At 68.0% G+C, this 55593-nt stretch carries 54 protein-coding genes and 4 tRNA genes (1 of these 58 only partly in view); 30 read left to right on the top strand and 28 right to left on the bottom strand.

The features are described from left to right. The 4 genes from lptD to HGB51_RS16190 all read right to left on the bottom strand — a co-directional run. Positions 1–1303, bottom strand: the 5' portion of a protein-coding gene (gene lptD / locus HGB51_RS16205) for an LPS-assembly protein LptD (protein ID WP_070209020.1). It extends 1154 nt beyond the left edge of the window; the window shows 1303 of its 2457 coding nt (coding positions 1–1303); the start codon lies at positions 1301–1303; its stop codon lies beyond the left edge, outside the window. A gap of 91 nt (positions 1304–1394) precedes the next feature. Next, the gene (locus HGB51_RS16200; protein WP_070209021.1) at positions 1395–2312 is read right to left on the bottom strand and encodes a histone deacetylase family protein; all 918 of its coding nucleotides are present in this window, start codon (positions 2310–2312) and stop codon (positions 1395–1397) included. A gap of 30 nt (positions 2313–2342) precedes the next feature. Further along, on the bottom strand, positions 2343–2897 hold the full coding sequence (locus tag HGB51_RS16195; RefSeq protein ID WP_070209022.1) for a cob(I)yrinic acid a,c-diamide adenosyltransferase: 555 nt from the start codon (positions 2895–2897) through the stop codon (positions 2343–2345). 11 nt (positions 2898–2908) lie between these two features. Further along, a complete protein-coding gene (locus HGB51_RS16190; RefSeq protein WP_070209023.1) occupies positions 2909–3493 on the bottom strand; it encodes a hypothetical protein in 585 nt (194 codons plus the stop codon). 84 nt (positions 3494–3577) lie between these two features. On the opposite strand from HGB51_RS16190, the gene ubiH reads away from it, so the two are divergent. The 4 genes from ubiH (at position 3578) to HGB51_RS16170 (ending at position 6942) form a co-directional block, all read left to right on the top strand. Continuing rightward, the gene (gene ubiH / locus HGB51_RS16185) at positions 3578–4783 is read left to right on the top strand and encodes a 2-octaprenyl-6-methoxyphenyl hydroxylase (protein ID WP_070209024.1); all 1206 of its coding nucleotides are present in this window, start codon (positions 3578–3580) and stop codon (positions 4781–4783) included. Then, on the top strand, positions 4780–5955 hold the full coding sequence (locus tag HGB51_RS16180; RefSeq protein WP_070209031.1) for a UbiH/UbiF family hydroxylase: 1176 nt from the start codon (positions 4780–4782) through the stop codon (positions 5953–5955). The genes ubiH and HGB51_RS16180 overlap by 4 nt, the downstream gene beginning before the upstream one ends. 119 nt (positions 5956–6074) lie before the next feature. Further along, positions 6075–6491 (top strand): hypothetical protein, encoded by a 417-nt coding sequence (locus tag HGB51_RS16175; RefSeq protein ID WP_070209025.1) that lies wholly within the window; start codon positions 6075–6077, stop codon positions 6489–6491. Between the two features lie 31 nt (positions 6492–6522). Further along, complete coding sequence (locus tag HGB51_RS16170; protein ID WP_141739209.1) at positions 6523–6942, top strand: hypothetical protein; 420 nt, start codon at positions 6523–6525, stop codon at positions 6940–6942. Between the two features lie 51 nt (positions 6943–6993). Here the strand turns inward: HGB51_RS16170 and rlmM are convergent, their stop codons facing one another. The 3 genes from rlmM to HGB51_RS16155 are packed head-to-tail and all read right to left on the bottom strand — an operon-like array spanning position 6994 to position 10393. Continuing rightward, the gene (gene rlmM, locus HGB51_RS16165; RefSeq protein ID WP_070209027.1) at positions 6994–8031 is read right to left on the bottom strand and encodes a 23S rRNA (cytidine(2498)-2'-O)-methyltransferase RlmM; all 1038 of its coding nucleotides are present in this window, start codon (positions 8029–8031) and stop codon (positions 6994–6996) included. Between the two features lie 24 nt (positions 8032–8055). Continuing rightward, positions 8056–8616: a nucleoside deaminase gene (locus HGB51_RS16160; RefSeq protein ID WP_070209028.1), complete on the bottom strand. Its 561-nt coding sequence runs from the start codon at positions 8614–8616 to the stop codon at positions 8056–8058. Positions 8617–8644: 28 nt separating this feature from the next. Continuing rightward, positions 8645–10393: a glutamine--tRNA ligase/YqeY domain fusion protein gene (locus tag HGB51_RS16155; RefSeq protein ID WP_070209029.1), complete on the bottom strand. Its 1749-nt coding sequence runs from the start codon at positions 10391–10393 to the stop codon at positions 8645–8647. Between the two features lie 277 nt (positions 10394–10670). Here HGB51_RS16155 and HGB51_RS16150 point away from each other — a divergent pair, with 277 nt between their 5' ends. Together HGB51_RS16150 and msrA are read left to right on the top strand one after the other, a co-directional pair. Next, positions 10671–10937, top strand: coding sequence for a putative signal transducing protein (locus HGB51_RS16150; protein WP_070209030.1), 267 nt, complete (start codon positions 10671–10673; stop codon positions 10935–10937). Between the two features lie 30 nt (positions 10938–10967). Then, positions 10968–11618, top strand: a complete 651-nt coding sequence (gene msrA, locus HGB51_RS16145) for a peptide-methionine (S)-S-oxide reductase MsrA (protein WP_070209032.1) — start codon at positions 10968–10970, stop codon at positions 11616–11618. Positions 11619–12060: 442 nt separating this feature from the next. Here msrA and HGB51_RS16140 read toward each other — a convergent pair whose 3' ends face one another. The 5 genes from HGB51_RS16140 to ahpC form a co-directional block, all read right to left on the bottom strand. Continuing rightward, on the bottom strand, positions 12061–13023 hold the full coding sequence (locus HGB51_RS16140) for a transaldolase (RefSeq protein ID WP_070209500.1): 963 nt from the start codon (positions 13021–13023) through the stop codon (positions 12061–12063). A 51-nt stretch (positions 13024–13074) separates the two neighbouring features. Further along, on the bottom strand, positions 13075–13482 hold the full coding sequence (rnk, locus tag HGB51_RS16135) for a nucleoside diphosphate kinase regulator (RefSeq protein ID WP_070209499.1): 408 nt from the start codon (positions 13480–13482) through the stop codon (positions 13075–13077). A gap of 126 nt (positions 13483–13608) precedes the next feature. Further along, positions 13609–14565, bottom strand: a complete 957-nt coding sequence (locus tag HGB51_RS16130) for a LysR substrate-binding domain-containing protein (protein ID WP_070209498.1) — start codon at positions 14563–14565, stop codon at positions 13609–13611. 92 nt (positions 14566–14657) lie between these two features. Further along, positions 14658–16250, bottom strand: coding sequence for an alkyl hydroperoxide reductase subunit F (gene ahpF / locus HGB51_RS16125; RefSeq protein WP_070209497.1), 1593 nt, complete (start codon positions 16248–16250; stop codon positions 14658–14660). A 153-nt stretch (positions 16251–16403) separates the two neighbouring features. Further along, positions 16404–16967 carry an alkyl hydroperoxide reductase subunit C gene (ahpC, locus tag HGB51_RS16120; RefSeq protein ID WP_070209496.1) on the bottom strand — a complete coding sequence of 188 codons (564 nt, stop codon included), beginning with the start codon at positions 16965–16967 and terminating at the stop codon, positions 16404–16406. Positions 16968–17309: 342 nt separating this feature from the next. On the opposite strand from ahpC, the gene prmC reads away from it, so the two are divergent. Further along, the gene (gene prmC / locus HGB51_RS16115; protein WP_070209495.1) at positions 17310–18167 is read left to right on the top strand and encodes a peptide chain release factor N(5)-glutamine methyltransferase; all 858 of its coding nucleotides are present in this window, start codon (positions 17310–17312) and stop codon (positions 18165–18167) included. Between the two features lie 55 nt (positions 18168–18222). Further along, the gene (pip, locus tag HGB51_RS16110) at positions 18223–19167 is read left to right on the top strand and encodes a prolyl aminopeptidase (RefSeq protein ID WP_070209494.1); all 945 of its coding nucleotides are present in this window, start codon (positions 18223–18225) and stop codon (positions 19165–19167) included. Between the two features lie 570 nt (positions 19168–19737). On the opposite strand, the gene HGB51_RS16105 is transcribed toward pip, so the two are convergent. Genes HGB51_RS16105 through HGB51_RS16090 form a run of 4 tightly spaced genes read right to left on the bottom strand, consistent with a single transcriptional unit; the run spans position 19738 to position 22590 of the window. Then, positions 19738–20532, bottom strand: coding sequence for an N-formylglutamate amidohydrolase (locus HGB51_RS16105; protein WP_070209333.1), 795 nt, complete (start codon positions 20530–20532; stop codon positions 19738–19740). Further along, complete coding sequence (locus HGB51_RS16100) at positions 20525–21076, bottom strand: NUDIX hydrolase (protein ID WP_070209334.1); 552 nt, start codon at positions 21074–21076, stop codon at positions 20525–20527. The genes HGB51_RS16105 and HGB51_RS16100 overlap by 8 nt, the downstream gene beginning before the upstream one ends. After that, on the bottom strand, positions 21073–22014 hold the full coding sequence (locus HGB51_RS16095) for a 5'-3' exonuclease (RefSeq protein ID WP_070209335.1): 942 nt from the start codon (positions 22012–22014) through the stop codon (positions 21073–21075). The genes HGB51_RS16100 and HGB51_RS16095 overlap by 4 nt, the downstream gene beginning before the upstream one ends. Continuing rightward, a complete protein-coding gene (locus HGB51_RS16090; protein ID WP_070209336.1) occupies positions 22015–22590 on the bottom strand; it encodes a nitroreductase family protein in 576 nt (191 codons plus the stop codon). It lies immediately after the preceding gene. A 334-nt stretch (positions 22591–22924) separates the two neighbouring features. Here HGB51_RS16090 and HGB51_RS16085 point away from each other — a divergent pair, with 334 nt between their 5' ends. Together HGB51_RS16085 and HGB51_RS16080 are read left to right on the top strand one after the other, a co-directional pair. Beyond that, entirely contained in the window at positions 22925–25231 is a 2307-nt protein-coding gene (locus tag HGB51_RS16085) for a DUF1631 domain-containing protein (RefSeq protein WP_070209337.1), read from the top strand. 323 nt (positions 25232–25554) lie between these two features. After that, entirely contained in the window at positions 25555–26637 is a 1083-nt protein-coding gene (locus HGB51_RS16080) for an NAD(P) transhydrogenase subunit alpha (RefSeq protein WP_070209338.1), read from the top strand. A gap of 110 nt (positions 26638–26747) precedes the next feature. Here the strand turns inward: HGB51_RS16080 and HGB51_RS16075 are convergent, their stop codons facing one another. The 3 genes from HGB51_RS16075 to HGB51_RS16065 are packed head-to-tail and all read right to left on the bottom strand — an operon-like array spanning position 26748 to position 28122. Next, entirely contained in the window at positions 26748–27179 is a 432-nt protein-coding gene (locus HGB51_RS16075; RefSeq protein WP_084739098.1) for a DUF3106 domain-containing protein, read from the bottom strand. A 2-nt stretch (positions 27180–27181) separates the two neighbouring features. After that, on the bottom strand, positions 27182–27499 hold the full coding sequence (locus tag HGB51_RS16070) for a DUF3379 domain-containing protein (RefSeq protein WP_141739229.1): 318 nt from the start codon (positions 27497–27499) through the stop codon (positions 27182–27184). Between the two features lie 8 nt (positions 27500–27507). Continuing rightward, a complete protein-coding gene (locus tag HGB51_RS16065) occupies positions 27508–28122 on the bottom strand; it encodes an RNA polymerase sigma factor (RefSeq protein ID WP_070209341.1) in 615 nt (204 codons plus the stop codon). A gap of 79 nt (positions 28123–28201) precedes the next feature. Between HGB51_RS16065 and HGB51_RS16060 the strand changes: the two genes are divergently transcribed. Together HGB51_RS16060 and HGB51_RS16055 are read left to right on the top strand one after the other, a co-directional pair. Then, the gene (locus HGB51_RS16060; RefSeq protein WP_070209342.1) at positions 28202–28510 is read left to right on the top strand and encodes an NAD(P) transhydrogenase subunit alpha part 2; all 309 of its coding nucleotides are present in this window, start codon (positions 28202–28204) and stop codon (positions 28508–28510) included. Next, positions 28507–29961, top strand: a complete 1455-nt coding sequence (locus tag HGB51_RS16055) for an NAD(P)(+) transhydrogenase (Re/Si-specific) subunit beta (protein ID WP_070209343.1) — start codon at positions 28507–28509, stop codon at positions 29959–29961. Before HGB51_RS16060 ends, HGB51_RS16055 begins: the two co-directional genes overlap by 4 nt. 4 nt (positions 29962–29965) lie before the next feature. Here the strand turns inward: HGB51_RS16055 and HGB51_RS16050 are convergent, their stop codons facing one another. Continuing rightward, positions 29966–30385 carry a hypothetical protein gene (locus HGB51_RS16050; protein ID WP_070209344.1) on the bottom strand — a complete coding sequence of 140 codons (420 nt, stop codon included), beginning with the start codon at positions 30383–30385 and terminating at the stop codon, positions 29966–29968. Between the two features lie 117 nt (positions 30386–30502). On the opposite strand from HGB51_RS16050, the gene sufT reads away from it, so the two are divergent. The 3 genes from sufT to HGB51_RS16035 all read left to right on the top strand — a co-directional run bounded on the left by sufT (position 30503) and on the right by HGB51_RS16035 (position 34462). After that, complete coding sequence (sufT, locus tag HGB51_RS16045) at positions 30503–31054, top strand: putative Fe-S cluster assembly protein SufT (protein ID WP_171966895.1); 552 nt, start codon at positions 30503–30505, stop codon at positions 31052–31054. A 37-nt stretch (positions 31055–31091) separates the two neighbouring features. Continuing rightward, the gene (locus HGB51_RS16040) at positions 31092–32189 is read left to right on the top strand and encodes a branched-chain amino acid aminotransferase (RefSeq protein ID WP_070209679.1); all 1098 of its coding nucleotides are present in this window, start codon (positions 31092–31094) and stop codon (positions 32187–32189) included. A 533-nt stretch (positions 32190–32722) separates the two neighbouring features. Beyond that, on the top strand, positions 32723–34462 hold the full coding sequence (locus tag HGB51_RS16035) for a S8 family peptidase (RefSeq protein ID WP_171966894.1): 1740 nt from the start codon (positions 32723–32725) through the stop codon (positions 34460–34462). Between the two features lie 51 nt (positions 34463–34513). Here HGB51_RS16035 and HGB51_RS16030 read toward each other — a convergent pair whose 3' ends face one another. From HGB51_RS16030 to wrbA, 3 genes are all read right to left on the bottom strand, one after another. Continuing rightward, positions 34514–34999, bottom strand: a complete 486-nt coding sequence (locus HGB51_RS16030) for an asparaginase domain-containing protein (protein WP_102946459.1) — start codon at positions 34997–34999, stop codon at positions 34514–34516. A gap of 71 nt (positions 35000–35070) precedes the next feature. Then, on the bottom strand, positions 35071–35409 hold the full coding sequence (locus tag HGB51_RS16025; RefSeq protein WP_171966893.1) for a DUF2069 domain-containing protein: 339 nt from the start codon (positions 35407–35409) through the stop codon (positions 35071–35073). Continuing rightward, positions 35406–35996 carry an NAD(P)H:quinone oxidoreductase gene (wrbA, locus tag HGB51_RS16020; protein ID WP_171966892.1) on the bottom strand — a complete coding sequence of 197 codons (591 nt, stop codon included), beginning with the start codon at positions 35994–35996 and terminating at the stop codon, positions 35406–35408. The genes HGB51_RS16025 and wrbA overlap by 4 nt, the downstream gene beginning before the upstream one ends. A 73-nt stretch (positions 35997–36069) precedes the next feature. On the opposite strand from wrbA, the gene HGB51_RS16015 reads away from it, so the two are divergent. Both HGB51_RS16015 and HGB51_RS16010 read left to right on the top strand, forming a co-directional pair. Beyond that, on the top strand, positions 36070–37344 hold the full coding sequence (locus tag HGB51_RS16015; protein ID WP_070209646.1) for a YihY family inner membrane protein: 1275 nt from the start codon (positions 36070–36072) through the stop codon (positions 37342–37344). Beyond that, complete coding sequence (locus HGB51_RS16010; RefSeq protein ID WP_070209647.1) at positions 37341–37904, top strand: TlpA family protein disulfide reductase; 564 nt, start codon at positions 37341–37343, stop codon at positions 37902–37904. The genes HGB51_RS16015 and HGB51_RS16010 overlap by 4 nt, the downstream gene beginning before the upstream one ends. Before the next feature lie 9 nt (positions 37905–37913). On the opposite strand, the gene ppk2 is transcribed toward HGB51_RS16010, so the two are convergent. The 4 genes from ppk2 to hemA are packed head-to-tail and all read right to left on the bottom strand — an operon-like array spanning position 37914 to position 42787. Then, a complete protein-coding gene (gene ppk2 / locus HGB51_RS16005) occupies positions 37914–38696 on the bottom strand; it encodes a polyphosphate kinase 2 (RefSeq protein WP_070209648.1) in 783 nt (260 codons plus the stop codon). A 47-nt stretch (positions 38697–38743) separates the two neighbouring features. After that, positions 38744–40444 (bottom strand): O-linked N-acetylglucosamine transferase family protein, encoded by a 1701-nt coding sequence (locus HGB51_RS16000; protein ID WP_171966891.1) that lies wholly within the window; start codon positions 40442–40444, stop codon positions 38744–38746. Beyond that, entirely contained in the window at positions 40441–41526 is a 1086-nt protein-coding gene (gene prfA, locus HGB51_RS15995; RefSeq protein WP_070209432.1) for a peptide chain release factor 1, read from the bottom strand. The genes HGB51_RS16000 and prfA overlap by 4 nt, the downstream gene beginning before the upstream one ends. Then, complete coding sequence (hemA, locus tag HGB51_RS15990) at positions 41504–42787, bottom strand: glutamyl-tRNA reductase (protein ID WP_070209433.1); 1284 nt, start codon at positions 42785–42787, stop codon at positions 41504–41506. Before hemA ends, prfA begins: the two co-directional genes overlap by 23 nt. 64 nt (positions 42788–42851) lie before the next feature. Here hemA and HGB51_RS15985 point away from each other — a divergent pair, with 64 nt between their 5' ends. The 8 genes from HGB51_RS15985 to ychF all read left to right on the top strand — a co-directional run bounded on the left by HGB51_RS15985 (position 42852) and on the right by ychF (position 49685). Continuing rightward, positions 42852–44519: a tetratricopeptide repeat protein gene (locus HGB51_RS15985; RefSeq protein WP_070209434.1), complete on the top strand. Its 1668-nt coding sequence runs from the start codon at positions 42852–42854 to the stop codon at positions 44517–44519. Continuing rightward, complete coding sequence (gene lolB, locus HGB51_RS15980; protein ID WP_070209435.1) at positions 44516–45178, top strand: lipoprotein insertase outer membrane protein LolB; 663 nt, start codon at positions 44516–44518, stop codon at positions 45176–45178. The genes HGB51_RS15985 and lolB overlap by 4 nt, the downstream gene beginning before the upstream one ends. Beyond that, the gene (gene ispE / locus HGB51_RS15975) at positions 45175–46044 is read left to right on the top strand and encodes a 4-(cytidine 5'-diphospho)-2-C-methyl-D-erythritol kinase (RefSeq protein ID WP_070209436.1); all 870 of its coding nucleotides are present in this window, start codon (positions 45175–45177) and stop codon (positions 46042–46044) included. The genes lolB and ispE overlap by 4 nt, the downstream gene beginning before the upstream one ends. Before the next feature lie 9 nt (positions 46045–46053). Then, positions 46054–46130: transfer RNA gene (locus HGB51_RS15970), tRNA-Gln, on the top strand. 109 nt (positions 46131–46239) lie between these two features. Then, on the top strand, positions 46240–47199 hold the full coding sequence (locus HGB51_RS15965) for a ribose-phosphate diphosphokinase (RefSeq protein ID WP_026070235.1): 960 nt from the start codon (positions 46240–46242) through the stop codon (positions 47197–47199). A gap of 80 nt (positions 47200–47279) precedes the next feature. Then, entirely contained in the window at positions 47280–47897 is a 618-nt protein-coding gene (locus HGB51_RS15960; RefSeq protein ID WP_070209437.1) for a 50S ribosomal protein L25/general stress protein Ctc, read from the top strand. Positions 47898–47944: 47 nt separating this feature from the next. Next, positions 47945–48523 (top strand): aminoacyl-tRNA hydrolase, encoded by a 579-nt coding sequence (gene pth, locus HGB51_RS15955; protein WP_070209438.1) that lies wholly within the window; start codon positions 47945–47947, stop codon positions 48521–48523. A 70-nt stretch (positions 48524–48593) separates the two neighbouring features. Then, positions 48594–49685, top strand: a complete 1092-nt coding sequence (ychF, locus tag HGB51_RS15950) for a redox-regulated ATPase YchF (RefSeq protein WP_102946472.1) — start codon at positions 48594–48596, stop codon at positions 49683–49685. Positions 49686–50684: 999 nt separating this feature from the next. Here the strand turns inward: ychF and HGB51_RS15945 are convergent. Beyond that, positions 50685–53423 carry a TonB-dependent receptor plug domain-containing protein gene (locus HGB51_RS15945; protein WP_070209625.1) on the bottom strand — a complete coding sequence of 913 codons (2739 nt, stop codon included), beginning with the start codon at positions 53421–53423 and terminating at the stop codon, positions 50685–50687. A 218-nt stretch (positions 53424–53641) separates the two neighbouring features. Here HGB51_RS15945 and HGB51_RS15940 point away from each other — a divergent pair, with 218 nt between their 5' ends. The 5 genes from HGB51_RS15940 to HGB51_RS15920 form a co-directional block, all read left to right on the top strand. Continuing rightward, the gene (locus HGB51_RS15940; RefSeq protein ID WP_084739124.1) at positions 53642–54652 is read left to right on the top strand and encodes an isoaspartyl peptidase/L-asparaginase family protein; all 1011 of its coding nucleotides are present in this window, start codon (positions 53642–53644) and stop codon (positions 54650–54652) included. 136 nt (positions 54653–54788) lie between these two features. Next, positions 54789–54874 (top strand) — tRNA-Tyr (locus HGB51_RS15935). A 37-nt stretch (positions 54875–54911) separates the two neighbouring features. Next, a tRNA-Gly gene (locus HGB51_RS15930) sits at positions 54912–54985 on the top strand. 47 nt (positions 54986–55032) lie between these two features. Beyond that, a tRNA-Thr gene (locus HGB51_RS15925) sits at positions 55033–55108 on the top strand. Between the two features lie 40 nt (positions 55109–55148). After that, on the top strand, positions 55149–55593 hold a 445-nt coding region (locus HGB51_RS15920), incomplete at its 3' end, for a GTP-binding protein (RefSeq protein WP_171966890.1).

The raw sequence follows: 55593 nt of genomic DNA, 5'->3' as shown, positions 1-55593 counted from the left end.
CGTTGTAATACGGCGTCACCACACCGTTGTCGGCGTAGTCCTGCTCAGGCCCGAACTTGCCGTCCACATCATCATGGGTAAAGCGCACCGCCTCGGCGTAGACACCGACGTCCAGCCACGGCAGCACCGGCTTCTCCCAGGTGCCGAACAGGCGCGGCTGGCGCGCGTAGGGCAGGGAGGCGTCGGTGAGGGTGTAGTCGGTGTTCTGCCAGCGGTCGGCCATCAGGCCGCCGGTCCAGTTCTCGCCGGTACCGTAGATGCCGATCTGGCTCTGCAGCGACGAGGTGGTCACCCCCAGCAGCTTGCTGGAGAAATCCTCGGTGTAGCGCTCGTCGGTGACCCAGGCCAGGTTGGCGCGGGCCTGCCAGGTCGAATTGATGTTGTGGTAGCCCTCGAACTTGAACTCGCCGCGGTCGCGGTCGCGCAGCTTGTCGTTGGGCAGGTAGGCCGTATCCAGCTGGCCACGGCCGCCGTCGTACAGGTAGCGGAATTCGTTGTCGAGCATCAGCCCGCGCTTGCTCATGTAGCGCGGGGTCAGGGTGTCGTCGTAGTTCGGCGCCAGGTTGAAGTAGATCGGCTGCGCGTAATCGAACCCGTTGCGGCCGGACATGCCCAGCTGCGGGTAGAGCAGGCCGGTCTGGCGACGGTCGTCGATCGGGAACTTGAAGTACGGCGCCCACAGTACCGGCACCTTGCCGATGCGCAGCACGGCGTTGCGGGCGGTTCCGAAGCCTTCGTCGTTGTCCACGTCGATCTGCGGCGCCGACAGCTTCCAGATCGGCTGCGAGGGGTCGCAGGTGGTATAGGTGGAGCGGTGCATCTGGCCGACCGAACCCTGCAGGTCGATCGACTCCGCGCCGCCGTTACCGCGCCGGGACACCAGCTGGTACTGGATGTCGCTGATCTTGTGGGTGTCCGACTCCTGGTTGCCTTCGGCCCGCTTGGCGATCATGCGGATCGACGAGTCCTGGTAGCGGACGTTGCCTTCGGCGATGTAATTACCGCTTTCGGTGTCGAAGCTCAGATGGTCGGTCCCGAGGAACTGGTCGCCGCGCTTGAGCGCAACGTTGCCCTGGTACTGCGGCACCGTGCTGGTTCCGAACAGGCTGTCGCCTTCGATATCGGTGGGTTGCTGGTCGCGGGTTTCAGCCGCCGCCTTGTCCGCCGGAGGGGCGTCTTCGAAGACGGGCAGGACATCGGTAACCGGGCACAGGCCCCAGTTCACCGGTTTCTCGTCGGCCATGGCCGGCAGGCAGATGGCGATGCTCAGGGGGAGGGGCAGCAGGCGGAGGGCTCGGCGCACGCGGGCTTCGGATTCAGGCGAAAACGGATCGTAGCTTGCCCCATCCCTTGCATAGGGGCAATGAAGGTGAATTCCTACAAGGGGTTCAGGTTCATGGATCCAGCAGCGCGGCCACGTGCGCGACAGAGCATTCGGCCAGCGCCTGCAGGTCGTATCCGCCCTCCAGCATCGACACCATGCGCCCGGCCGCATGGCGACGGGCGAGACCGCGCAGCTCGGCGGTGATCCAGGCGAAATCGTCGGTTTCCAGCATCAGGTCGGCCTGCGGATCGCGCAGGTGGGCGTCGAATCCGGCCGAGACCAGCAGCAGCTGCGGGCGGAAGTCGTCGATCGCCGGCAGCATCTCGTCGGCCCAGGTGTTGCGGAAGCGGAAGCTGCCACTGCCCGGCGGCAGCAGGATGTTGAGCAGGTTGCCGGCGCCACGGTCGCGGCGCAGGCCCGAATGCGGGAACAGGCCGGCCTGGTGGGTGCTGTAGTAGGCCACCCGCGGGTCGGCCGCGAAGATGTCCTGGGTGCCGTTGCCGTGGTGCACGTCGAAATCGACGATGGCGATGCGCTCCAGCCCATAGCGGTCGCGCGCATAGGCTGCGGCGATGGCGATGTTGTTGAACAGACAGAACCCCATCGCCGTGGTGGCGGTGGCGTGGTGCCCCGGCGGACGGACCGCGCAGAACGCCAACGGGTCCTTGCCCAGCATGACCGCATCGACCGCCGCCACCCCGGCGCCGGCCGCATGCACGGCGGCGCTGGCCGAGCCGGGCGAGGTAAGGGTGTCCATGTCGAGCTGGCGCAGTGGTTCGGTCTGGGTGGCCAGCACCTGGTCGATCAGCGCGCTGTCGTGCACCCGCGCCAGCTCGCCGAACTTGGCCGGCGGCGCCTGGCGCCAGTCCAGCTGCGTGGGGAAGGCTGCGTGCAGGGCGTCGAGCACCACCTGCAGGCGCTGCGGGCATTCGGGGTGGCCCGGGCCGGGATCGTGCAGCAGACAGTCGGGATGGGTGAAAACCAGCATGCGGACGGGGTTCCGGGGCGGTAGGGCGGCTCAGCCGTGGCGGCGGGCGTGCTGCCAGAGCACGTCGCCGTGTCCATCGGCGCGGGCCAGCACCCGGGCCAGCACGAACAGCAGGTCCGACAGCCGGTTGAGGTAGTGCAGCGCCTCGGCGCGGACGGTTTCAAGCCGCGCCAGGGTCACCGTCTCGCGCTCGGCGCGGCGCACGATGGTGCGCGCCAGGTGGCAGCGCGCGGCGGCTTCACCGCCGCCGGGCAGGATGAACTCCTTCAAGGCCGGCAACGTGGCGTTGTAATGGTCCAGCTGCTGTTCGAGCGCGCTCACATCGCTGGCCTGGATGGCGGCATGGCCGGGAATGCACAGCTCGCCGCCGAGGTCGAACAACTGGTGCTGCACGGTGGTGAGCAGCGTGCGCACGTCATCGGGCAGTGCCACCGCCAGCAACACGCCCAGCGCAGAATTGGCCTCGTCCACGCTACCGAAGGCGTTGACCCGCGCCGCGTCCTTGGCCACGCGGCTGCCATCGCCCAGGCCGGTACTGCCGTCATCGCCGGTGCGCGTGTAGATCCGCGAAAGACGATTGCCCATGCGCGCCGGTCTCAGCGCAGCACGTCGCGGCGGGCCTGCTGCAGTTTGACCACCTGTTCGGTGGCCAGCTGCAGCGCGGCGGCCAGCCCAACATAGATTGCAGCGGTACGCAGGTACGGCAGGAACCAGTCCGCATAGTTCGTCGCCCAGCCCTGCAGGGTAGGCGCGGCGACCACGTCGCTGGTCCAGTAGAAGCCGCTCTGCGCGAACAGGTGGCAGACCGCCACGGCGGCTACCAGCAGTGCGGCGGCCTTGGCCAGCGCGCTCCAGTCGGCACCGCGGTAGCCCTGGCGCAGCAGCGCGCCGCCAACCCACATCGCGAAGTAGGCCGGCACCAGCAGCGCCGTGCCCGGCGACACGCAGTAGTGCTGCCAGTAGCCGATGCCGCTGGCGCGGATCACCAGCACGTCGATGACGATCGCCAGCACCATCAGCAGCGGGAAGGCCCAGCGCGACCAGCGGCGCAGGTGGAAGCCGCCAATGAAGAACACCGCCCAGGACGCGTCGGGGATGGCGGCGAAGTGATTGACCCGGGTCGCGGCCATCAGCAGCACGAGCACGAACAGGATGAAGGCGCGTTGGGCGGTCGGGGTCATGGGCACGGGCAGTGGTGGTCCAGCGTTCATTCTAGCGCCTGCCGCCACGGGGCGTTGCCGGCCTGCACGCACTATCATGGCGGCATGAGTGAACGTCATGACGTAGTGATCGTGGGCGGTGGGCTGGTCGGCGCCAGCCTGGCCATCGCCCTGGACCGGGCCGGCCGCGATGTCGGCCTGGTCGAAGCCGCCCCGGCGGGCGCGCTGCCGCCGGTGTTCGACCAGCGCAACCTCAGCTTCGGTGCGGCCACGGTCAATGCGCTGACCGCGCTGGGCGTGATGCAGCTGCTGGGCGCGGCCCCCGGCCCGATCACCCGCATCCAGGTCACCCGTGCCGGCGACTTCGGCCGCGTGCAGATGGACGCGGCGGAGTACCAGCGGCCGTGGTTTGGCCAGGTCGTGGTCGCCCGCGATTTCGGCCAGGCGCTGGAAGCGCGCCTGCAGGGCCTGCAGCATCTGACCCGCTACCGCCCGGCACGCTTCGTGCGGTTGGGCGCGGTCGAAGACGGCTACCGGCAGGTGGTCATCGCCGACGACAGTGGCGAGCGCTGCCTGCTGGCGCGGCTGGTGGTCGGCGCCGATGGCACCCGCAGCGGCGTGCGCGACGCGCTGGGCATCGAGGTGGACGAGCACGACTTCCAGCAGAACCTGTTCGTGGCCCGCGTCCGCGCCGCGCGCGCGCCGGACGGCACCGCCTACGAGCGCTTCACGGATACCGGCCCCACCGCCCTGCTGCCGCGTGGCGACCGCCACTTCGGCGTGGTGCACGGGGTGGCCCGGGACCAGGCAGACGCGGTGATGGCGCTGGACGACGCGGCCTGGCTGGCGCGCCTGCAGCGGGCCATCGGCTGGCGCGCCGGTCGGCTGCTGGAAAGCGGGCCGCGCAGCGCCTATCCGCTGGTGCAGGTGCTGGCGCGCGGCCTGGTCGGCGAGCGCGCGGTCCTGCTCGGCAACGCCGCCCAGACCATCCACCCGCTGGGTGCGCAGGGTTTCAACCTGGGCCTGCGCGATGCGCTGACCCTGGCCGAGCTGCTGGAGACGACGACCGATCCCGGCAGCGACACCCTGCTGCAGGCCCACGTAGCGCGCCGCGAAGAAGATCGCCGCCAGACCATCGCCTTCTCCGGTGGGCTGGCCCGGCTGACCAGCAACCCGGCACCGCTGCTGCGGCCACTGCGCAGCCTCGGCCTGCTGGCCGCGCAGGCGACCTCGATGCAGTCGCTGCTGGTCGGCGGGGCGATGGGCTTCCGCGGCGAAGTGCCGGCGCTGTGCCGTGGGGTGGGCGCATGAGCCGCCGCACGCGCGATGTGATCGTGGTCGGCGGCGGCGTGGTCGGCGCGGCCTGCGCGCTGGCACTGGCTGATGCCGGGCTGGAGGTGACCCTGGTGGAAGGCCGCGAGCCGGCCGGCTGGCAACCGCAGCAGCCCGACCTGCGGGTGTACGCCTTCGCCCCGGACAATGCGCAGCTGCTGCGCACGCTGGGGGTGTGGCCGTCGGTGCTGGCGGCACGCGCCTGCGCCTACCGGCGCATGCGCGTCTGGGACGCCGCCGGTGGCGACGAACTGCAGTTCGACGCCGACCGCCTGGGGCGTGAGCAACTGGGCTGGATCGTGGAGAACGACCTGCTCGTGGATCGCCTGTGGGCGGCGCTGCCGGCCGCCGGCGTGCAGCTGTGCTGCCCGGCACGGGTGGAGGCGCTGGAGCAGGACGCCGACGGCGTGCGCGTGCGCCTGGACGATGGCCGTCGGCTGGAGGCCACCCTGGCAATCGCCGCCGACGGCGCCGACTCGACCCTGCGCCGCCTGGCCGGCCTGGAGGTCAGCCGCCAGGACTACGGGCAGCGCGGCGTGGTGGCCTATATCGACACCGAACAGGGCAACGAGGCCTCCGCGTGGCAGCGCTTCCTGGTGAGCGGCCCGCTGGCGGTACTGCCGGCCGGCACGCACCGCAGTTCCATCGTGTGGACGCTGCCGGACGCCGAGGCCGAACGCGTGCTGGCGCTGGGCGATGCGGCCTTCAACGCCGAACTGACCCGCGCCTTCGCCGGCCGGCTGGGCGCGATGACGCTGGCCTCGCGCCGCGCCGCGTTCCCGCTGCGTCGCCAGCTGGCCCAGGCCTATGTGGCCGGCCGCGTGCTGACCCTGGGCGATGCCGCGCATGTGGTCCATCCGCTGGCCGGGCAGGGCGTGAACCTGGGCCTGCGCGACGTGGCCGCCCTGCATGCGCAGGTGCTGGGCGCGCAGCAGCGGCGGCAGGACTGGGCGTCGCCGGAGCGCCTGCAGCGCTGGGCCCGCGAGCGGCGCAGCGACAACACGGTATCGGCCTACGGGTTTGACGCAATCAACACCATTTTCTCGAACGACGAGATGCACCTGACCCTGACGCGCGGGCGCGCGCTGGGGTGCGCAGGCAAGCTGCCGCCGCTGGTGTCGGCGTTGTGGAAGCGCGCCGCCGGGCTTTGAGCCCGGAATGATCGAAATCTGGAAGTGCGGCCGTTCGCGGCTGCCCAGACTGTGACGCAGCTGGTGCCATGGGGGCTTCCGGCGGCGTCCCTGTGTCCCTTACTTCCGGAATCCCGCCCATGAAGCTCTCGGAGTTGTTCCATCACCCTGCGCGTTCCAGCCGGCCCAAGGCGCCGCCTCTGGACCCGGTGGCCGCCGCCCGGGCTGCGGCCAGGATCAAGGCCTTCAATACCGGCCAGCGCATCCGCGATGTCCTGCTGACGGTGAAGAACCTGCCGCTCAAGCTGGACAACGCGGGGTTCAAGGCAGAACTGACGCTGAAGCGGTTCGCCGACAGGCTCGACACCGAGCTGCCCAGCAAGCAGGACTACGCCGCCATGACGGACGATGTCCTGGCGATCAAGCATGGGCTGAAGGCCATGGAGAAATCGCTGCGCCTCGATCAGGGCAAGCCGGGCAGCCGGAACCACAGCGAGTACCTGGATTTCCTCAACAAGAAACAGGGCATGCCATTGAAGGCCCTGCTGGGCAAGTAATCGGGCACGGGCCCGCATGCATGGGAGCGCCATGACCTTCCCGATCCGTCCTGTATCCCCGATCAGCGCGACGCAGCGGAGCATGCGCACTCGGGAAGATCCCGAACTTGCGGCTGCGGCGATGGAGAAGAAGCCCACCGAAGCGACGTCCCTGCTGAGCGAACTGCTCCACCGCATCGAAAACGTGGGCAGTCGGCCGGAGGTGAGCTACTTCAGCGATCCGGCTGCGGAAGCCAGTGCCCAGCTCAGCCGCTTCGTGGAGAGCGCGTCGATCGGCCCGCCGCCATCGCGGAAGAGTTTCGCCCGCCAGCTCATCCATGTCGGTGTGCTGGAGGAAAAATTGCGCGCACAACTGGGCGCCGCCAAGACCGACGAAAAGCGGGAAGAACTGGGCAGGGCGCTCCGGACGCTCGTGGAAGTAAAGCGCTTCCGCGGCGATATCGACCCATGAGGTGGCGTAGCGACACGCCATGCGTGTCCTCGCGGCCTCCGCAACCTCACATCACCAAGCCAGAACCGTGATCTCCTCACGATCGTGATACAGCTGCTTGGCGCGCACGTTCAACGGGCGCCCGGCCTGGTCCTGGAACAGCTCCAGGCACAACCGGGTTTCGTCCCAGCGCTTCTTCATCGGCAGCTTCAGGTTGAAGATCGCATGCCGGCACCAGCCCTCGCGGAACCAGGTCGCCATGCGCTCGGCCACGCGTCGCGGCTGTTCGACCATGTCGCACACCATCCAGTCCAGCGGTGCTTCGGGCTGCCAGTGGAAGCCGTCGGCGCGCAGGTGCTCGACCAGGCCGGTCTCCAGCACGTGCTCGCGCAGCGGGCCGTTGTCGACGCTGATCACGTGCATGTGCTGGCGGGTCAGCACCCAGGTCCAGCCACCGGGCGCGGCGCCGAGGTCGGCGGCGCGCATGCCCGGCCGCACCAGCTGTTCGCGCTCGTCCGGGCTCATCAGGGTCAGCAGCGCCTCGTCCAGCTTCAGCGCTGAGCGTGACGGCGCTTCGGGCAGGAGTTTCAGGCGCGGAATGCCCAGCGCCCACGGTGCGCTGTCGCGAGTGTCGGCCACGCACACGAACGCGTGGCGGCCGTCGACGAACACCACATGCAGGCGCGGCAGGGCGGTGTTGGGTTTGTCGGTGAGCAGGCCGGCCTTGCGCAGCGCCGGGCGCAGCGCATTGCCGAAGGCGCGGGCCAGGCCGGCCAGCGGCTTGCCTTCATCCGAATCGGGATGTTCCACCCACATGTCGCCGAAGCGCTGCTGGCCTTCGAGCGCGGCCAGGATCGGGGTGATGCGGTCGGACGGGTCGAGCTCGCGCAGTTCGGCCAGCACCACCAGTTTCTGCCGGGCGAAGATCAGCGACCGCCAAGGCAGCGCCTTGGACAGCGCCGCGCCTTCGTCGGTGGCGAACAGCACATAGCCGTCGTTGCGCTGGGTACGCGCGTAGCCGGCAACGTTGGCGTAGGCGGCGCGCTCGGACAGCTCACCGGCCAGTTCCGGTTCGAAGCCCTGCCGGCACAGGCACAGCAGGCCGCTCATCGACGCACGCCGGTGGCGCGGGAATCAGTAATGCGCACCGTTGAGCTCCCCGTACTGGCGCAGGACGACGCGCGCGGCGTCGCGCTGGATGCCCTGCACGACCTCGATGCCACGCTTGTTGAGTTCTCCGACCCAGTCGGCCGGCAGCGGACCTTCGTCGAACGCGGTGAGCTCTTCCACGTCCTGCGCGCCGGCGCCGATCAGCAGGCGGTCGATGCCGGCCCAGACGGTGGCGCCGTAGCACTGGCAGCAGGGCTGGGAGGAGGTCGCCAGGGTGATCGGGGACAGCACGGCGTTCAGTCGCGGGGTCTGCAGGCGCTGCTGGGCCAGCATGTAGGCCATGTTTTCGGCATGCGCGAGGGAGGTGTTGTGCGGGACCACGCGGTTGACGCCGGCGGCGATGACGCGGTCGTCCGGACCGAACACGACGGCGCCGAATGGGCCGCCGGTTGCCGCTTCGACGTTCAGGCGCGAGAGCTCGATGGCCAGCGCGACCTTGGCGTCGTCGCCGGGATAGGCACGGCCGAGGTCGATCTGGTCGTGGATCCAGGCGGGCAGGGTGAGATGGACTTGCGCGTACAGCATTGAACAGGCCTTTCGAATACGGTGGGACTTACGCCGACCAGGTGTCGCGCAGGGTGACGCTGCGGTTGAACACGGGGGCGGCGGCGGTGTGGTCGCGGCGGTCGGCCACGAAGTAGCCGGTGCGCTCGAACTGGAACGACTGTTCGGGTTCGGCGGTCGCGGCAGCGGGTTCGACATAGCCGGTGACGGTGCGGCGCGATTCCGGGTTCAGGTAGTCGCGGTAGGTCTTGCCTTCGGATTCGTCGTCCGGGTTGGGCACCGAGAACAGGCGGTCGTACAGGCGGATCTCGGCGGGCACGGCGTGCACGGCACTCACCCAGTGGATGGTGCCCTTGACCTTGCGGTTGGCGCCTTCCATGCCGGGGCGCGATTCGGGATCGAGCCAGCCGCGCAGTTCGGTGATGGTGCCGTCGGCGTCCTTGATGACCTCGTCGCAGCGGATGATGCCGGCGCCGCGCAGGCGCACTTCGCCGCCGGGCACCAGGCGCTTCCAGCCCTTGGGCGGGACTTCGGCGAAGTCCTCGCGCTCGATCCAGAGTTCGCGTGCGAACGGGACCTCGCGGGTGCCGAAGGCTTCATCCTTGGGATGGTTGGCGAAGGTGAGGGTTTCGGTGTGGCCGTCGGGCAGGTTGGTCAGGACCAGCTTGACCGGGTCGACCACGGCCATGCGGCGCGCGGCGGCGCTGTCGAGGTCTTCGCGCAGGGCGCCTTCGAGCACGCTGAAGTCGATCAGCGAGTTCTGCTTGCTGATGCCGACGCGTTCGGCGAACAGGCGCATGGCGGCGGGGGTGTAGCCGCGGCGACGCAGGCCCTGCAGGGTCGGCATGCGCGGGTCTTCCCAGCCGTCGACGAGCTGTTCGGTGACCAGCGCCATCAGCTTGCGCTTGCTCATCACGGTGTAGTTGATGTTCAGGCGCGAGAATTCGATCTGGCGGGGCTTGGCGGCTTCGCGCGGCAGTCCGCGTTCGACCAGCGGTGCGGTCAGGGCGTCGTCATGGGCGAAGTCGACGTTGTCCACGCACCAGTCGTACAGGGGGCGGTGGTCTTCGAATTCGAGGGTGCACAGGGAGTGGGTGATGCCTTCGAGGGAATCGCCCAGGGCATGTGCGAAGTCGTACATGGGGTAGATCGGCCAGGCATTGCCGGTGTTCTGGTGTTCGACGTGCTTGATGCGGTACAGCGCGGGGTCGCGCAGGTTGATGTTGCCGCTGGCCATGTCGATCTTTGCGCGCACGGTGCGGGCGCCGTCCGGGAATTCACCGGCGCGCATGCGGCGGAACAGGTCGAGGTTTTCGTCGACGCTGCGGTCGCGCCACGGTGAGGGGCGGCCGGGTTCGGTGAGGGTGCCGCGGTAGGCGCGCACTTCTTCGGCGGAGAGGTCGCAGACGTAGGCCTTGCCGTCGCGGATCAGCTTTTCGGCGGCCAGGTAGTAGGCGTCGAAGTAGTCGGAGGCGTGGCGGAGTTCGTTCCATTCAAAACCGAGCCAGCGCACGTCGTCCTGGATGGCGGCGACGTATTCGGGGTCTTCCTTGGCGGGGTTGGTATCGTCGAAGCGCAGGTTGCAGACGCCGGCGAACTCACCGGCGATGCCGAAGTTCAGGCAGATCGATTTGGCATGGCCGATGTGCAGGTAGCCGTTGGGCTCCGGCGGGAAGCGGGTCTTGATGGTCGGGTGCTTGCCGCTGGCCAGGTCCTCACGCACGATCTGGCGGATGAAATCGCGCTTTTCGTGGGTGTCGGCGGTGGCGTCGGTGGGGGCGGCGGTAAGCTCGGACATGATGCGCTGGCGTAAGGCAAAGAGACGCACAGTCTAACGCGTCCGGGTTGGACGTAGTGCCGGCCGCCGGCCGGGGTATGCGCCATCGCATGCGCGCTGCCGCCCCACGGTTGGCTGCGCAAACCGTGGGCCCCTTCTTACCAGCAACCAGACCCCCGCCGCTTCGCGGCCGCCCCCTGACTCAGGGGGCTATCCTCCAGGCCCATACCCGTGAAATGCCTGCCCGGGTTCATGCCTGCGGCGTATGCTGGCCCCAACTTTGCCCGGAGCCCCGCCCATGCACGTGATCTACCAGGCCGACAACCTGTTCGACGCCCATCTGGTCAAGCATGCGCTGGAGGACGCGGGCATTCCGGCATTCGTGTTCGGGGAGCAGCTGCTGGGCGGGATGGGCGAGCTGCCGCTGTTCGGGGTGCTGCGGGTCTGCGTGCCGGACCTGGCGCGGCCGGAGGCGGAGCAGGTGGTGGCGGGGCTGGACTTGGGCAGCCCGCCGGACGACCCCATATTCGACGGTGACGAAAGCGCCGGCCTGTTGCCGGCCTAGGAGACCGCCATGTTGGGGATTGCCAAGGGCTTGCTGGGTATCGGGGCGTTCAAGCAGCGCCTGCCGCGCGCGGACGAGGCGCTGCCGGGGCGGGAGCATGCGCTGCAGCTGCACAACCAGCACTATGTGAACAGCCATCCGCTGAAGGACGGTTTTGCGGGTCTGGAGCGGATCCGTTTTGCGATGGGCTGCTTCTGGGGTGCGGAGCGGAAGTTCTGGACGCTGCCGGGGGTGTATTCGACGTCGGTCGGCTATGCGGGCGGGAGCACGCCGAACCCGACCTATGAGGAGGTCTGTTCGGGCCTGACCGGGCACACGGAGATCGTGGAGGTAGTGTACGACCCGGCAATCATCAGCCTGTCGGCGCTGCTGCAGGTGTTCTGGGAAAACCACGATCCAACCCAGGGCATGCGCCAGGGCAACGACACGGGCACGCAGTACTGTTCGGCGATCCACGCGACCAGCGAGGCGCAGTACGCGGCGGCCGGGGCCAGCCGGGATGCCTACCAGCAGCGGCTGTCCGAAAAGGGCTACGGTGCGATCACCACCGAGATCGAGTTCCCGGCGCCGGAGTACTACTACGCCGAGGATTACCACCAGCAGTATCTGGCCAAGAATCCGAACGGCTACTGTGGCATCGGCGGCACCGGCGTGACCTGCCCGATCTGCGTGGACGCGTGACTTCAGGCATTGGGTTGCACGCAATCCGGTAGAGCCGGGCCCTGCCCGGCTGCTGTTGGATTCAGGCGAACACCCGCAGGCGCAAGGCGTTCCCTGGCTTGGGCCGCCCGGTGCCGGTTTGCGGGGTCGCCGTAAACCCATCCATGGGGGCTACGCGGACGCCATCCATGGCGCCGAGTCCCCCGCAAACCGACCCCGGTCGACCCTCTGACAGTTGGCCGGTGGCCAAGGGAAACGCGGAACCGCTACGCGGTGTCCCGTCGCCGCGTAGGGACACGCCATGCGTGTCTGATTTCCCCACCGCCCACGACCATGTATGGGGGCTGCCCGGCGGCCGCCCCTGCACGTAGAACTGAGGCGCCGCTGTTCGCGCGAATCCAAAAAAAACGGGACGGCTGCAATCACTGCAACCGTCCCGCTTTTGCTTCCGCGTAGAACCGGCTTACAGCCGTTCGCGAATCGTCTGGCGCAATGCTTCCAAGTCCTTCGCAAACGCATCGATACCGGCAGCCAGCTTCTCGGTGGCCATCGGATCGGCAGCCAGGTCGGCGGCGAACTTCGCCGCATCAATCGGCGCGATCGAGACAGACTCCGCCGCACCGGCCACCAGCTTGCGGGGCAGGTCGCCGTGGTCGGCGTCGAGCTTTTCCAGCAGGTCCGGGGAAATGGTCAGGCGGTCGCAGCCGGCCAGCGCTTCGATCTGCGCGGTGGAGCGGAACGAGGCGCCCATCACCACGGTCGGGGAACCGCGGCGCTTGAACTCGGCGTACACGCCGCGCACGAACACCACGCCGGGGTCGGCGTCGATGTTGGCCGGGGCCTGGCCGTTGGCCACGTACCAGTCGAGGATGCGGCCGACGAACGGCGAGATCAGGAACGCGCCGGCTTCGCTGCAGGCCAGCGCCTGGGTCGGGTTGAAGATCAGGGTCAGGTTGCAGTCGATACCCTCGGCCTGCAGCTGGCGGGCGGCTTCCACGCCTTCCCAGGTGGCCGCGATCTTGATCAGGACCTTGCTGCGCGGCACGCCGGCCGCCTCGTACATGGCGATGAACTGGCGCGCCTTGGTCACCGTCGCGGCCGTGTCGTGGGCCAGGTCGGCATCGACTTCGGTCGAGACGCGGCCGGGGACCAGCGTGCTCAGCAGCGTGCCCACGCCCACGGTCAGGCGGTCGGCCACGGCGTGCACCACGGTCTCGCGCTCGCCGGACTGCTCGCGGCCCCAGGCCAGCTCGCGCTCGATCAGCTCGGCATACACCGGCAGGTCCAGCGCCTTCTTCACCAGGGTGGGGTTGGTCGTGCAGTCGACCGGCTTCAGGCGCTTGATGGCGTCGTAGTCACCGGTGTCGGCGACCACCACGGACAGTTCGCGCAGCTGCGCAAGTTTGGACGGGGTTGCAGTACTCATTACGGCTCCTGGAACGTTACCTGGGCCCTGCGCGATGCGCGGCAGGGACGATCAATGCTTGGGCGGATTGTGGACGGCGGTCACCCGCAGGCGCAATTTGCGGCCGCCAGGTGCGTCCCAGTCCATGGTCTGGCCGACCGCCAGGCCGAGCAGGGCGGTGCCCACCGGCGCGAGGATCGAGACCTTGCCCTGGTCGACGTCCGCTTCGCGCGGGTATACCAGGGTCAATTCGTGTTTTTCGCCCTGCAGCTCATCTTCGCACTCGACCCGCGAATGCATCATGACGACGCCCTCGGGCATCTGGTCACGGTCGACGACGGTCGCGCGCTCGAGCTCGTGCGCCAGGGCTTTGCCGGCGGGGCTCTGTTCTACAGCGGGGGATTCAAGCATGGCTTCGAGCTGGTTCATGTCGAAGCTGGAAACGGTGATGGACGGCGGCAGGCCGCTGGCGGTGGACATCTGAAACTCCTGTGGCTTAGGGAAGACCCATGCAAAAGGCGGCGCCTGCTGGCACCGCCCTGGCCTATTGTGCTGCGTATCCGCGGCGGATGCGACTGTCCCGCCCGGGCCGGTTCAGCGGGGCGCTCAGGCCTGCGCGTGCAGGACGCGCGGCGGGGCCGGGTCGCTTTCGTCGCGGTCCAGCGTGAACAGCGCGTCGGGCAGCCGCTTGAACTGCTCGGCGAGCTGCTCCAGGAAGCCGGTCATGGCCGAACTGCGCCGCCAGACCATGGCGATGCGGCGGCTGGGCCGGTCTTCGCCCTCGAAGTCGAGCAGGGCGATGTTGGTCGAGCGCGGGACGGGCGGCTTCACCGAGAGGGTCGGCAGCAGGGTGATGCCGACGTCGGCGGCGACCATCTGGCGCAACGTCTCCAGGCTGGTGGCGCGGAATTCGGACTTCTCGTTGGCGCCGAACAGGCGGCAGACCGCCAGCGCCTGGTCGCGCAGGCAATGCCCGTCTTCCAGCAGCAGCAGCTTCTGGGTGGACAGTTCCTGCACGTCCAGGTGGAGCCGGCGGGCCAGCGGGTGCTGGCCGGACACCGCCAGCAGGAAAGGTTCTTCGAACAGGAACTCGGCGTGCAGCTGGTCGTCGTCCAGCGGCAGGGCCAGCAGCGCCGCGTCCAGGCGCCCGTCGCGCAGGCGGTGCAGCAGCTCGTCGCTCTTTTCCTCCACCAGCAGCAGTTCCAGCTGCGGGAAACGGCCGCGGATGTTGGGGATCACGTGCGGCAGCAGGTACGGGCCCAGCGTCGGGAAGATGCCCAGGCGCACCGCGCCGGCTTCGGGGTCCACGCTGCGCCGCGCTGCTTCCTTCATCTGTTCGATCTCGGCCACGATGACGCGCGCGCGCGCGGCGGCCTCCACCCCGGCCGGGGTCAGCATGACTTTGCGGGGTGAGCGCTCCACCAGCGGCAGCCCCAGCTCATCCTCGAGCTTCTTGATCTGGGTCGACAACGTCGGCTGGCTGACGAAGCAGGACGCCGCCGCCCGACCGAAGTGGCGATGGTCGGCCAGCGCCACCAGATATTTCAGATCACGTAGGTTCATTTCCTTGTACCTCTAAACGGTAATGGACCGGGTGATGGCGTGGTTTACCCAGCAGGCAAAAAGGTCCCCGGCGAACCGGGGACCCTGACGTTTCAGGCAGCTTCGGCGACAGCGCCGCTGCTCTTGGGAACGTTGGTGCGTATCAGGTGATCGAAGGCGCTCAGCGCCGCGGTCGAGCCTGCGCCCATGGCGATGATGATCTGCTTGTAGGGCACGGTTGTGCAATCACCGGCGGCGAATACGCCCGGAACACTGGTCTGGCCACGGTCGTCAATGACCACTTCTCCGCGTGGCGACAACGCCACCGAATCCTTCAGCCATTCGGTATTGGGCAGCAGCCCGATCTGCACGAACACGCCTTCCAGCTCGACCCGGTGCGCGTCGCCGCCCACGCGGTCCTTGTAGACCAGGCCGTTGACCTTCTGGCCGTCGCCCAGAACTTCCTGGGTGAGTGCGCTGGTGATGATGGTGACGTTGCCGAGGCTGCGCAGCTTCCTCTGCAGGACGTCGTCGGCACGCAGCTTGTCGTCGAATTCCAGCAGGGTCACATGCGTCACCAGACCGGCCAGGTCGATTGCCGCTTCCACCCCGGAATTGCCGCCGCCGATCACCGCCACGCGCTTGCCCTTGAACAGCGGGCCGTCGCAGTGCGGGCAGTAGGCCACGCCCTTGTTGCGGTACTGGTCTTCGCCGGGCACGTTCATCTGGCGCCAGCGCGCACCGGTGGACAGGATCACCGACCGCGACTTCAGCGACGCGCCGTTCTCCAGCTTGATCTCGACCAGGCCGTCGTCGCCGGCCGGCACCAGGGCACTGGCGCGCTGCAGGTTCATGATGTCCACGTCGTACTCGCGCACGTGCTGTTCCAGCGCCATGGCCAGCTTGGGGCCTTCGGTTTCCTTGACCGACACGAAGTTCTCGATCGCCATGGTGTCCAGCACCTGGCCGCCGAACCGCTCGGCGGCCACGCCGGTGCGGATGCCCTTGCGTGCGGCGTAGATCGCCGCAGCGGCGCCGGCCGGGCCACCGCCGATCACCAGCACGTCGTACGGTGCCTTGGCGGCGATCTTCGCGGCATCGCGCTTGGCCGAACCGGTGTCCAGCTTGGCCACGATCTGCTCCAGGCTCATGCGGCCCTGGTCGAACACCTCACCGTTGAGGTACACGGTCGGCACGGACATGATCTGGCGCGCTTCGACTTCGGCCGGGAACAGCGCGCCGTCGATCGCCACGTGCTGGATGCGCGGATTCAGCACTGCGGCCAGGTTCAGCGCCTGGACCACGTCGGGGCAGTTCTGGCACGACAGCGAGAAGTAGGTTTCGAACTTGAACTCGCCTTCCAGGCCCTGCACCTGCTCGATCACTTCGGCGGTGGCCTTGGAGGGATGGCCGCCAACCTGCAGCAGGGCCAGCACCAGCGAGGTGAACTCGTGGCCCATCGGCAGCCCGGCAAAGGCCAGGTGGATGTCCTGGCCCGGGGTGGTCAGGGCGAACGAGGGGGTGCGCTCGGCGCCATCGCGGCGCACGTCCAGGCTGATCTGGCTGGAGAGGCTCACCAGGGTCTCGAGCAGCTCCAGCATTTCCTGCGACTTGGCGCCGTCGTCGGCGTGCGCGGTGATCTGGATCGGGCGGGTGACGCGTTCCAGGTAGGTCTTCAGCTGGGACTGGAGGTTGGCATCCAACATCGAAAAACTCCTTGATTCAGGCAAAGGAACTGCGTCGACGTACCGCTACGGTACATCTGGGCGGCATGGGGGAGAACCCAAACCGGCGCGGCGCGCACCGGCTTGGGTTCACCCCCACTCCCGTCGGAACGGGAATGGGGATGGGGTGCTGCTTTAGATCTTGCCGACCAGGTCCAGCGACGGGGTCAGGGTCTTTTCGCCTTCCTTCCACTTGGCCGGGCAGACCTGGTTCGGGTTGGCGGCGGTGAACTGGGCAGCCTTCAGCTTGCGCAGGGTCTCGGAGACGTCACGGGCGATCTCGTTGGAATGGATCTCCAGGGTCTTGATCACGCCTTCCGGGTTGATGATGAAGGTGCCGCGCAGGGCCAGGCCTTCTTCGGCAATGTGCACGCCGAAGGCGTTGGTCAGCTGGTGGGTCGGGTCGCCGACCAGCGGGAACTGGGCCTTGCCGACGGCCGGCGAGGTTTCGTGCCACACCTTGTGCGAGAAGTGGGTGTCGGTGGTGACGATGTAGACCTCGGCGCCGGCCTTCTTGAACTCGGCGTAGTGGTCGGCGGCGTCTTCGATCTCGGTCGGGCAGTTGAAGGTGAAGGCGGCCGGCATGAAGATCAGGACGGACCACTGGCCCTTCAGGGTGGCGTCGGAAACCTTGATGAACTCGCCGTTCTGGTAGGCGTTGGCTCCAAACGGCTTGATCTGGGTGTTGATGAGCGACATCGAATTTCCTCGTGGTGAAGGGGGATGGGTGAAGCGACCAACACAGGTTAGCGGCTTGCTTCCGATAAGGAAAATGCATTGATTCCATCAAATCGATAGGCGTAGTCTATTGAAATGGACTGATCCCCGAATGAACGGTGCGACCGTTTCAGGGCAAAAGGCTTGTGCTGCATGGGTTCCTGGAAAATCGGGGGCGTCAGCGCTGATAGCCATCGCTTATCCGTGTGATTGCCAGGCTGAACAGACTTTCAGGCGGGTGGCCAGGCTGCGACACCGTGTCGCTGTGGTCGGGCGATGCCGCCATTGGCCTACACTGCGCCCCCACCGTCCCCCAGGCCTGCCATGACACTTGCCCCCCAGGAGATCCGCCAGCTGCTCGCCGACGCCGCCCGCGACCTGCCGGGGGTGGAGGGCCGGCATGAGGCTGAGCTGCTGCTGCTGCACGTGCTGGGGCGGGAGCGCGGCTGGCTGTTCGCGCACGCGACGGATCCGGTCGACCCGGCCAGCGCGGCGGCCTTTGCGGGTCTGCTGCAGCGCCGCCTGGCGGGCGAGCCGGTGGCCTACCTGTTGGGCCGGCGGGGGTTCTGGACGCTGGACCTGGCGGTCAGTCCAGATACGCTGATTCCTCGCCCGGAAACGGAGCGGCTGGTGGAGCTGGCGCTGGAGCGGCTGCCGGAGAACACGCCGTTGCGGGTGGCCGACCTGGGCACGGGCAGCGGGGCGATCGCGCTGGCGCTGGCCAGCGAGCGACCGCAGGCGCGGGTGCTGGCGACGGACATGAGCGCGGGGGCGCTGGCGGTGGCGTCCGGGAATGCGCGCACGCATGGGCTGGACAATGTGGCGTTCCGCGAGGGCAGCTGGCATGCGCCGCTGGCCGGGGAGCGCTTCGATCTGATTGCGAGCAACCCGCCGTACATCGCCAGCGGCGATCCGCACCTGGTGCGCGGGGACCTGCGTTTCGAGCCGGCCAGCGCGCTGGCGTCGGGCGACGATGGGCTGGACGACATCCGGGTGATCATCGAGGGCGCGCAGGCACACCTGCTGCCGGGCGGCTGGTTGCTGCTGGAGCATGGCTGGGACCAGGGCGAGGCGATCCGCGCGCTGCTGGACGCGGCGGGGTTCGTGGAGGTCGCCACGGCGGTGGACCTGGAGCAGCGCGACCGGGTGAGCCTGGGCCGACGGCCGGCAACGTTAGAATGATGGACCGCTGCGGTAGGTTGCCGGGCGGGCTGTCATTCCACCTGGAGCTCCGCCCATGCGCACGCTGTATCCCGCGATCACCCCTTACGACGTTGGCAGCCTGAAGGTCGACGACCGGCACACGCTGTATTTCGAGCAGTGCGGCAATCCGCACGGCAAGCCGGTGGTGATGCTGCACGGTGGCCCGGGCGGCGGCTGCAGCGACAAGATGCGGCAGTTCCATGATCCGGCGAAGTACCGGATCATCCTGTTCGACCAGCGCGGTGCGGGCCGTTCGACGCCGCACGCAGACCTGGTGGACAACACGACGTGGGACCTGGTGGCGGACATCGAGAAGCTGCGCGAGCACCTGAAGGTGGAGCGCTGGCAGGTGTTCGGCGGAAGCTGGGGGTCGACGCTGGCACTGGCATACGCGCAGGCGCATCCGCAGTGCGTGACGGAGCTGGTGCTGCGCGGGATCTTCATGCTGCGCCGCTGGGAGCTGGAGTGGTTCTACCAGGAAGGGGCAAACCGTCTGTTCCCGGATGCGTGGGAACACTATCTGGCACCGATCCCGGCGGTGGAGCGGCACGATCTGATTTCGGCCTTCCACCGTCGCCTGACCAGCGACGACGAAGCGACGCGGTTGGCGGCGGCGAAGGCGTGGAGCGTGTGGGAGGGGGCAACCAGTTTCCTGCACGTGGACGCGGACTTCGTGAACAGCCATGAAGACCCGCGCTTCGCGCTGGCGTTCGCGCGCATCGAGAACCATTACTTCGTCAACGGCGGTTTCTTCGAGGTAGAAGAGCAGCTGCTGCGCGACGCGCACAAGATCGCCGACATCCCGGGCGTGATCGTGCACGGCCGTTACGACGTGGTCTGCCCGCTGCAGAACGCCTGGGAACTGCACAAGGCCTGGCCGAAGTCGACGCTGGAAATCAGCCCGGCGTCGGGTCACTCGGCATTCGAAGCAGAAAACATCGACGCGCTGGTGCGCGCGACGGATCGCTTCGCGGGTTGAGTCCGGCCGCACCGGATTGCTTGAAATCGCGGTAGAGCCAGGCCCTGCCTGGCTGCCTGGGATCGCACCGTACCCGTGTCGCCGGGCTCTGCCCGGCTGCTGTTGGATTCAGGCGAAAAGCTCTGGTCTGTGTGGTTTCCCTGGTCAGGGCCGTCGGGTGTGGGTTTGTGGGGGACGCTGCAAGTACGTCCATGTAAGCTCATCGCCGCATCCATGCGGCTCGTGCCCCCTCAAACCCACCCCCGCCGACCCTTCGACAGGTTGTCGCAGGCCACGGGAAAAGCCGGTGTGCCGACCGCTGGTCGACAAGTCGGCCAACGGCCGGCACCCGCGTTTCCCCAGGCCACCGGCCAACTGTCAAAGGGTCGCCCGGGGTCGGTTTGCGGGGGACTCGGCGCCATGGATGGCGTCCGCGTAGCCCCCATGGATGGGTTTACGGCGACCCCGCAAAGCGGCACCGGGCGGCCCAAACCAGGAAGCCGGTGCGCCCACGGCTGTTCGCCAAAATCCAACAGCAGCCGGGCAGGGCCCGGCTCTACCGCAGATCGATTCCCGAGCAATCAACAACGACTACAGCGCAGTCAACCGAGGCTCCAACGCACCAAACACCCGTGCCAACCGTTCGGCCCAGGCGTGCTGCCCAGCCGCATCCGCAATCAGATCCTGCCGGATCTCCAGCTCCACATGCACCAGCCCACGGCCTTCGCCGTGGACCGGCACCGCGTAATCGCTGGTGCTGCTGACCGAGTACGGTTCGTTGTCGCCCACCACCAGATCGCCTTCATCGCGCAACGCCTGCAACAGCGCATGCGCGAACCGCGTGTCGCGGTGGTACAGCACGCCCGCATGCCACGGGCGCTGCATGCCGTTCATCGCCGGAGTGAAGCTGTGCATCATCACCAGCAAGGTCGGGCGGTGCGCGCTCGCGCGCGCTGAAAGTTCCGCCTCGATGCGCGCGTGGTACGGCGCATGGATCGCATCGATGCGCTGCTGGCGCTGCGCATCGGAAAGACCTGCATTGCCCGGAATCACTGTGCCATCGCTCACCTCCGGAATCAGCGTGGGCGACGCCAGTGGCCGGTTGCAGTCGATCAGCAGCCGCGAAAACGTCTGCTCGATCGCCCACGCATCCAACCGCTCCGACAACGCACGCGTGACCCCGCCGATTCCGATGTCCCAGCCGATGTGGCGGTCCATTTCCGCCTGCGGCAGCCCCAGTCCCTGCAGCGAACGCGGCACCCGCTGGCCCGCATGGTCGGCCAGCAACACATACGGCGAAGCGCCCTCCGCCCGATGGATCGTGTAGATCGCCGGATCCTCGCTGCCCAGCAACACCGGCAGCACCTGCTCGCCCGAATCAGCCACGGGGCGTGCCGTCCAGATGGTGTTCGATCATCCACAGGCCCGCCCACAGCTTCGCGTCCAGCTGGTAGCCCTGGCCCATCTTCTCCACCAGCCATGCCGCCGCGCGGGCGCGCGGAATCTCGTGCACCGTGATGTCTTCGCTGGCATCGCCACCGCCTTCGCCCACCTTGCGCAGGCCGGTGGCGCGCACGAACGCGATCTTCTCGCTGCTCGCGCCGGATGAGGTCGGCCCGATCATCAGCACCTCCGCATGTTCCGCGGTCCAGCCGGTCTCTTCCTCCAGCTCGCGCACCGCAGATACTTCAATCGACTCGCCCGCATCGATGTCGCCGACCAGCCCGGCCGGCATCTCGATGGTCCTCGCCTGCAACGGCACCCGGAACTGCTCCACGAACAGCACGTTGTCCTCCTGCGTCACCGCGATGATGATCGCCGCCAGCCCGCCGGCGTGGGTGCGCTCGCTGTACTCCCAGCTGCCGCGCACCACCATGCGCTGGTACTTGCCTTCGTAGACGACCTTCGGGGCTTGCGTGTTGGGACTCATGCGAACTCGCTGGCAGGTGAGGAATGGTCGGACAGGCCGGCCGCCGCGAACAGCCGGCGCCGGGTCAGCGGGCCGAAGCGCAGCGCGTCGCACAGGCCCTGCAGCATCTGCGCGTCGGCGCTGGAACGGCCGAAGTCGGCCTGCGCCGCGTCCAGCGGCGCGTCCAGCGCGATCGTGGTCAGCTGTCGCCACAGCAGCGCGTGCTCGCGCTGCTCGCGCAACCGCACCGCCATCTGCGCCGCGCCGCGCAGGCGCAGGAACGGCACTTCATCAAGGCGTTCGTACAGGACGTCCAGGCTGCCGAAGTGGGCCAGCAGCACCGCAGCCGACTTCGCGCCGACCCCGGTCACGCCCGGGATGTTGTCCACCGCATCGCCGCACAGCGCCAGGTAGTCCGCGATCTGGTGCGCATGCACGCCGTGGCGTGCCTTGACCCCGGCCATGCCCCAGCGCTGGTTGCGCGCGTAATCCCACTGTTCGTCATGCTCGAACAGCAGCTGCGAAAGGTCCTTGTCGGCCGAGACGATCACCCCGCGCATGCCGGCCGGGCGGCGCGCATGCAGGGCGCTGCCGATCAGGTCGTCCGCTTCGTATTCGTGGTGGGCCAGCACCGCCAGGCCAAGCGCGCTGCACAGGGCCTTGCAGTGTGCGAACTGGCGGCGCAACGCCTCCGGCGCCGGATCGCGGTTGGCCTTGTAGGCCGCATACAGCCCATGCCGGAAGCAGCTGTCCAGCGCCTCGTCGAAGGCGATGGCAATGTGCTGCGGGCGCTCGCGCTCGAGCAGGTCGAGCAGGAACCGGGCAAAGCCGTGCACGGCGTTGGTCGGCCAGCCCTGCTGGTCCTGGAACTCGTCGGGCATCGAATGCCAGGCGCGGAAGACGTACAGGCTGGCGTCGACCAGGTACAGCGGCGTGCGCACGGGAGCGAGGTCGGACACTCAGCCCACCCAGTCCTGCAGCAGCGCGGCCGGGTCCGGGCGCTCGCGCTCGGGGACCTCGATCAGCGGCGTGCCGATATGGATGAAGCCGGCGATCCGCTCATGCGCGGCCAGGCCCAGGTGGGCATGCACGGCCGGGTCGAAGGCCATCCACGCGGTCAGCCACTGCGCGCCGAAGCCCAGCGCCTGCGCGGCCTGGAGCAGGGCGAAGCAGACGCAGGCGGCGGTCATCAACTGCTCCTGCTCGGGCACCTTGGGGCTCGGCGTGGGGCTGGCGATGACGGTGATGATCAGCGGGGCGTGCGAAAAACGCTGGCGGTCCTTGTCCACCTGGGCGTCGGAGGCGGTCGGGTCGCGTTCGCGGCTGCGCCGGGCCAGGAACTCGCCCAGGCTGTGGCGGGCGTCGCCGGCAATGCGCAGGAAGCGGAACGGCACCCGCTTGCCGTGGTCGGGCACGCGCACGGCCGAGGCCAGCATCCGCTGCAGGGTCGCCGGGTCCGGTCCGGGGGCGCCCAGTTGCAGGGCGGGGACCGAACGGCGGGCGTCCAGGGCGTGCAGCGCGGGGGAGTCGAGCATGGGGGTCGTGGGTCAGGCGTTGGGAGTGCCCTGAGTATAGTCGCGGCGGTTTGTGACACCGCTTTGGGGCATCTCCGGCCCATTTGCGACAAAGTGTGATGAACCGCACTTAATTAATGGCACTCCTTCAGATCCCTGTACTCGCTTCCCACCGGCGCTGGCCTTACGATACGAGGCCTGTCAGTACCCCGGTCATGAGGTTGAAAGTGCGGACTGAATCACTGTCCCGCACGGGCGGGCGGTCCTACCATCCGTGTGCTGGCGTCTTGGGGACGCCCGCTCCGGTCTTATCCATGCTGCATCCTGTACCAGCGAGGGTGGGGAGCCTTTTCGCATGATCGCCACGCCCACCAATCCGGGGCAACCGGGTCGCGACCCGGCGCTGTTGAAGCTTGCGCGCGAGGCCGCCCTGCCGGGCCTGGCCGAGTCGTTCGCGACCGTGCTGGCACGCTTCGACGACGTGCTGTTCGACCGCGCCGGCACCGCCGGTGCGTCGCAGCTGCTGTTCCTGGATGGCATGCGCGAACTGCGTCGGCGCCGCGAGGAGATCGTGGCCGGCTTCCGTGGCCATCTGGCCCAGGCCTGGGAGGCGCTGGAGCGCGGCGAGCCGCTGTCGGCCGAGGCGACCCTGGCCGGCCAGGTCGAGGAAGGCCTGAGCCTGGTTCCCGAGCACGTTCTGGAATCGCGGTTGGCGGTGCGCAACTTCGCCACAGTGCTGCTGCGCGACTGGAAACCGGTGCTGGGCCGGCTTGACCGCCGCCTGGGCTGGATCGCCGGGGGCCTGGAGCTGGACGCGGACAGCAATCCGATCAGCCCGGAGCATATCGGCGTGGCCATCCATGAGGCGTTCGCTGTCTGCGAACTGGCCCCGGAAGTGCGCCTGGTGCTGATCAAGCTGTGCGAGCGCGACCTGCACGGGCCGATCGGCAAGCGCTACGAGAAGCTGGACGAACAATTGGCTGCTGCGGGGGTGATGCCGCAGATGGCCGCGCCGCGTCGCGCGGCGCCACGCCCGCCGTCGCCGCGGCAGGAGCTGGACGATCTTGTGGACGCGCTGGAAAGCCAGCAGGCCGCCGATGATGGGGCGGCCCCGGCCTGGGCGCAGCGTTTCGCCAACCGCTGGGCGGCGAGTCGCGGGCGCATGCAGTCGGCGCAGGCGGCGCACGAGCAGGCCGGCGATGGCGCCGATGGCATGAGCGGCAACCAGGGCATGCTGCTGGAGGCGCTGCACGAGCTGCTGCAGCAGACCCGCCACGTGCGCGAGGATGCGACGTCGGCCGCCAGCGTGGCGGTGGGGCAGCAGCGTCCGCTCAGCCAGCGCGAGATGATGTCGGTGCTGTCGCTGCTGCAGGCGACGCCGAGCGCGACGCTGCGCGCGGCGATTGGCGAAGATGGCGAGTCGCTGGCGCAGCGGCTGAAGAGCGAGGTGCTGTCCGGGGCGACCCGGCTCGGGGTGGATCCGGCGCAGGCGCGCCTGGATCCGCAGGACGAGGACGCGATCGATCTGGTCGGGATGCTGTTCGACGTGATGCTTGACGAGCGCGACCTGGAAGGCCGTTCGCGCGAGCTGATCGGTCGGCTGGTGGTGCCGTTCGTGAAGGTGGCGATGCTGGACCGCCGGATGTTCGTGCAGAAGACCCACCCGGCGCGCAAGCTGCTCAATTCGCTGGCCGAGGCCTGCGAGGGCAATACGGGCGAGAGCCAGGCCGAGCGCGTGCTGATGGGCAAGGTCGAGGAAATCATCGAGCGGCTGGTGGCGGAGTTCAATGAGAACCTGGCGATCTTCCTGACGCTGGAAGAGGAGTTCCGCGATTTCCTGACCCAGCATCGTCGGCGGATCGAGATTGCGGAGCGCCGCGCGGCGGAAACGCAGCGCGGGCAGGAAAAACTGGAGGTGGCACGGACCCGTGCGGCCTCGGAACTGGATTGGCGGATCGCGGATACGACGCTGCCGCAGGCGATTGGCGAGTTCCTGCGCCAGCCGTGGCAGCACCACCTGACGCTGGCGGTGCTGCGCGAGGGCGACGACGGCGCGTCGGTGAGCGAGGCGCTGGCGTTGGCGGACGGGGTGCTGGAAGAGGTGTCGGAGGCGCGCCGGCATGTGGTCGGCAAGCCGTGGCTGCAGGCGTGGCACCCGGTGCTGCGCAAGGTGTTCGCGAGCGTGGGTGTGCATGCCGACGGTGCGAGTGCGGCGATCGATACGCTGCACGATACGCTGCAGTCGATCGCGGAGTCGCGGCCGGAGCTGGAGCGTGCGCTGCCGGAACTGCCGCAGGTGGTGTTGCCGGCGCCGCCGGCGGCGGAAAGCGCGGGGGTTGAGCTGGGCGGCAAGGTCGATGTGACCGATTTCGACAATGCCGATGCGGACCGCTTCCGTGGCCTTGAAATTGGCAGCTGGCTGGACTTCGTGGACAAGGACGGCAAGGTGCAGGCGGGCAAGCTGTCGTGGGTGAGCCCGATCTCGTCGCGCCTGCTGTTCGTGAACCGCCGCGGCGTGCGCTTCTGCGTGGCGTCGCCGGAAGAACTGGCGGTGATGGTGCGCCTGGGTCGCCTGCGTGCGCACATCGACGATGGTGCGTTCGACAGCGCCATGCAGGGTGTTATCGACCGTCTTGACACCAAGGGCGCTACGGTTCACTGATTTTTCTGCGCCAAGAGCCCTGGTCTGTCGGGTGTACCTGGCTTGGGCCGGCGGGGGTGGGTTTGCGGGGTCGCCGCAAGTACGTCCGTGTAGGCTAAGCGGACGCCATCCATGGCGCCGATTCCCCCGCAAACCCACCCCCGCCGACCCTCCGACAGTGGGTCGGAGGCCCTGGGTAGAGTCGGTTCCCAAACGACTGCCGACCACGCTTGCCGCCTCGGTAACGCATGACCCTGATCGAAACCGCGCTCTTGCCGTTGCCACTCCCCTCAGTCCCCGCATGCGGTTAGGATCGACCTCTATTCCGCTACCCGGGGTCGTGCATGGCTGTCGAGGTGTTGGTGGTTCGGGAACGTGCGTCGGGCGAACGGCGCGTGGCGATGACGCCGGAAACGGCGCGCAAACTGATCGCGCTGGGCGCTACTGCCTGGTTTGAGCCGGGTGCGGGTCGCGCGGCCGGGTTTACCGATGCGGCGTATCTGGAGGCCGGTGCGCAGCTGGCCGATGATGCTCGCCTGGGCGCGGCCGATATCGTGCTGTGCGTGCAGCCGCCGGAGACGGCGCGGTTGGCGCAGTTGAAGAATGGCGCTGCGCTGGTCGGGATGCTGCATCCGCAGGGCGATCCGGAGCGGGCGGGCATGATCCAGTCGCGCGGGCTGCAGGCGTTCCCGCTGGAGCGGCTGCCGCGCACCACGCGTGCGCAGTCGATGGACGTGTTGAGTTCGCAGGCGGGCATGGCCGGCTACAAGGCCACGCTGATCGCGGCGCAGCTGGCGCCGCGCTTCTTCCCGATGCTGACCACGGCGGCCGGTACGATCCGGCCGTCGCGGGTGCTGGTGGTGGGCGCGGGCGTGGCGGGGCTGCAGGCGATTGCGACGGCGCGTCGGCTGGGTGCGCAGGTGGAGGGGTTCGATGTGCGGCCGGAAACGCGGGAGCAGATCGAGTCGCTGGGCGGCAAGTTCCTCGACCTTGGGGTCAGTGCGGTGGGCGAGGGCGGTTATGCGCGGCCGTTGACCGACGAGGAGCGGGCGGAGCAGCAGCGCCGGCTGGGCGAGCATCTGCGGCTGGTGGACGTGGTGATCTGCACGGCGGCGGTGCCGGGTCGGCCGGCGCCGAAGATCGTGACCAGCGCGATGGTGCAGGGCATGCGCCCGGGCAGCGTGATCGTGGACCTGGCGGCGGAGACCGGCGGCAACTGCGAGGCGACGGTGCCGGGCGAGACAGTGGAGGTCGACGGGGTGGTGGTGGACGGGCCGTTGAACCTGGCCAGCCAGGGCGCGGTGCATGCCAGCGAGATGTATGCGCGCAACCTGTACAACTTCGTGGCGCTGTTTTTGAAGGACGGCGCGGTGGTGTACGACTGGGAAGACGAGCTGCTGGCGAAGACGCGCTGGGTGGCCGGCTGAGGTCCGTCACGCGGCGGGAATGTCGCGGACACGCATGGCGTGTCTCTACGCGGCGACGCCGTGGGCCGAAACGCGTAGCGACACGCCATGCGTGTCCCACGCACCGCCAATCAACGCGGCAACGCCGGCGGCGGCACGTCCTTCACCGGATTGGCCTTCAACCACTCCTGCCGCTGCTCCGGCGTCATCTTTTCCCACCGCTCGCGCAACGCATCGCGCTGGGCCGGGGTCATCTGCCGCATCTGCGCGAACAGGGCGCGGGCCTGTTCGCGCTGCTCCGGGCTCATGTTCTCGAAACGGTGGCGTCCGCGCCGGGCCAGCTCGCGCTGTTCCGGGGTCATCTCCTGCCAGCGCTGGCCGTGCTGCAGCATGCGTTCGCGCTGCGGCGGGGCGGCGTTGTTCCAGCGGTCGCGCACCGGGGCGACCAGCGCTTCACGCTGCTGCGGGGTGAGCTTGTCCCAATCCGGCAACGCCGGAGTCTGGGCCCAACTGGTGGCGCTCAGCGGCAGCAGCACCAGCGCCAGGATCAGTCGCGGTTTCATGTTCACTCCATTGCCAGGTCGGTGGCGCCCAGCCACACGTACATGTCGGGATTCTCGTCGAGCAGCGCGTCGCTGTCATCGGCAAGCGTGGCCGCCACCTGCACCGGCGGTGCCAGCGGCGGATGGGCGGTGAAGCTGATGCCCAGGCCCAGCGCGACCACCAGCGAGGCGGCGGTGGCCAGCCACCAGCCGTGGTGGCGCGGGCGCTGCGACGCATGCCGGGCAGCGCGCAGGCGCGCCAGCGTGGCCGGCGACAGCTGGCTCACGGCCTGCGCGTGCAGCTGCTGCAGGGCGGCGTCATCGGGAAGGCGGGAAGGCACGGGGCGGCTCACAGTTCGATCTCCAGGTGCTGCTGCAGCGCCTGCCGGGCGCGCGAAAGATGGGTTTTGACCGCGCCTTCGCTGCAGCCCATGGCCGCTGCGGTGGTGGCGCCGTCCAGCTGTTGCAGGACACGCAGGCTGAAGGCCTCGCGCTGCCGGGCGGGCAACGCGCGCAGGGCCTTGACCAGCGCGGCGTACTGGTCGCGTTGTTCATGCGCCTGGGCCGGGCCCGGGCCGGGGTCGGCCCAGTCGATGTCATGTTCGGCACCGGCCTCGTCGCTGCTGCGCCAGAAGCGCAGGCGGAAGCTGCGGCGGCGCTGCAGGTCGACCACGCGGCGGCGCAGGATGCTCCAGAACAGCGGCGACCACTCGCCGGCCGGCTTTTCCCGGTAGGCCAGCATGCGCAGCATCGCGTCCTGCACCGCATCCAGTGCGTCGTCGCGCTGGCGCAGGCCGGCCTCGGCGAAGCGGAACGCACGCGGGCCGATCCCGGCCAGGAAGGCGTCCAGCGACACCGGCAGCGCGGCGTCGGCATCGTCGGGCAGGGTCGGCAGGGAAGGGCTCACCAGCACAGGGTAGCGCTCGCGCAGGGGGGACACGGTGAGAACGCGCCGGTGCGGCATCGGTTGACCGCGCCTGCAGAACGGTTCAGCGCATGGTTATGATGCAGGGACCGGAAGACCGCTTGGGAGAGAGACTGCAATGAGCGACGGGTTCGTGGCGTTGTACATCTTCATGCTGGCCGCGATCGCGGGCCACGTGATCATTTCGCGGGTGCCGGTGATCCTGCACACCCCCCTGATGTCCGGGTCCAACTTCATCCACGGCATCGTGCTGATCGGTGCGATGGTGGTGCTGGGCCACGCGCAGACCCCGCTGGAGAAGATCATCGGCTTCATCGCGGTGGTGCTGGGCGCGGGCAACGCCGCCGGCGGTTACGTGGTGACCGAACGCATGCTGGACATGTTCAAGCCCAGCCAGAAGCGCGACAGCGGGGAGAAGGCGCCTTGAACGTCTCCACCGCGCAACTGCTGCAGTGGCTGGTGCAGGTGAGCTACCTGGTCGCCGCCACGCTGTTCCTGCTGGGCCTGCAGCGCATGGCCTCGCCGATGACCGCGCGCAGCGGCATCCGCTGGGCCGGGCTGGGCATGTTGATCGCCACCGTGGCCACCTTCTTCCTGCCCGACCTGCACAACGTGCCGCTGATCCTGGCGGCGGTGGCGATCGGCACCGGCGTGGCCTGGTGGTCGGCAAAGCGCGTGGCGATCACCGACATGCCGCAGATGGTGGCGCTGTACAACGGCATGGGCGGCGGCTCGGCCGCGGCGATCGGCGCGGTGGAACTGCTGCGCTTCTCGTTCCTGGGCAACCGCGATACCACCCACTGGAGTGAGCAGGCCATTGCCGAGCTGGCCGCGCGCCAGCCGTCGGCGACGGTGCTGGCGCTGGCGGTGATCGGCTCGGCCATCGGCGCGGTCTCGCTGTCCGGTTCGATCATCGCCTGGGCCAAGCTGGACGGTCGCCTCGACCGCCGCGTGACCTTCCCCGGCCAGCAGGCGTTCAACCTGCTGGTGGCGCTGGCCATGGTGGTGCTGGGGATCTGGGCGGCGGTGAGCCTGAGCCCGGTGGCGATCATCAGTTTCTTCGTGGTCGCGCTGGCGCTGGGCGTGTTGATGACGCTGCCGATCGGCGGCGCCGACATGCCGGTGGTGATCTCGCTGTACAACGCGTTCACCGGCCTGGCGGTCGCGTTCGAAGGCTATGTGCTGGGCAACGAGGCGTTGATCATCGCCGGCATGATGGTCGGCGCGGCCGGCATCCTGCTGACCCGGCTGATGGCCAAGGCGATGAACCGGCCGATCAGCGGCGTGCTGTTCTCCAACTTCGGCGGCGGCGGCACCGCGCAGGAAATCAGCGGGTCGCAGAAACCCATTGAAGCCAGCGACGTGGCCGCGCTGATGGCCTTCGCCGAACGCGTGGTGATCGTGCCGGGCTACGGCATGGCCGTGGCCCAGGCCCAGCACAAGGTGTGGGAACTGGCGCAGCGGCTGATCGAACGCGGGATCAAGGTGAAGTTCGCGATCCACCCGGTGGCCGGGCGCATGCCCGGGCACATGAACGTGCTGCTGGCCGAAGCGGGGGTGCCGTACGACCTGATCGCCGACATGGACGACATCAATCCGGAGTTTCCCAACACCGACGTGGCGCTGGTGATCGGCGCCAATGACGTGGTCAATCCGGTGGCGCGCACCGACCCGGCCAGCCCGATCTACGGCATGCCGATCCTGGATGTCGTCAACGCGCGCAACGTGGTGGTGATCAAGCGCGGCAAGGGCACCGGCTTCGCGGGGATCGAAAACGCGCTGTTCTACGCCGACAACGCGCGCATGCTGTACGGCGATGGGGCGGGGGCCGCGAGTGCGCTGGTCAGCGAGCTGAAGGCCCTCGACGGCGGTCATTGACCGCCTATTTCGCCACCCACCATGCGACCACCAGCGCCACCCCCAGCCACAACCACTCGCCGACCCCGTTGGCGAGCTGGATCAGGGTGGCGGCCATGAACGGGCCCATGCGCAACGCTGAATTCCACGGATCCAGCCCCAGCGAGCCGCCCAGGTAGGCCGAGGCGATGCCCCAGTTGGCCGCCAGCGCGACCATCAGGGTGAATGCCACGGTCAGGCCGACCCGCAGCGGGCCGGCCTGCAGCCGGCCCAGGCGCAGCATGAAACCCAGCTCCAGCGCGGCCAGTACGGCCATCCAACCGACCTGGCGACCGCTCAGCAGGGCAATGACCAACCAGGCCAACGTGGCCGTGACGACTCCAAGCAGCAACAGCGGGGGCCAGAGCCAATGGGCGGACCTGGCGGGCGCGGACGTGGGCGACATGCATTCTTCCTTTGGATCGCCACAGGATACCGGCTTGCGGGGTGACCGGCGCGTGGGCGGCCGCTGGGCTAAAATAGCCACCTTGCGGGAATTGGCCGCGACCCCATATCGATCCACATGTACTCCCGTAGCAGCGAACCCGTCCACTTCGAACGCGACTGCGAGGCCGTCATGGTCCCGCAGGGCGAAACGGTCACCCTGCCGGCCGGCAGCTATGGGTACATCACCCAGGCACTGGGCGGCAGCTACACCGTGTTCGTCGAAGGAAATCTGTTCCGCATCGCCGGCAAGGACGGCGACGCGATCGGCAAGGAACCGCCGCCGGCGCTGGAACTGCCGGCCGACGCCTCCGACGAGGAGGTCGAAAAGCTGGTGTGGCAGCAGCTGCGCACCTGCTTCGACCCGGAAATCCCGTTCAACATCGTCGACCTCGGCCTGGTCTATGAAGTCGAGCTCAAGCACCTGGACGACGGCCAGCGCGAGGTCGACATCAAGATGACCCTGACCGCGCCCGGCTGCGGCATGGGCGACATCCTGGTCGACGACGTGCGCAGCAAGCTGGAAATGATCCCCACCGTGGCCGAAGCCGATGTCGAACTGGTGTTCGACCCGCCGTGGAACCAGCACATGATGTCCGAAGCGGCCCGGCTCGAAACCGGCATGCTGTAATTGACGTGCTCCCCGTAACCAGAACAGGAATCATCCGGTGTCCCAGTCTTCCGTGAACTTCACCACCACCCGTTCCGCCCACCCGCGCAGCAGCGAGGAGCGCGAGCGCATCCTGGCCGCGCCGGGGTTCGGTCTGCACTTCACCGACCACATGGTGGAAGTACGCTGGGACAAGGACACCGGCTGGCATGACGCCAGCGTGCGCGCCTACGGCCCGCTGCAGCTGGACCCGGCCGCCGCGGTGCTGCATTACGGTCAGGAAATCTTCGAAGGCATCAAGGCCTACCGCCACGCCGACGGTTCGATCTGGACCTTCCGCCCGGACGCGAATGGCCGCCGCCTGCAGCGCTCGGCGCAGCGCCTGGCGCTGCCGGAACTGCCGGTGGAGATCTTCGTCGAATCGCTGAAGCAGCTGATCGCGGTGGATGCCAGCTGGGTGCCGTCGGCCGACGAATCCAGCCTGTACTTCCGTCCGTTCATGATCGGCGATGAAGCCTTCCTTGGCGTGCGTGGCGCGCAGAAGGCTGGTTATTACGTCATCGCCAGCCCGGCCGGTCCGTACTTCGCCAAGGGCGTGGCCCCGGTGGCGATCTGGCTGTCCACCGAATACGCACGTGCGGCCAAGGGCGGCACCGGTGCGGCCAAGTGCGGCGGCAACTACGCGGCCTCGCTGCTGCCGCAGCAGAAGGCGCAGGCGCAGGGCTGCTCGCAGGTGCTGTTCCTGGATCCGGTGGAAGGCAAGTACCTGGAAGAACTGGGCGGCATGAACGTGTTCCTGGTCTACAAGGACGGCACCCTGGTGACCCCGGAACTGTCCGGCAGCATCCTCGAAGGCATCACCCGCGAAAGCATCCTGCAGCTGGCCCGCGACCGCGGCATGAAGGTGGAAGAGCGCAAGGTCAGCATCGACGAGTGGAAGCAGGGCGTGGCCTCGGGCGAGATCGCCGAAGTGTTCGCCTGCGGTACCGCGGCGGTGGTCACCCCGATCGGCCAGCTCAAGGGCGAAGGCTTCTCGGTGGGCGACCTGAACGCACCGGCCGGTGAAGTGACCATGTCGCTGCGCAAGGAACTGACCGACATCCAGTACGGCCGCCTGCCGGACCGCCATGGCTGGCTGGTGCGCCTGGACGGCTGATCCAGCGATCCAGTGATGAACGAAGGGCCCGCCTGGCAACAGGCGGGCCTTTTTCGTTGGGGTCGCCGAGCAGCCACGCAGGGCGTGGCTCTACCGCCGTGTCGGTCACCCCTGTGAACTGTGTCGGTCACCGGTAGAGCCACGCCCTGCGTGGCTGGAGCCTTCCCGATAACCCCCGCGTCAGAACGATCCAAACCCACCTAACCCATTGTTGCGCAAACGATGTCCTGCACATGACGCACAAGACAGTGACGCAGGACACGGATTACACGCGCATTGACCTTTTCCCTACCCGAAAGTTTCTTCACATTCACAAACCCTTGACCCGGAAAGTCTCAATTCGGACTTTTCACAAGCCTGAAAGCGGGCTGAAACATTGTTGCGGCAGGACCGAACCACTAGCGTCCCGGGTCGGGCGGTTGCACAGGGGAAACCGATCCGTCTTCCAGGTTCGATACACGCCGTCTTTCACCGCGCTGCATCGAACCCACCTCGCCGCATCGACGGCTCCTCACGACTTAAAGGGAATTCCGATGTCTCATGATTCGCAGCGTCTGCGTCAGCGTGCATTGGTTGTACTCGGTGGTTCTGTTCTTTCGACCCTGCTGCTCGCCGCCCCGGCGTTTGCCGGCGACGTACAGCTCAGTGGCCTGGCCTCCGCGCCGACCCACCAGCGCTTCATCGTGAAATACAAGGATGGCGCCACCGACGTGGCGACCCCGACGGTACTGGCCAGCTCGCTGAAGGCGGCGGCCGCCGCGGTTCCGGCCGCCCAGGGCCGCGCGCTGGGCCTGCAGAAGCTGCGCACCCTGGCCATCGGCCCGACCGTGGTCAAGGCCGACCGCCCGCTGGACGCAGCGGAATCGGAACTGCTGATGCGCCGCCTGGCCGCCGACCCGAACGTGGAATACGTCGAAGTCGACCAGCTGATGCGCGCCACGCTGACTCCCAATGACGCCCGCCTGTCCGAGCAGTGGGGCTTCGGTACCAGCAACGCCTCGATCAACGTGCGCCCGGCGTGGGACAAGGCCACCGGTACCGGCGTGGTGGTGGCCGTGATCGACACCGGCATCACCAACCATGCCGACCTCAATGCCAACATCCTGCCCGGCTATGACTTCATCAGCGACGCGGCGATGGCGCGCGACGGCGGTGGCCGCGACAGCAACCCCAACGACGAAGGCGACTGGTACGCCGCCAACGAATGCGGCGCCGGTTATCCGGCCTCGAACTCGAGCTGGCACGGCACCCACGTGGCCGGCACGATCGCCGCCGTGACCAACAACAGCACCGGCGTGGCCGGTACCGCGTACAACGCCAAGATCGTGCCGGTGCGCGTGCTGGGCAAGTGCGGCGGCTACACCTCCGACATCGCCGATGCGATCGTGTGGGCCTCGGGCGGCACCGTAAGCGGCGTGCCGGCCAATGCCAACCCGGCCGAAGTGATCAACATGTCGCTCGGCGGCGGCGGTACCTGCTCGGCCACCTACCAGAACGCGATCAACGGCGCGGTGTCGCGCGGCACCACCGTGGTGGTGGCGGCCGGCAACAGCAATACCAACGTGTCCTCGGCGGTGCCGGCCAACTGCGCCAACGTGATCGCGGTGGCGGCCACCACCTCGGCCGGCGCGCGCGCCAGCTTCTCCAACTACGGTGCCGGCATCGACGTCTCGGCCCCGGGCGCGGCAATCCTGTCCACGCTCAACAGCGGCACCACGGTGCCGGGCAGCGCATCGTATGCGTCGTACAACGGCACCTCGATGGCGGCCCCGCACGTGGCCGGCGTGGTCGCGCTGGTGCAGTCGGTCGCGCCGACCGCGCTGTCGCCGGCGGCGGTTGAAACCCTGCTCAAGAACACCGTGCGTCCCCTCCCGGGCGCATGCAGCGGCGGCTGCGGTGCAGGCATCGTCGACGCCGATGCGGCAGTGACTGCGGCACTGGGCGGGACCAACCCGAACCCGGGCAACGGGACCCTGCAGAACAACGTGCCGGTCACCGGCCTGGGCGCGTCCAGCGGTGCGTCGCTGGCCTACACGGTCGCGGTGCCGGCCGGGCGCTCGCAGCTGAAGGTGACCATCGCCGGTGGCACGGGCGACGCCGACCTGTACGTGCGTTCGGGCAGCGCCCCGACCGACACCGTGTACACCTGCCGCCCGTACCAGAGCGGCAACAACGAAACCTGCACGATCACCGCCCCGGCGGCGGGTACCTGGCATGTGCGGGTGAAGGCGTACACCACCTTCTCCGGCGTGACCCTGACCGCGCAGTACTGAGGATGAAAAAAAGGCCCCGGCAGTGCCGGGGCCTTTTTCATGGGCGCGCGATCATGCGTCTTCGAATCGGTTGGCTGCCACGTTCTTGCGGACGTGTTCCGGGTTCCAGATGCGGCCGTTCATGGCGATGTACACGCCCGGCTGCAGCGACTGCACCGCGCCGATCGCGCAGCCGATGTTGAACTCGGCATCCGAACCGCGGAAACGGGCCGGGCTGAGCGCGCCGGTCATCACGATGGTCTTGTCGGGAATGCTCTTGAGCACGCGGCCGGTCTGCACCATCGAATCGGTGCCGTGGGTGACCAGCACGTGGCGGGTCGGCTGCGCGGCGATGGTGGCGCGGATCAGCTCTCGGTCCTCGTCGCTGATGTGCAGCGAGTCCTTGCGCAGGATCGGGATCACGTTGAAGCGGAAGGTCACGCCCAGTTCGCGCAGGATCATCCCGATCTGCGGATCGCCGATCTGGTAGTCCGACTTGTCGTCGAAGTAGATCTTGTCGATCGTGCCACCGGTGGTGATGATCAGTAGTTCTTCCATTGCCGCAATCCTGGTGTGAGCGTGAGCCGCGCGGAACAGCCCGCGCCAGGGTGCCATGATACCGCGCGGCATCACCCCTTCGGGCCGAACCGCTTCCGCAACCCAGGCGCGCTGGATACCCCGATCACCGCCAGCGCCAGCAGCATCTCCGCCCACGCCCAGTGCGCCGTCTCCGGGTGGCTCCAGGCGCTCATCACGCCGTGGCTGAACCAGAACAGCGCCAGCACCCCGGCCCAGAACGGCGCCTTTCCGCGGCCCAGCAGCACCCCGACGGCCAGCAGCAGCGGCGGCAGGGTAAAGACCAGCTGGCTGGCCAGCCAGTGCCGGTCCTGCGCGAACCACGCGGCATACACCGCGGCCAGCGCCAGCAGCACCGCTGCCAACGTCCACTTCTGCGCGCGCGCGCTCATCCCAGCCGCCGTGCGATATCGGCCACGCGCCGGCCCAGCGCGCGGGCCAGCACGGCCTCGTCTTCGCTCGGCACCGGATTGTCGTCCGCGCCGGCCACATGGCTGGCGCCATAGGGCGTACCACCGGTCGTGGTGTGGCTGAGCGCCGGTTCGGTGAAGGGAATGCCCACGATCAGGCAGCCGTGGTGCAGCAGCGGCACCTGCATCGACAGCAGCGTGGATTCCTGCCCGCCGTGCAGCGACGCGGTCGAGGTGAACACCCCCGCCGGCTTGCCGGCCAGGGTGCCGTTGACCCACTCGGCGCCCAGTCCGTCCAGGAAATGCTTGACCGGCGCGGCCATGTTGCCGAACCGGGTCGGGCTGCCGAGCAGCAGGCCGCTGCATTCGGCCAGGTCCTCCACGCTCACGTACGGGGCGCCCTCTTCAGGCACCGGCGGTCGCGCGGTCTGGGTCACTGCCGCCACCGGCGGCACCGTGCGCAGGCGCGCGCTCATGCCCGGCACTTCGCCGACGCCACGCGCGATCTGGCGCGCGAGCCGCGCCACCGAACCGCCGCGGCTGTAGTACAGCACCAGAATCTCCGCCATCTTGCTTCCGTTGTGACCCATCCGGTCCGCAGTATGGCATTGCCTCCACCCGGCTTCAGGTACGCTTGCCTGGATGGAACCCCTGGATACCCTCAATCTCTGGTTGGAACGCGGGCGCGACCGGGCCCGTACCGCCAGCTTCGGTCGCTTCCTGTGGCGCCGGTTCCTGGACGACCGCCTGTTCCAGGCTGCCGCCTCGCTGGCCTACACCACGGTGTTCGCGCTGGTGCCGCTGGCGATCGTGGTGTTCGGGGTGCTCTCGGCGTTCCCGGTGTTCGACCGCTGGAGCGACACGCTCAGCGACTACGTGTTCTCCAACTTCGTGCCCAATGCCGCGCGCGCTGCCGAAGGCTACCTCCGCCAGTTCTCGGCAAGTGCCGGCCAGCTCACCGCCGCCGGCTTCATCGCGCTGGTGGTGTCGCTGCTGATCACCCTCAACAGCGTGGAAGAAACCTTCAACCAGATCTGGCGGGTCAGCTCGACCCGGCCCAAGCTCACCCGTTTCCTGGTGTACTGGACCGTGCTCACCCTGGGCGCGATGCTGGCCGCCGCCTCGCTGGCGGTCTCGGCGCGGGTGTTCGCGCTGCCGCTGTTCGGCACCAGCGAGGGCCGCCTGCTCGCCGACGCCTCGTTGACCATCGCCCCGATCCTGATCGAGTTCGTCTGCATCATGCTGGTGTACCGGGTGGTGCCGCACCACACGGTGAAGTGGCGCCACGCCATTCCCGGCGCGATCCTGGCGGCGGTGATGCTGGAGCTGGTGAAGTGGGGCATGGGCGCCTACCTCGGCAGCTTCCAGTCCTACCAGAAGCTCTACGGCACCGTGGCGTTCGTGCCGATCCTGCTGCTGTGGATCTACCTGTGCTGGGTCTCGGTGCTGCTCGGCGCCTCGCTGGCCTCGTCGATCGCCGCCTTCCGCTACCAGCCGGCCGACCTGCGCCTGCCCACCGGCTACGAGCTGTACGGCCTGCTGCGCCTGATCGGGCGCTTCCACCAGGCCCGCCTGGACGGTCGCGGCCTGGACGAGGACGAGGTGCTGCGGCTGGAGCCGATGCTCACCGATTCGCTGCTGCAGAGCATGCTCTGCGACCTGGAAGCGATCCGCGTGGTGCGCCGCGACGAGCAGGGCGAATGGCTGCTCGCGCGCGATCTGGACAAGCTCACCCTGGCCGACCTCTACGAATCCACGCAGCTGCGCATCCCGGTCAAGGAAGCCTACCTGCCGTACCGCGACGACAGCCTCGGCATCGCCTCGGTGGCGGCGCTGGACGCGCTGCGCCTGCCCCTGCGCGAGCTGCTCAAGCGCCGCGTCAGCGACATCTATACCCCCCACGGAGATACGCCATGACCGCCAAGCCCCTGCTGCTTGCGCTGGGCCTGCTGGCCTTGGCCGGCTGCAACAAGCCCGCCCCGCAACCCGAAGCCGCTGCACCCGCACCGGCGCCGGTGACCGAACCGGCTGCGCCGACCGACAGCGCCAGCCCCGACCTGGAGCGTGCCACCGCCGAGCAGCCGCGGCTGGTGCTGCCGGCCCTCGATGGCAGCACCTACGACCTGGCCGCGCACCGTGGCAAGTGGGTGGTGGTGAACTTCTGGGCGACCTGGTGCGCCCCGTGCCGCAAGGAAATGCCGGAGCTGTCGGCGCTGCATGCGATGCGCGAGCAGATCGAGGTGGTCGGCCTGGCCTACGAGGACATCGACCCGGCGGAGATGAAGGACTTCCTCAAGAAGCTGCCGGTGACCTATCCGATCGTGCTGGTCGACACCTACAACCCGCCGGAAGATTTCGCCGTGCCGCGCGGCCTGCCGATGACCTACCTGATCGCCCCGGACGGCAAGGTCGCCAAGCAGTTCCTGGGTCCGGTCACTGCGGCCGACATCGAGAAGGAAATCGCGAAAGGCGCGTAAATCGCGCCTTCAACCTTCTTCGTCAAACCCCTTGATCGGCTTCAACACGCCGAACTGCTCTTCATGCAGTTTGCCCTTCAACGGCGGAAGTTCCGGCACCGGATCGTCCACGTGGGTGTCGGGCAGGCGGTCGAGCAGGTTGCGGATCAGGCCCAGGCGGCCGCGCCGCTGGTCGTTGAAGTCGACCAGCGTCCACGGCGACGCCTCGCGATGGGTGGCGCGCAGCATCGCCTCGCGCGCTTCGGTGTAGGCGGTGTACTTGCTGCGCGATTTCAGGTCGACCGGCGACAGCTTCCAGCCCTTCAGCGGGTCCACGTGGCGTTCGGCGAAGCGTTCTTCCTGCTGGGCCTGGTCGACTGTCAGCCAGTACTTGAACAACAGGATGCCGTCGTCCACCAGCAGCTGCTCGAACACCGGCGCCTGCGCCAGGAAGGCGCGGTACTCGGCCTCGGTACAGTAGCCCATCACGTGTTCGACCCCGGCGCGGTTGTACCAGCTGCGGTCCATCAGCACGATTTCACCGGCCGCCGGCAGGTGCGACACGTAGCGCTGGAAATACCACTGGGTGCTTTCGCGCTCGGTCGGCTTGGGCAGTGCCACCACCCGGCACTGGCGCGGGTTGAGGTGTTCGGCGATGGACTGGATCGCGCCGCCCTTGCCGGCGGTGTCGCGGCCCTCGAACAGCACCAGCACGCGTTGCCCGGTGTGCTGCACCCAGCGCGCCATGGTGGTGATTTCCAGCTGCATGGGTTCCAGCAGTTCCTGGTAGGCCTTGCGCTTGAGCTTGCCCATGGGGGCCTCGTGGCGGGACGGTGGACCTCAGGGTACACCGCGCCGTGTCAACGCCCCTGCCACCCGCGTTCCGTGGCCATGGCCTCGACCTGGGCGTTGAAATCAACCGCGAAACCCGCCATGTCGAACAGGCCGCTGTTTGCCCGTGCCTGCGCCAGCTTGGCGCGCAGCGCCGTCATCGCCTGCGGGTCGTTGCCCAGCGCGACCGCCTTGGCGACAAACGCCGCGTCATCGGCAACGTTCATTTCCGCCAACCCCAGATGATGGTTGAGCGAGCCGGCAACACGCGAGGCGAACGTCGCTCCGGGAGCCGTCAGCACCGGGCACCCCGCCCACAACGCGTCGGAGGCGGTGGTATGCGCGTTGTACGGATGGGTATCCAGGAACAGATCCGCGTGCTGGTACCGCGCCAGATACACCGGATGCGGCAGCTTCGGCATGAACACCAGCCGCGCCGGGTCCAAACCGGCCTCGCGCGCGGCCGACCGCAGCCGCGCATCGGCGTTGCCCGGGCCGGACAGCAGCCACAGCACGCTGCCCGCTACGCCCTGCAGCACCGCGAAGGCGCGGCGCATGCTGCGCGGGTTGAGCTTGTAGCTGTTGTTGAAGCAGCAGAACACCGCGCCCTGTTGCGGCAGCCCGCAGGCCGTGCGGTCCGGCACCGGCTCCAGCACGCGGGTGTTGTCCGACGGCTGGAACGCGCGCGGGAGGTAGCGCACCTGCTCGCTGAAGGCGGGCGCCAGTGCTTCGGGCAGTACGAAGCGGTCTGCCAGTACGACGTCCATCCAGTCCGCGCCGGAGGTACCGGGATAGGCCAGCCAGGTCACCTGCACCGGGGCCGGGCGCATCGCCAGTACCGCCGGGGTGCCGCCGCCGCCCCAACCACGCAGGTCGAACAGCACATCCACCCCCGCCGCGCGAATGCGCTCGGCGATGCCGGTGTGGGGCAGGGCAGACACATCGTGCAGCGTGCTGGCGGCCGCCTGCAGGCGCGCGCGGATCGCGCTGCCGTCATCGCGGTTGAGCGTGAACAGGTGCAGCTCCAGCCCGCCCAGCACGCGCAGCTGCTCGAACAGCGCCACGGTCAGCAGGCCGGTCGGGTGCGCACCGAAGCCATTGGAGAGGAAGCCCACCCGCAGCGGACCCTGCGCGCGCACGCGCGTGGCCGGCAACGCGCGCAGGCCGCTGGCAATACCGGCCGCGCGTTGCCGCGCACAGGCCAGCTGTTCGGCGGCACTGCTGTCTTCGTTGAGGAAGGCAAACGGCTCGACCACTGCCGCGCCCTGCGCCACCGCCTGGCGCACCTGCTGCGCCAGCGCGTCCAGCCCGCGCCAGTCGCACAGGCGACGCTGCCAGTTGAGCAGCTGCGCGGTGATGTAGGGTTCGCCCGGCAGCAACTGGTGCGCGTGGCGGTAGGCATCGGCGGCCGCTTCGGGTTGGCCGGCGTCTTCCAGCGCATGGCCCAGCCACAACGCAATGCCCGGATGCTGCGGCACCAGGTTTGCGGCCTGTCGCAGCAGGGTGGCGGCCTCGTCGTGGCGGCCCTGCATCCAGCGGGTCCGGCCCAGTCGTGCCAGGGCCTCGGGATGTCCGGGGCGCAGTTGCAGCGCGCGCTGGGCGGCGAGGTCGCCGGCCACGGTGTCGCCGGCTTCCAGCTCGGCATCGGCCAGCATCACCCAGGCAATGAAGTCCTGCGGCTGCCGCTGTACCGCCATGCGCAGCTGCGCGCGCTGCGGGTCCATGCTCACGCCCCGGCGGACAGCTGGGCCAGTTCGTCGGCCTGGTGTTCGTGGATCAGGCGTTCGACCAGGCCATCCATTTCGCCGGCGATGATGTTGGGCAGGTCGTACAGGGTCAGACCTTCCACACGGTGGTCGGTGATCCGGCCCTGCGGGAAGCTGTAGGTGCGGATGCGCTGGCTGCGGTCGCCGCTGCCGACCTGCAGGCGTCGGCTTTCCGCGGTCGCTGCCGCCTGCCTGCTGCGTTCGCTGTCGAGCAGCTGCGCCTTCAGCCGCTTCATCGCCTTGTCGCGGTTGGCGTGCTGGCTGCGTTCGGTCTGGCATTCCACCACCACGCCACTGGGCACGTGGGTAATCCGGATCGCCGACTCGGTCTTGTTGACGTGCTGGCCGCCAGCGCCGGAAGAGCGGAACGTGTCGACCTTCAGGTCGGCCGGGTTGATGACGATGTCATCGACCTCGTCGGCCTCGGGGATGATCGCCACGGTCGCCGCCGAGGTGTGGATGCGGCCCTGCGATTCGGTGGCGGGTACGCGCTGCACGCGGTGGGTGCCCGACTCGAACTTGAGCTTTGAGTAAGCGCCACGGCCGACCACGCGCGCCACGATCTCCTTGTAGCCGCCGTGCTCGCCGGGGCTGTCCGATTCGATCTCGACCTTCCAGCCCTGGCGCTCGGCATAGCGCGCGTACATGCGGAACAGGTCGCCGGCGAAGATCGCCGCCTCGTCGCCGCCGGTGCCGGCACGCACTTCCAGGAACAGGTTGCCGTCATCGCGCGGGTCGCGCGGCACCAGCAGCAGGGCCAGATCGTGGTCGAGCTGCTGCAGGCGCTCCTGCGCGGCGGCGATTTCCTCGTCGGCCAGCTCGCGCAGGTCGGGGTCGGCACGCATGGCCTCGGCCGCCGCCAGGTCGGCCAGCGCGCGCGCTTCGTCGGCCAGGGCGGTGGCGATCGGCTGCAGCTGCGCGAACTCGCGCGAAAAATTGCGGAAGCGCTCGTTGTCGCCGACCACGTCCGGGTCGGCCAGCAGGCGTTCAAGTTCTTCGCGGCGCTCGGCCAGCGCTTCCAGCTTACGGCGCAGGGTCGGCGTCATCGGTCCTCTCAACAGCGTGGTGGTAGCCCGGCTTGGCCGGGAACAGGCGCTCGGCGGCGCGGGTCAGCTCAGTATCGCCGCTGAGCGCGGCGGCGCGCAGGGCGGCGGTGGGCGGATGCAGCAGGCGGTTGGTCAGGCCGTGCGCGAGCAGCTCCAGCACTTCTTCCGGCGACTTGCCGTGTGCCAGCTGCTGGCGGGCCTTGTCCAGCATCTCCACCCGGGTCGCTTCGCCATAGGCGCGCAGCTGCCGCAGCGGCGCCTGGTGCGCGCTGGCCTGCTGGGTTTCGACAAAGCGCGACACTTGCAGCTCGATGATCGCTTCGGCTTCGGCGGCGGCCTCGCGACGGCTGCGGCGGTTGTCTTCCACCGCGCGCTCCAGGTCGTCCACGGTGTACAGGAAGGCGTCCTTCAGCTCGCCCACGCCGGATTCGATATCGCGCGGCACGGCCAGGTCGAACAGCAGCATCGGCTTGTGCCGGCGCGCGCGCAGCGCGGCGGCGACCTGGGCGGTGCCGATCACCGGCTCGCGCGCGGCGGTGGCCGAGAACACCACGTCGGCCTCACCGAGGTGCCGGTCCAGCTCACTCAGCGGCAGCGCCACTCCGCCATGGCGGGTGGCCAGCTCCTGCGCATGGGCCAGGGTGCGGTTGGCGATCAGCAGGCGGCGGACCCGGCCTTCGCTGAGGTGCCGGGCGGCCAGCTCGATGGTTTCGCCGGCGCCGACCAGCAGCACGGTGGAGTCTTCCAGCCGCGCGAACGAGTTCTGCGCCAGGCGGACGGCCGTGGAGGCCACCGAGATCGGATTGGCGCCGACGCGGGTATCGGTGCGGGCGCGCTTGGCGACCGAGAAGGTCTGCTGGAACAGCCGGTCCAGGCGCTGGCCGAGCAGCCCGTGGTCGCGCGCCGTGGCCCAGGCGTCCTTGACCTGGCCCAGGATCTGCGGCTCGCCCAGCACCATCGAGTCCAGCCCGGTGGCGACCCGGAACAGGTGGCGCACCGCATCGGCGTCGGCATGCTGGTACAGGTAGCCGTGCAGCTGGCCGGCATGGCTTTCCAGCCAGTGCGCCAGCGCCTCGGCGGAATCGGCCACGGCGTACAGCTCGGTGCGGTTGCAGGTGGAGAGCAGCACCGCTTCGGCCACCTGCGGGGTATCGCGCAGCGACGCCAATGCCTGGGGCAGGGCGTCGCCGCCAAAGGAGGCGCGTTCGCGCAGCTCCACTGGCGCGGTCTGGTGATTCAGTCCGAGCACCCACAGGGTCATTGTTCAGTTGCTTGCGATAAGCTGCTGGCCATTCAAGTCGTCATTTTAAGGCCAGAAGCCCCCGATGCCCGCATTGATTCGCATCTCCAGCGTTCTGTTGCTGTCCCTGGCCGCCGCCCAGGCCCTTGCGGCGGTTCCGGCGACCCCGGCCGAACCGGCGTCGCTGACCCCGGTGATGGCCGGCGAGTTCGCCCTGCAGGCCGGCAAGCTGGCCGACGCCGCGCGCTGGTACCTGGAGGCGGCCGAGGCGGGCCGCGACGACGCCGGCCTGGCCGAACGGGCGACCCGCATCGCCATGCTGGCCGACGACGACAAGCGCGCCACCCGTGCGCTGGCCCTGTGGGAAAAGCGCGCCCCGCGCTCGCTGGCCATGCGCAGCAGCGCCGCTGCGCTGGACCTGCGCAAGGGCGATGTGAAAGGCGCCCGCACCGAACTGGCCGCGCTGCTGCGTGATCCGGACCCGCGCGGCTGGAAGTTCGCGCTGGCCGCCCTGGTCGGCGGTGGCCGCGACCCGGCCGCCGCGGCCGATGTGCTGGGCCAGCTGGTCGACGACAACGCCATTCCGAACCAGCTGGAGCCGTGGCAGGAATTCGGCCGCCTGGCCATGCGCATGGACCGCCCCGAGCTGGCCCGGCGCATGGTCGACGAAGTGGTGCGCAGGTTCCCCGGCGAGCCGCGGGTGGCCTTGTTGAATGCCAGCCTGATGTTCCAGGCCGGCAAGGCCGACGAGGCGCTGGCGGCCCTGCGCGCGGTCGAGCCGCGCACCGTCGCCGACCCCGAGCTGCGCAACGCGGTGGCGATCGCCTACGACGCCATGGGCGATGCCAAGGCGGCCGAACGGGTGCTGTCGGTAGGCCCGCAGGACGTGCAGACCTGGGGCATGCGGGCCTCGCTGCTGGCCAAGCAGAAGGACGACACCGCGCTGCTGGCGCTGTACACCGACTTGTCGAAGCAGGCGACCAAGCCGGATCCGGCGCAGCGCCTGCTGCTCGGCAAGATCGCCGAATATCTGAAGCGCCATGCCGAAGCGGTGGACTGGTACCTGAGCGTGCCAGGTGGCGAAGAGCGCGCCGAAGCGCGCCTGCGCGCAGCCAGCGCCGAGTACGAACTGGGCCGCACCGACAAGGCGTTCGCCGGCGTGCATGCGCTCCAGTCCGACGCCAGCATCGACGACGAAGCGCGTCGCGACGCCTACCTGCTCGAGGCCGAGCTGCACCAGCGCGGCAACGACCTGCCGGGCGAACTGGACGCGCTGGCCCGTGGCCTGGCCGCCTACCCGGACGAGAATGCGCTGCTGTATGCCCGCGCGCTGGCCTGGGAGCGCCGCGACGACGTGCCGCGTGCCGAGGCCGACCTGCGCAAGATCCTGGTGACCGAGCCGGAAAACGTGGCCGCGCTCAACGCGCTGGGCTACACCCTGGCCGACCGCACCACGCGCTACCAGGAAGCGCTCGAGCTGATCGACCGCGCCCGCGTGGCCGAACCGGACAATGCCGCCATCGTCGACAGCTATGGCTGGGTGCTGTATCGCCTCGGCCGAAAGGAAGAAGCGCTGGTGCAGCTGCGCCGGGCCTGGACCCTGGCCAAGGACCCGGAAATCGCCGCGCATGTCGGTGAAGTGCTGTGGGTGCTCGGCCGCAAGGACGAGGCCCGCCGCTTCTTCGACGAGGCGCGCAGGCTGGATCCGGACAACCGTGCGCTGCAGCGCGTGATCGAGAAATACGGCGTATGAAGTGGATGTCGATGAAGGCCGCCTGCGCGGCGGCCATGGCCCTGTCGTTGTCGGCCTGCGTGTCGCTGGACGCGCGCAAGGCGCCGGCCGCACCGGAAGTGGTCAGCACCGTCAGTGCCGAAGCGGCGCAGGCCGAGGCGCTGCGGGTGGAGCAGGTGCGCGCCTGGCCGGCCTGGTCGTTCGAAGGCCGGGTTGCGGTCAGCAAGGGGCGCAATGGCGGCAGCGGCCGCATCGACTGGCGGCAGCAGGCGCGCCAGTACGTGGTGTCGCTCAGCGCGCCGGTGACCCGGCAGAGCTGGACCCTGACCGGTGACAGCGAACAGGGCAGCGGCCGGCTGGACGGCGTCGACGGCGGACCGCGCCAGGGCGCGGACGCGCAGCAGGTGCTGCTGGAGGCCACCGGCTGGGACATTCCGGTCAACCAGCTGCCGGACTGGGTACGCGGACTGGTCGCCGAAGGTGCGAGCGCCGCAGGACAGGTCGATCGCGACGCGGAAGGGCGTCCGCGCCGCTTCCAGCAGATGGGCTGGTACATCCAGTACCTGGACTGGTACCCGGCCGAAGGCGACCGCCCGGTGCTGCCGCGCCGGATCGAAGCGGTCAAGGGCGACGCCAAGGTGCGCCTGCTGGTGGACGGCTGGGTGCTCGACACCCCATGAGCGCTGCGGACCTGAACGGCAACGGGGCGTGGTGGCCGGCCCCGGCCAAGCTGAACCTGTTCCTGCATATCACCGGTCGCCGGGCCGACGGCTATCACGAGCTGCAGAGCGTGTTCCGCCTGCTGGACTGGGGCGACCGGGTCCGGCTCGGCGTGCGTGAAGATGGTCGGGTTCGCCGTGACGGTCCCTCGGTGGCCGGCGTGGCCGAGGCCGACGACCTCGCCGTGCGCGCGGCCATGCTGCTGAAAAAGCATGCTAACGTCGCCCATGGTGCTGATATCAGCATCGAAAAGCGCATTCCGGCCGGTGGCGGCTTCGGCGGTGGCTCGTCCGACGCTGCGACCGTGCTGGTGGGCCTGAACTACCTTTGGCGGACCGGTCTGGACGTCGACACCCTGGCCGCACTGGGCCTGCAGCTGGGCGCGGACGTGCCGGTGTTCGTGCGCGGCCACAACGCCTGGGCCGAGGGGGTGGGCGAGCGCCTGACCCCGCTGGCCCTGCCGCCGGCCTGGTATGTGATCGCCGATCCCGGCGTCCACGTGCCCACCGCCGCACTTTTCGGCTCGCCGGATTTGACGCGCGACGCCCCAGTGGCGAAAATAGCGGACTTCGCTTCCGGGTCTTTGCTCGGGAATGCGTTCGAGCCGGTACTGCGCCGTCGCGAACCTGCCGTAGAGGCAGTGCTCATCGCGTTGGACAGCATCGGCCGGGCACGACTCACCGGGTCGGGAAGCGGTTGTTTCGTCGAGTTCGACACGCGCGCTGCTGCAGAGCAGGGCCTGGCGGAGTTGCCGGAAGGACTGCGGGCATGGGTGGCTGCGGGCGTTGAGCGCTCGCCACTGCTTGATGTACTCGAGCGTTATTGATTTTGATGCAGGGGCGTCGCCAAGAGGCCCAAGGCACCAGGTTTTGATCCTGGCATTCGGAGGTTCGAATCCTCCCGCCCCTGCCACTTGCGGACGTCAACCGCGTTTTCCGGCGCAGGCCTGCGCGGACACGGTTGATCGGCCGCAGTGTTGTCGCCAGTTCTCCGCCAATCGCTCCCGCCCGAGACCGCCATGATGCAAGAACACCCGAACCTGCTGGTATTTTCCGGCAACGCCAACAAGCGCCTTGCGCAGAGCATCTGCAAGGAACTGGGGGTCCGGCCGGGCAAGGCATTGGTGTCGCGTTTCTCCGACGGGGAAGTGCAGGTCGAAATCGAAGAGAACGTCCGCAAGCAGGACGTCTTCGTGATCCAGCCGACCTGCGCGCCCAGCGCCGAGAACCTGATGGAACTGCTGGTCCTGATCGATGCGCTCAAGCGCGCCTCGGTCAACAGTGTCACCGCCGTGGTGCCGTATTTCGGCTACTCGCGCCAGGATCGCCGCATGCGCTCCTCGCGCGTGCCGATCACCGCCAAGGTCGCCGCCAAGATGTTCAGCGCCGTTGGCGCCGACCGCGTCCTGACGGTGGACCTGCATGCCGACCAGATCCAGGGGTTCTTCGACATGCCGGTGGACAACGTGTATGCCTCGCCGCTGCTGCTCGCCGATATCTGGCGCGCCTACGGCACTGAAAACCTGATCGTGGTGTCCCCGGACGTGGGTGGCGTGGTGCGTGCGCGCGCCGTCGCCAAGCGCCTGGACGACGCCGACCTGGCGATCATCGACAAGCGCCGTCCGCGCGCCAACGTCTCCACCGTGATGAACATCATCGGTGACGTCGAAGGCAAGACCTGCGTGATGGTCGATGACATCGTCGACACCGCCGGCACCCTGTGTGCGGCTGCTGCGGCGCTGAAGGCGCGCGGCGCCCTCAAGGTGGCGGCGTACTGCACCCACGCCGTGCTCTCGGGCCCGGCGGTGGACAACATCAACAACTCCCAGCTCGACGAGCTGGTGGTGACCGACACCATCCCGCTGCGTGAAGAGGCGCGGGTGTGCAGCAAGATCCGCCAGCTCAGCGTGGCGGAAATGCTGGCCGAGACGATGCGCCGCATCGCCTTCGGCGAGTCGGTCAGCTCGCTGTACGTGGACTGATTTTTTTCTGGAACGTCTGGTCGCGGACGTTCCTTTCACCGCCAAGCCACTCCGGCAAGGCAACAACTGGTAGAACGAAAATGTCGAAGACCCATGAAATCAAGGTCACCAAGCGTGAACTGCAGCGTAAGGGTGCGAGCCGCCGCCTGCGTCACGCCGGTGTGATCCCGGCCATCGTGTACGGCGGCAACGCCGAACCGGTCGCCATCAGCCTGGACCACAACGCTACCTGGCTTGCCCAGCAGAACGAGTGGTTCTACTCGTCGATCCTGAGCCTGAACCTGGACGGCCAGATCACCAAGGTCCTGCTGCGTGACATGCAGCGCCATCCGCACAAGCAGCTGATCATGCACCTGGATTTCCTGCGCGTGGATGAGAACCAGGCCCTGACCGCCAACGTGCCGCTGCACTTCATCAACGAAGACACCTCGCCGGCCGGCAAGGCTGCCGACGTCGTGGTCACCCACGAACTGAAGGAAGTGACCGTCAGCTGCCTGCCGAAGGACCTGCCGGAATCGATCGACGTCGACCTGGCCGACCTGAAGGCTGGCGACGTGGTCTATCTGTCGGACATCAAGCTGCCGAAGGGCGTTGAGATCCCGGCCCTGGCCCAGGGCAAGGACCATGACGATGCGATCGTCACGGCCAAGCACGGCAAGGTTGAAGCGGCCGACGAAGAAGCACCGGCTGCCGAGTAATACCCATCGGTGCCTGCCTTCGGGCAGGCACCGTGCTGGAAGGGACAATGGCAGGATTGCGACTTATCGTCGGTCTGGGCAACCCCGGATCGGAACACGCCCGGACCCGGCACAATGCCGGGTTTCATTTCGTTGAGGCCCTGGCTGAAAAAGCGGGCGCACGCTGGAGCGTGGACAGCAAGCTGTTCGGTGAGACCGCCAAGGTCGACATCGCCGGCCAGCCGGTGTGGCTGCTCAAGCCCGCCACTTTCATGAACCTCAGTGGCAAATCGGTCACCGCCGCACAGCGGTTCTGGAAGATCGAGCCGGAGGACACGCTGCTGGCGCATGACGAACTGGACCTGGCTCCGGGCGTGGCACGCCTGAAGTTCGACGGCGGCCACGGTGGCCAGAACGGCCTGCGCGACACCATGCGTCTGCTGGGTCACGGAAAATTCCATCGGTTGCGCATCGGCATCGGTCATCCCGGTCACAAGGACCGCGTGGTGGGCTGGGTGCTGGGACGCCCGTCCAAGGAGGACGAGATCCTGACGGCTCGTGCCATCGACGATGCGATCGACGTGCTGCCGCTGGCGGTGCAGGGCGATTACAACGAAGCGATGAAGCGGCTGCATACGCCGCGCTGACGCGAAACGGATTGGCCAAGCGGCGCGTGCGCCGTTTCACCAATCACTTTCACCCCAGAGGTTGTCAAAGATGGGTATCAAATGCGGCATCGTCGGCCTGCCCAACGTCGGCAAGTCGACCCTGTTCAACGCGCTGACCAAGGCGGGCATCGCGGCGGCCAACTTCCCGTTCTGCACCATTGAACCGAACGTGGGCATCGTGCCGGTGCCGGATCCGCGCCTGAACGAGCTGGCGGCGATCATCAATCCGCAGAAAGTCATTCCGACCGCGGTGGAGTTCGTCGACATCGCCGGCCTGGTCGCCGGTGCGGCCAGCGGTGAGGGCCTGGGCAACAAGTTCCTGGCGCACATCCGCGAGGTGGACGCGATCACGCACGTGGTGCGCTGCTTCGAGCATGGCGACATCATCCACGTGGCGGGCAAGGTGGATCCGATCTCGGACATCGAGACGATCGACATCGAGCTGGCCCTGGCCGACCTGGACAGCGTGGAAAAGGCGCTGAACCGCGCCGAGCGCGCGGCCAAGGGCGGCGACAAGGATGCGGCGGCGCGCAAACCGGTGCTGGCGAAGCTGCAGGCGGCGCTGGCCGACGGCAAGGCTGGCCGTTCGGTCGGGCTGGACGAGGAAGAGAAGGCGCTGGTGCGCGATCTGTTCCTGCTGACGCTGAAGCCGGTGATGTACATCTGCAACGTGCTGGAAGACGGCTTCGAGAACAACCCGCACCTGGAAGCGGTGCGTGCGCACGCAGCGGCGGAGGGCGCGATGGTGGTGCCGGTCTCCGCGGCGATCGAGGAAGAGCTGTCGCAGCTGGACGACGAAGACCGCGATACGTTCCTGGCCGATCTCGGCCTGAGCGAGCCGGGCCTGAACCGCGTGATCAACGCGGCGTACAAGCTGCTGGGCCTGCAGACCTACTTCACCGCGGGCGTCAAGGAAGTCCGCGCGTGGACCGTGCGCAAGGGCGCCACCGCGCCGCAGGCGGCCGCAGTGATCCACACTGACTTCGAGAAGGGCTTCATCCGCGCGGAAACCATCGCGTATGACGACTTCATCAAGTACAAGGGCGAAGCCGGTGCCAAGGAAGCAGGTCGCCTGCGCCTGGAAGGCAAGGAATACCGCGTCCAGGAAGGCGACGTCCTGCACTTCCGCTTCAACGTCTGATCCGCACCCGCGCAGATCGACCCGAACGCCCCGCCTTGAGCGGGGCGTTTGCGTTCTGGCCTGGACAATAATTCACCACGCTTCGAAACCATTGCGGCGCAGTCTTCAACGGAGTTGTCCACAGCAAACTCCCATGGCTTTCCACGAACGGTGTGGAAAACCCGGACAACTACTGGATAAAAAATCACCACCGTTCGAGAACGTTGCGGCGCGTGGCTTACGTGACTTGTCCACAGCAAACCCCCATCGCTTTCCACGCGTGGTGTGGAGAAGTAGAGCCGGGCTCTGCCCGGCTGCTGTTGGATTCAGGCGAACAGCCTTGGGGTGCGGGGTTTCCCTGGTCAGGGCCGTCGGGTGCGGGTTTGTGGGGGACGCCGTAAATACATCCATGTAGGCTCATCGCCGCTTGCACGTGTGCGCTGTCCTGCGCACACGGCAAGACCGGGGTTGGGCTCCTGCCCAACCCGTCGGGCGCATGCGCCCGACCCATGCGGCTCGTGCCCCCTCAAACCCACCCCCGCCGACCCTCCGATAGTGGGCCGCGGGCCAAGGGAAAAGCCGATGTGTCGACCGATGGTCGACACGAAAGCGCGGGCTGCTGGTCCACGGTGGACACGCATGGCGTGGCGCTACGAGGGGGGCACGCTCCGGTAGGCTTGGTTCCCAAACAACCGCCGTGAAATCACCCGCGCCCGGTAACGCATGGAAATGATCGGCCCCTGCATTTCCCATGGCCACCGGCCCACTGTCAAAGGGTCGACCGGGGTCGGTTTGCGGGGGAATCGGCGCCATGGATGGCGTCCGCTTAGCCCCCATGGATGGGTTTACGGCGACCCCGCAAACCGGCACCGGGCGGCCCAAACCAGGGAACCCGCGCACCCCACGGCTGTTCGCCAAAACCCAACAGCAGCCGGGCAGAGCCCGGCGACACCGTACAACGTGCAACCCAAAAAAAAGGCCGCCGACAAATATGTCAGCGGCCCTTCAAAACAACCCCGCTTACAGCGGAGTACCACCAAACTTATGCGTGTACTGCAGGTTGATCGTACGCCCCACCGTATCGAACCACGACACGTCGTAGTACGGGTACGGCGTGTAGGTCGCATCCTTCGGTGGCATCTTGTTGAACAGGTTCACCACCGACAACGACAGGCGCGAATGGTCGTCGAAGCGGTACTGCAGCGACAGGTTGTAGCGGTAGGTCGCCTTCATCCACGGGCTGTCGCCGCTCTCCCAGTCGAAACTCTGGTCGTAGCTGTCGTAGGTCGGCAGCCTGCCCAGGCGCGAACCGTACAGCGTTGCCGACCAGGCCGCGTTTTCCCAGGTCAGGCTCGCGCTGGTTTTCGTGCGCGGAATGTCGAACCCGCTGTTCACCGCGAACTGGTCTTCCACCACATCGCCTGCGAACTGCTGGAAATCGTGGCGCTGCACCCACGTATGGTTGCCGCTAAGGATGAAATCGCCGATCCCCGTGCCCAGTCGGTAGCGCACGCCCACGTCGATCCCGCGCGTCGTCTCCCGCGCGATGTTGATCGGGCTCACATGCACCCCGTACAGCCGACCGTCGTCGGTCCGCGTAACCCGGTTCACCGCGTCCACGCAGGTCGGCGATGCCGCGTCCGCATCGCCCAGGCGGCAGGCCGCCTCGTCGCGCAGGATCGTGCTCACGTCCATGTCCTGCACCTGGTCGCGCATGTCGATGTCGAACCAGTCCACCGACAGGTCCAGCCCGATCGCCGGCGACCACACCAGCCCCGCACTCCACGACGTGCTCGTCTCCGGATCCAGCTGGCGGTTGCCCTCACGCGTCCGGATCAGGTTCTCCTCGTAGTCCGAACAATCGTCCGCACCGTCCACCGCGCACGCGTAGTAGTCGTTCGCTCTCGTCTCATCGTTGCCCGGGCCCGCGTACACATAGTGCAGGTCTGGTGCACGGAACGCCGTGCCGTACGAACCGCGCACCAGCAGCGTATCGATCGGACGCCACTCGATGCCGCCGCTCCACGTCGCCTTGCCGATCGTATTGCCCGAATAGCGGTACTGGTCGAAGCGGCCCGCCACGCTCACGTTCAGCGTCTCGTGCAGCGGCAGGCGCAGCTCCGCCGCCGTCGCCCAGCGGTTGCGGCTGCCGTGGCCGTCCGAATCCTTCCAGCTGTAGTAGTAGTACTGCGTCGCCAACGGATCCGGATTTAGCGCGTACGACTGGTTGCCGAACTCCGCCGTCGCCGCGAACCCCGCCTTGCCACCCGGCAGCTCGAACAGCTCGCCGTTGGTCAGCGTCAACGCCGCCGTGTCCGTACGCGACTTCGGCGTATAGGTCGTGCGCGCCGCGATCGAATCGTACTCGGCGCGGCTCAGCGGCCGGTACAGGCGTGCCGGGTCCGCGTTGTAGATCGGGAAGCCGTCGTCGTCCTCGCCCAGCTGCGGGCCCAGGAACAGATCGTTCGCCTTGGCCGCGATGATCTGCGGCCAGCGGATCGACGACTGGTACTGCGAATGGCTCAGCGACGCCTCGTAATCCCACGCCGCGCCCAGCGAGCCCTTGAATCCGGTGGTCACGCTGAAGGTCTTCTGCGTGCTGCGGATCATCCCCCGGTCCAGCCCGCCCATTTCTTCCGGCGAGAACTGACGCTGCCAGAACTCCACCTGGTCGGTCGCCTGGTTGAAGAAGTAGCCGTCCTCGTTGCCGTCGGCCGCCATCAGGCCCCACTGGGTCACGTCGCGCATCAGCGCGATGTCGTGGTAGCCCAGCTGCACGTCCGCGAACCACTCCGCACCGTTGTCGAAGCCGTAGCGCAGCGACGCATAGCCGTTGGCCCCGCGGCGCTTGCTCAGGATCGTGCCGTAACCGATCGAACGGTCGCTGCCGCAGTAGAACCCGTAGCGCGGCCGCTCCGCGTAGTACGTGCTGCCCTTGTTCTGCCCGGCCAGCGCATCGCAGGTGGCCTGGCCCGGGTCCAGGTAATCGTCGTTGTAGTCGGTGCGCAGGTAGGCGCGACGGGCCGCGCGCGCGCTCTCGGTGGGCGCGTCCAGGGTCGAGTCCTGCTGCGCCCGCTCATACGCCCACAGCGGCGTCTGCGACTGCAGTTCCAGGCTGTACACCGCGCTGAAGCGGCCGCTGTCGAAGCCGCTGGCGATGCTCATGTCGAACGACTCGCCGCCGCCTTCGCTGGTGGTCCCCATGCGCACATCGACCGTGGTGCCATCGACCTGCTTCTTCAGGATGAAGTTGACCACGCCGGCAATCGCGTCCGAACCGTAGATCGCCGACGCGCTGCCGGTCAGGACCTCGATCCGCTCGATCATCCCCAGCGGGATGTTGGACACGTCGGTGAAGTTGCTGCGGCCCTGGAACGGCATCGGGAAATCGGCGATGCGGCGCCCGTTGACCAGCACCAGGGTGTGGTTCGGGCCCAGCCCGCGCAGGTCGACCTGCTGCGCGCCGGGCGAGAAATCGGCACCGCTGGACGACTGCTGGCTCTGGGTCTCACCGCCGTTCTGGGTCATCGAACGCAGCACGTCCGGCACGCTGGTGAAGCCGTTGGCCTGGATCTGCTCGGCGGTGATCACCGTGACCGGCGCCGGTCCCTCGACCTGCGCGCGCGGAATACGCGACCCGGTGACCTGCACCGTGTCCAGCTGCTGCACCCCGGGAGCGGCCGGGGACTGGGCGGCCGCCGTTGCGGCCACACCCATCAACGCCAGCTGGATCGACCACGCCATCGCCTGTTTACGCATGAGAATTCCCAGAAAGAAAGTGGGCCTCAAGGGAGGTCCCTGACCCCCATTCACATTCGGTGGATGGGCGGCGCGCATTTAACGCCTTTTTTACGTAGGCCGCCAGTCGCCGGCCTTCAGGTAGCGCATGACGCGTAACCCATGACGAACAGGCGGTGCCTGCCGGCCAGGGGCTGGGCCATGATGGCCGCTCCGCCCCTTCATCCGGACTCTCCCCCATGCGCCTGCGTTCCACCCTGCTGTTTGCCCTGTGCCTGTCCCCGACAGTGGCCCTGGCCGCCGACCCCGTGCTGGTCATCCATGGCGGGGCAGGGGTGCAGCGCAAGGATCTCTCGCCGGCCGAGGAAAAGGCCGCCCGCGACGCCCTGCGCCAGGCCCTGCTGAAGGGCCACCAGGCGCTGGCCGCCGGCAAGCCGGCCCTGGACGCGGTGACCGCCGCGATCACCGTGCTGGAGGACGACCCTACCTTCAATGCCGGCAAGGGCGCGGTCTTCACCCACGACGGCCGCAACGAACTGGATGCCGCGCTGATGGACGGCGCCACCCTCAAGGCCGGTGCCGTGGCCGGGGTGCAGCGCGTGCGCAATCCGATCCTGCTCGCCGAAGCGGTCATGCAGCACTCCCCGCACGTGATGATGGTGGGGCAGGGCGCCGAAGCGTTCGCCGCCAGCCAGGGCATGACGCTGGTCGATCCCTCGTATTTCCGCACGGAAAAGCGCTGGCAGCAGCTGCAGCGTGCGCTGAAGGAAGAAGCCAGCGGCCAGGCGCATGCCGACCTGGAGACCGCAAAGCACTTCGGTACCGTCGGTGCGGTCGCGCTCGACGCAGAAGGCCGCCTTGCAGCCGGTACGTCCACCGGAGGCATGACCAACAAGCGCTACGGCCGGGTCGGCGATGCGCCGATCATCGGTGCCGGCACCTACGCCAACGCCACCTGCGCCGTGTCCGGCACCGGCTGGGGCGAGTACTACATCCGCACCGCGGCCGCGCACGACATCTGCGCACGCATGGAGTACCTCAAGCAGGGGCCGGAACAGGCGGGGCGTGACGTGATCAACACGCGTATCCCCGCGCTGGGCGGCGACGGCGGTGCGATCGTGCTCTCTGCCGATGGGCGCGCGGCCACCCCGTTCAATACGCAGGGCATGTATCGCGGCTGGATCGGCGTCGACGGCGTGCCGCACGTGGCCATCTTCGACGATGAAACGCTGCCGCTTCCCGGCCAATAGGCCGTATTTGCGGCGTTTGCGCGATTCGTGTGAAAAAATTCAAAAAGGTTGTTGACAGAACCCGCATTCACCCCCAAAATTCACGGCTCTTCCACCCCACACCGAAAACGCTTCGGCGCCAGGGACAGGGTGGTAAGGAGGGATACCCAAGCGGCCAACGGGGGCAGACTGTAAATCTGCTGGCTTACGCCTTCGGTGGTTCGAATCCACCTCCCTCCACCAGTTTCACGTAGTTTCAGTTGTGGCAAGAGCTTCCGTTGCGGGAGTAGTTCAATGGTAGAACCTCAGCCTTCCAAGCTGATGGTGCGGGTTCGATCCCCGTCTCCCGCTCCATTGAATGAGTTTGAATATATTCAAATTCGTGCCATAATTCAAAACTCGCTCACGTAGCTCAGTCGGTAGAGCACCTCCTTGGTAAGGAGGAGGTCGAAGGTTCGATTCCTTTCGTGAGCACCATCTAAGTGCCACCATTCAGACGATTTCGAGATAAGCAGCCATGGCCAAGGGTAAGTTCGAGCGCACCAAGCCGCACGTCAACGTCGGCACCATCGGTCACGTCGACCACGGCAAGACCACGCTGACCGCCGCACTGACCAAGATCGGTGCCGAGCGCTTCGGTGGCGAGTTCAAGGATTACTCCGCGATCGACGCCGCGCCGGAAGAAAAGGCTCGTGGCATCACGATCTCGACCGCACACGTCGAATACGAATCCCCGAACCGTCACTACGCCCACGTCGATTGCCCGGGCCATGCTGACTACGTCAAGAACATGATCACCGGTGCCGCCCAGATGGACGGCGCGATCCTGGTCTGTTCGGCTGCTGACGGCCCGATGCCGCAGACCCGCGAGCACATCCTGCTGTCGCGCCAGGTCGGCGTGCCGTACATCGTCGTGTTCCTGAACAAGGCCGACATGGTGGACGACGCCGAGCTGCTGGAAC

Origin of the sequence: Stenotrophomonas bentonitica (genome assembly GCF_013185915.1) — a bacterium.
GTDB lineage: Bacteria > Pseudomonadota > Gammaproteobacteria > Xanthomonadales > Xanthomonadaceae > Stenotrophomonas > Stenotrophomonas bentonitica.
Note: the sequence above shows the minus strand (reverse complement) of the source record. Positions and strands in the feature narration are given on the sequence as shown.

Coding starts and splice junctions, on each gene's coding strand:
- HGB51_RS16200 (WP_070209021.1), bottom strand. CDS start 2,312: ATGCTGGTTTTCACCCATCCCGACTGTCTGCTGCACGATCCCGGCCCG.
- HGB51_RS16195 (WP_070209022.1), bottom strand. CDS start 2,897: ATGGGCAATCGTCTTTCGCGGATCTACACGCGCACCGGCGATGACGGC.
- HGB51_RS16190 (WP_070209023.1), bottom strand. CDS start 3,493: ATGACCCCGACCGCCCAACGCGCCTTCATCCTGTTCGTGCTCGTGCTG.
- ubiH (WP_070209024.1), top strand. CDS start 3,578: ATGAGTGAACGTCATGACGTAGTGATCGTGGGCGGTGGGCTGGTCGGC.
- HGB51_RS16180 (WP_070209031.1), top strand. CDS start 4,780: ATGAGCCGCCGCACGCGCGATGTGATCGTGGTCGGCGGCGGCGTGGTC.
- HGB51_RS16175 (WP_070209025.1), top strand. CDS start 6,075: ATGAAGCTCTCGGAGTTGTTCCATCACCCTGCGCGTTCCAGCCGGCCC.
- HGB51_RS16170 (WP_141739209.1), top strand. CDS start 6,523: ATGACCTTCCCGATCCGTCCTGTATCCCCGATCAGCGCGACGCAGCGG.
- rlmM (WP_070209027.1), bottom strand. CDS start 8,031: ATGAGCGGCCTGCTGTGCCTGTGCCGGCAGGGCTTCGAACCGGAACTG.
- HGB51_RS16160 (WP_070209028.1), bottom strand. CDS start 8,616: ATGCTGTACGCGCAAGTCCATCTCACCCTGCCCGCCTGGATCCACGAC.
- HGB51_RS16155 (WP_070209029.1), bottom strand. CDS start 10,393: ATGTCCGAGCTTACCGCCGCCCCCACCGACGCCACCGCCGACACCCAC.
- HGB51_RS16150 (WP_070209030.1), top strand. CDS start 10,671: ATGCACGTGATCTACCAGGCCGACAACCTGTTCGACGCCCATCTGGTC.
- HGB51_RS16140 (WP_070209500.1), bottom strand. CDS start 13,023: ATGAGTACTGCAACCCCGTCCAAACTTGCGCAGCTGCGCGAACTGTCC.
- rnk (WP_070209499.1), bottom strand. CDS start 13,482: ATGTCCACCGCCAGCGGCCTGCCGCCGTCCATCACCGTTTCCAGCTTC.
- HGB51_RS16130 (WP_070209498.1), bottom strand. CDS start 14,565: ATGAACCTACGTGATCTGAAATATCTGGTGGCGCTGGCCGACCATCGC.
- ahpF (WP_070209497.1), bottom strand. CDS start 16,250: ATGTTGGATGCCAACCTCCAGTCCCAGCTGAAGACCTACCTGGAACGC.
- ahpC (WP_070209496.1), bottom strand. CDS start 16,967: ATGTCGCTCATCAACACCCAGATCAAGCCGTTTGGAGCCAACGCCTAC.
- prmC (WP_070209495.1), top strand. CDS start 17,310: ATGACACTTGCCCCCCAGGAGATCCGCCAGCTGCTCGCCGACGCCGCC.
- pip (WP_070209494.1), top strand. CDS start 18,223: ATGCGCACGCTGTATCCCGCGATCACCCCTTACGACGTTGGCAGCCTG.
- HGB51_RS16100 (WP_070209334.1), bottom strand. CDS start 21,076: ATGAGTCCCAACACGCAAGCCCCGAAGGTCGTCTACGAAGGCAAGTAC.
- HGB51_RS16090 (WP_070209336.1), bottom strand. CDS start 22,590: ATGCTCGACTCCCCCGCGCTGCACGCCCTGGACGCCCGCCGTTCGGTC.
- HGB51_RS16085 (WP_070209337.1), top strand. CDS start 22,925: ATGATCGCCACGCCCACCAATCCGGGGCAACCGGGTCGCGACCCGGCG.
- HGB51_RS16080 (WP_070209338.1), top strand. CDS start 25,555: ATGGCTGTCGAGGTGTTGGTGGTTCGGGAACGTGCGTCGGGCGAACGG.
- HGB51_RS16075 (WP_084739098.1), bottom strand. CDS start 27,179: ATGAAACCGCGACTGATCCTGGCGCTGGTGCTGCTGCCGCTGAGCGCC.
- HGB51_RS16065 (WP_070209341.1), bottom strand. CDS start 28,122: ATGCCGCACCGGCGCGTTCTCACCGTGTCCCCCCTGCGCGAGCGCTAC.
- HGB51_RS16060 (WP_070209342.1), top strand. CDS start 28,202: ATGAGCGACGGGTTCGTGGCGTTGTACATCTTCATGCTGGCCGCGATC.
- HGB51_RS16050 (WP_070209344.1), bottom strand. CDS start 30,385: ATGTCGCCCACGTCCGCGCCCGCCAGGTCCGCCCATTGGCTCTGGCCC.
- sufT (WP_171966895.1), top strand. CDS start 30,503: ATGTACTCCCGTAGCAGCGAACCCGTCCACTTCGAACGCGACTGCGAG.
- HGB51_RS16035 (WP_171966894.1), top strand. CDS start 32,723: ATGTCTCATGATTCGCAGCGTCTGCGTCAGCGTGCATTGGTTGTACTC.
- HGB51_RS16030 (WP_102946459.1), bottom strand. CDS start 34,999: ATGGAAGAACTACTGATCATCACCACCGGTGGCACGATCGACAAGATC.
- HGB51_RS16025 (WP_171966893.1), bottom strand. CDS start 35,409: ATGAGCGCGCGCGCGCAGAAGTGGACGTTGGCAGCGGTGCTGCTGGCG.
- wrbA (WP_171966892.1), bottom strand. CDS start 35,996: ATGGCGGAGATTCTGGTGCTGTACTACAGCCGCGGCGGTTCGGTGGCG.
- HGB51_RS16015 (WP_070209646.1), top strand. CDS start 36,070: ATGGAACCCCTGGATACCCTCAATCTCTGGTTGGAACGCGGGCGCGAC.
- HGB51_RS16010 (WP_070209647.1), top strand. CDS start 37,341: ATGACCGCCAAGCCCCTGCTGCTTGCGCTGGGCCTGCTGGCCTTGGCC.
- ppk2 (WP_070209648.1), bottom strand. CDS start 38,696: ATGGGCAAGCTCAAGCGCAAGGCCTACCAGGAACTGCTGGAACCCATG.
- prfA (WP_070209432.1), bottom strand. CDS start 41,526: ATGACGCCGACCCTGCGCCGTAAGCTGGAAGCGCTGGCCGAGCGCCGC.
- hemA (WP_070209433.1), bottom strand. CDS start 42,787: ATGACCCTGTGGGTGCTCGGACTGAATCACCAGACCGCGCCAGTGGAG.
- HGB51_RS15985 (WP_070209434.1), top strand. CDS start 42,852: ATGCCCGCATTGATTCGCATCTCCAGCGTTCTGTTGCTGTCCCTGGCC.
- lolB (WP_070209435.1), top strand. CDS start 44,516: ATGAAGTGGATGTCGATGAAGGCCGCCTGCGCGGCGGCCATGGCCCTG.
- ispE (WP_070209436.1), top strand. CDS start 45,175: ATGAGCGCTGCGGACCTGAACGGCAACGGGGCGTGGTGGCCGGCCCCG.
- HGB51_RS15965 (WP_026070235.1), top strand. CDS start 46,240: ATGCAAGAACACCCGAACCTGCTGGTATTTTCCGGCAACGCCAACAAG.
- HGB51_RS15960 (WP_070209437.1), top strand. CDS start 47,280: ATGTCGAAGACCCATGAAATCAAGGTCACCAAGCGTGAACTGCAGCGT.
- pth (WP_070209438.1), top strand. CDS start 47,945: ATGGCAGGATTGCGACTTATCGTCGGTCTGGGCAACCCCGGATCGGAA.
- ychF (WP_102946472.1), top strand. CDS start 48,594: ATGGGTATCAAATGCGGCATCGTCGGCCTGCCCAACGTCGGCAAGTCG.
- HGB51_RS15945 (WP_070209625.1), bottom strand. CDS start 53,423: ATGCGTAAACAGGCGATGGCGTGGTCGATCCAGCTGGCGTTGATGGGT.
- HGB51_RS15940 (WP_084739124.1), top strand. CDS start 53,642: ATGCGCCTGCGTTCCACCCTGCTGTTTGCCCTGTGCCTGTCCCCGACA.